Annotated in this window: 40 protein-coding genes, 2 tRNA genes and 1 pseudogene (1 of these 43 running past the window's edge); 19 read left to right on the plus strand and 24 right to left on the minus strand. The window is 71.6% G+C overall.

Translation table 11 applies throughout. From position 1 onward, the window contains the following. A partial coding sequence (locus tag J2Z33_RS02320) for a hypothetical protein (protein ID WP_209837516.1) occupies positions 1-643 on the plus strand: 643 nt, incomplete at its 5' end. 392 nt (positions 644-1,035) lie between these two features. Here J2Z33_RS02320 and J2Z33_RS02325 read toward each other — a convergent pair. Next, positions 1,036-1,584, minus strand: a complete 549-nt coding sequence (locus tag J2Z33_RS02325; RefSeq protein WP_209837518.1) for an REP-associated tyrosine transposase — start codon at positions 1,582-1,584, stop codon at positions 1,036-1,038. 136 nt (positions 1,585-1,720) lie between these two features. Beyond that, positions 1,721-2,038, minus strand: coding sequence for an antibiotic biosynthesis monooxygenase family protein (locus tag J2Z33_RS02330; RefSeq protein WP_209837520.1), 318 nt, complete (start codon positions 2,036-2,038; stop codon positions 1,721-1,723). 178 nt (positions 2,039-2,216) lie between these two features. Here J2Z33_RS02330 and J2Z33_RS02335 point away from each other — a divergent pair, with 178 nt between their 5' ends. The 5 genes from J2Z33_RS02335 to J2Z33_RS02355 all read left to right on the plus strand — a co-directional run bounded on the left by J2Z33_RS02335 (position 2,217) and on the right by J2Z33_RS02355 (position 8,033). Beyond that, complete coding sequence (locus tag J2Z33_RS02335) at positions 2,217-2,543, plus strand: DUF2934 domain-containing protein (protein WP_209837522.1); 327 nt, start codon at positions 2,217-2,219, stop codon at positions 2,541-2,543. 532 nt (positions 2,544-3,075) lie between these two features. Next, entirely contained in the window at positions 3,076-4,122 is a 1,047-nt protein-coding gene (locus J2Z33_RS02340) for a ligase-associated DNA damage response exonuclease (RefSeq protein WP_209837524.1), read from the plus strand. Beyond that, positions 4,119-5,708, plus strand: coding sequence for an ATP-dependent DNA ligase (locus J2Z33_RS02345; protein ID WP_209837526.1), 1,590 nt, complete (start codon positions 4,119-4,121; stop codon positions 5,706-5,708). Before J2Z33_RS02340 ends, J2Z33_RS02345 begins: the two co-directional genes overlap by 4 nt. 122 nt (positions 5,709-5,830) lie before the next feature. Beyond that, positions 5,831-7,645 (plus strand): M3 family oligoendopeptidase, encoded by a 1,815-nt coding sequence (locus tag J2Z33_RS02350; RefSeq protein WP_209837528.1) that lies wholly within the window; start codon positions 5,831-5,833, stop codon positions 7,643-7,645. Positions 7,646-7,649: 4 nt separating this feature from the next. Continuing rightward, complete coding sequence (locus tag J2Z33_RS02355; RefSeq protein ID WP_209837530.1) at positions 7,650-8,033, plus strand: SpoIIAA family protein; 384 nt, start codon at positions 7,650-7,652, stop codon at positions 8,031-8,033. 29 nt (positions 8,034-8,062) lie between these two features. On the opposite strand, the gene J2Z33_RS02360 is transcribed toward J2Z33_RS02355, so the two are convergent. The 4 genes from J2Z33_RS02360 to J2Z33_RS02375 all read right to left on the minus strand — a co-directional run bounded on the left by J2Z33_RS02360 (position 8,063) and on the right by J2Z33_RS02375 (position 11,920). Beyond that, positions 8,063-8,755 (minus strand): NAD(P)-dependent oxidoreductase, encoded by a 693-nt coding sequence (locus tag J2Z33_RS02360; protein WP_245218499.1) that lies wholly within the window; start codon positions 8,753-8,755, stop codon positions 8,063-8,065. A gap of 70 nt (positions 8,756-8,825) precedes the next feature. Next, positions 8,826-9,803, minus strand: coding sequence for a Gfo/Idh/MocA family protein (locus J2Z33_RS02365; RefSeq protein ID WP_209837532.1), 978 nt, complete (start codon positions 9,801-9,803; stop codon positions 8,826-8,828). A gap of 63 nt (positions 9,804-9,866) precedes the next feature. Continuing rightward, a complete protein-coding gene (rpoH, locus tag J2Z33_RS02370) occupies positions 9,867-10,763 on the minus strand; it encodes an RNA polymerase sigma factor RpoH (RefSeq protein ID WP_209837534.1) in 897 nt (298 codons plus the stop codon). Positions 10,764-10,900: 137 nt separating this feature from the next. Then, a complete protein-coding gene (locus J2Z33_RS02375; protein WP_209837536.1) occupies positions 10,901-11,920 on the minus strand; it encodes an RluA family pseudouridine synthase in 1,020 nt (339 codons plus the stop codon). On the opposite strand from J2Z33_RS02375, the gene J2Z33_RS02380 reads away from it, so the two are divergent. Further along, a complete protein-coding gene (locus J2Z33_RS02380) occupies positions 11,919-12,212 on the plus strand; it encodes a DUF6476 family protein (RefSeq protein ID WP_209837539.1) in 294 nt (97 codons plus the stop codon). The two genes, J2Z33_RS02375 and J2Z33_RS02380, sit on opposite strands and share 2 nt — an antisense overlap. A 101-nt stretch (positions 12,213-12,313) precedes the next feature. Here J2Z33_RS02380 and J2Z33_RS02385 read toward each other — a convergent pair whose 3' ends face one another. The 4 genes from J2Z33_RS02385 to J2Z33_RS02400 all read right to left on the minus strand — a co-directional run bounded on the left by J2Z33_RS02385 (position 12,314) and on the right by J2Z33_RS02400 (position 16,780). Then, on the minus strand, positions 12,314-12,484 hold the full coding sequence (locus tag J2Z33_RS02385) for a hypothetical protein (RefSeq protein WP_209837541.1): 171 nt from the start codon (positions 12,482-12,484) through the stop codon (positions 12,314-12,316). Positions 12,485-12,954: 470 nt separating this feature from the next. Continuing rightward, positions 12,955-15,204 (minus strand): hybrid sensor histidine kinase/response regulator, encoded by a 2,250-nt coding sequence (locus J2Z33_RS02390; protein ID WP_209837543.1) that lies wholly within the window; start codon positions 15,202-15,204, stop codon positions 12,955-12,957. After that, positions 15,201-15,740 (minus strand): putative pterin-binding protein, encoded by a 540-nt coding sequence (locus J2Z33_RS02395; RefSeq protein WP_245218500.1) that lies wholly within the window; start codon positions 15,738-15,740, stop codon positions 15,201-15,203. The genes J2Z33_RS02390 and J2Z33_RS02395 overlap by 4 nt, the downstream gene beginning before the upstream one ends. Next, positions 15,737-16,780: an HD domain-containing phosphohydrolase gene (locus tag J2Z33_RS02400; protein ID WP_209837544.1), complete on the minus strand. Its 1,044-nt coding sequence runs from the start codon at positions 16,778-16,780 to the stop codon at positions 15,737-15,739. Before J2Z33_RS02400 ends, J2Z33_RS02395 begins: the two co-directional genes overlap by 4 nt. A gap of 247 nt (positions 16,781-17,027) precedes the next feature. Here J2Z33_RS02400 and J2Z33_RS02405 point away from each other — a divergent pair, with 247 nt between their 5' ends. Continuing rightward, entirely contained in the window at positions 17,028-19,868 is a 2,841-nt protein-coding gene (locus J2Z33_RS02405) for a PAS domain S-box protein (protein ID WP_209837545.1), read from the plus strand. 370 nt (positions 19,869-20,238) lie between these two features. Beyond that, the gene (locus J2Z33_RS02410; protein ID WP_209837546.1) at positions 20,239-22,908 is read left to right on the plus strand and encodes a PAS domain S-box protein; all 2,670 of its coding nucleotides are present in this window, start codon (positions 20,239-20,241) and stop codon (positions 22,906-22,908) included. Between the two features lie 48 nt (positions 22,909-22,956). Here J2Z33_RS02410 and J2Z33_RS02415 read toward each other — a convergent pair whose 3' ends face one another. Next, positions 22,957-24,630, minus strand: coding sequence for a response regulator (locus J2Z33_RS02415; protein ID WP_209837547.1), 1,674 nt, complete (start codon positions 24,628-24,630; stop codon positions 22,957-22,959). 566 nt (positions 24,631-25,196) lie between these two features. Here J2Z33_RS02415 and J2Z33_RS02420 point away from each other — a divergent pair. Together J2Z33_RS02420 and J2Z33_RS02425 are read left to right on the plus strand one after the other, a co-directional pair. Beyond that, positions 25,197-25,670, plus strand: coding sequence for a DUF2934 domain-containing protein (locus J2Z33_RS02420; RefSeq protein WP_209837548.1), 474 nt, complete (start codon positions 25,197-25,199; stop codon positions 25,668-25,670). Between the two features lie 160 nt (positions 25,671-25,830). After that, entirely contained in the window at positions 25,831-28,848 is a 3,018-nt protein-coding gene (locus J2Z33_RS02425) for a PAS domain S-box protein (protein WP_209837550.1), read from the plus strand. Positions 28,849-28,993: 145 nt separating this feature from the next. On the opposite strand, the gene J2Z33_RS02430 is transcribed toward J2Z33_RS02425, so the two are convergent. The 3 genes from J2Z33_RS02430 to J2Z33_RS02440 all read right to left on the minus strand — a co-directional run bounded on the left by J2Z33_RS02430 (position 28,994) and on the right by J2Z33_RS02440 (position 30,857). Further along, positions 28,994-30,028, minus strand: a complete 1,035-nt coding sequence (locus J2Z33_RS02430; protein ID WP_209837552.1) for a cytochrome-c peroxidase — start codon at positions 30,026-30,028, stop codon at positions 28,994-28,996. A 157-nt stretch (positions 30,029-30,185) separates the two neighbouring features. Beyond that, positions 30,186-30,271: transfer RNA gene (locus J2Z33_RS02435), tRNA-Leu, on the minus strand. A gap of 124 nt (positions 30,272-30,395) precedes the next feature. Continuing rightward, positions 30,396-30,857 carry an Lrp/AsnC family transcriptional regulator gene (locus J2Z33_RS02440; protein ID WP_209837554.1) on the minus strand — a complete coding sequence of 154 codons (462 nt, stop codon included), beginning with the start codon at positions 30,855-30,857 and terminating at the stop codon, positions 30,396-30,398. A gap of 114 nt (positions 30,858-30,971) precedes the next feature. On the opposite strand from J2Z33_RS02440, the gene putA reads away from it, so the two are divergent. Continuing rightward, positions 30,972-34,442, plus strand: a complete 3,471-nt coding sequence (gene putA, locus J2Z33_RS02445; protein WP_209837556.1) for a bifunctional proline dehydrogenase/L-glutamate gamma-semialdehyde dehydrogenase PutA — start codon at positions 30,972-30,974, stop codon at positions 34,440-34,442. A gap of 103 nt (positions 34,443-34,545) precedes the next feature. Here putA and J2Z33_RS02450 read toward each other — a convergent pair whose 3' ends face one another. Continuing rightward, complete coding sequence (locus J2Z33_RS02450; RefSeq protein ID WP_209837559.1) at positions 34,546-35,817, minus strand: pilus assembly protein TadG-related protein; 1,272 nt, start codon at positions 35,815-35,817, stop codon at positions 34,546-34,548. Between the two features lie 101 nt (positions 35,818-35,918). After that, positions 35,919-36,320 (minus strand): TadE/TadG family type IV pilus assembly protein, encoded by a 402-nt coding sequence (locus J2Z33_RS02455; RefSeq protein WP_209837561.1) that lies wholly within the window; start codon positions 36,318-36,320, stop codon positions 35,919-35,921. A gap of 307 nt (positions 36,321-36,627) precedes the next feature. Between J2Z33_RS02455 and J2Z33_RS02460 the strand changes: the two genes are divergently transcribed. Next, on the plus strand, positions 36,628-37,101 hold the full coding sequence (locus tag J2Z33_RS02460; protein ID WP_209837563.1) for an NUDIX domain-containing protein: 474 nt from the start codon (positions 36,628-36,630) through the stop codon (positions 37,099-37,101). Positions 37,102-37,106: 5 nt separating this feature from the next. Here the strand turns inward: J2Z33_RS02460 and J2Z33_RS02465 are convergent, their stop codons facing one another. Beyond that, the gene (locus J2Z33_RS02465) at positions 37,107-38,549 is read right to left on the minus strand and encodes a Glu/Leu/Phe/Val family dehydrogenase (protein WP_245218502.1); all 1,443 of its coding nucleotides are present in this window, start codon (positions 38,547-38,549) and stop codon (positions 37,107-37,109) included. A gap of 122 nt (positions 38,550-38,671) precedes the next feature. Between J2Z33_RS02465 and J2Z33_RS02470 the strand changes: the two genes are divergently transcribed. The 5 genes from J2Z33_RS02470 to J2Z33_RS02490 all read left to right on the plus strand — a co-directional run bounded on the left by J2Z33_RS02470 (position 38,672) and on the right by J2Z33_RS02490 (position 43,609). Beyond that, positions 38,672-39,004, plus strand: coding sequence for a hypothetical protein (locus tag J2Z33_RS02470; RefSeq protein WP_209837565.1), 333 nt, complete (start codon positions 38,672-38,674; stop codon positions 39,002-39,004). Between the two features lie 53 nt (positions 39,005-39,057). Beyond that, complete coding sequence (locus J2Z33_RS02475) at positions 39,058-40,344, plus strand: homoserine dehydrogenase (protein ID WP_209837567.1); 1,287 nt, start codon at positions 39,058-39,060, stop codon at positions 40,342-40,344. Between the two features lie 105 nt (positions 40,345-40,449). Continuing rightward, positions 40,450-41,409 carry a class II fructose-bisphosphatase gene (gene glpX, locus J2Z33_RS02480; protein WP_209837569.1) on the plus strand — a complete coding sequence of 320 codons (960 nt, stop codon included), beginning with the start codon at positions 40,450-40,452 and terminating at the stop codon, positions 41,407-41,409. A gap of 314 nt (positions 41,410-41,723) precedes the next feature. Then, positions 41,724-43,466, plus strand: a complete 1,743-nt coding sequence (gene recJ / locus J2Z33_RS02485; protein WP_209837571.1) for a single-stranded-DNA-specific exonuclease RecJ — start codon at positions 41,724-41,726, stop codon at positions 43,464-43,466. Positions 43,467-43,534: 68 nt separating this feature from the next. Beyond that, positions 43,535-43,609, plus strand: a tRNA-Glu gene (locus tag J2Z33_RS02490). Between the two features lie 219 nt (positions 43,610-43,828). Here J2Z33_RS02490 and J2Z33_RS02495 read toward each other — a convergent pair. The 3 genes from J2Z33_RS02495 to J2Z33_RS02505 form a co-directional block, all read right to left on the minus strand. Continuing rightward, positions 43,829-44,974, minus strand: coding sequence for a site-specific integrase (locus J2Z33_RS02495; protein WP_209837573.1), 1,146 nt, complete (start codon positions 44,972-44,974; stop codon positions 43,829-43,831). Between the two features lie 1,036 nt (positions 44,975-46,010). Beyond that, complete coding sequence (locus J2Z33_RS02500; RefSeq protein ID WP_209837575.1) at positions 46,011-46,283, minus strand: hypothetical protein; 273 nt, start codon at positions 46,281-46,283, stop codon at positions 46,011-46,013. After that, entirely contained in the window at positions 46,280-47,899 is a 1,620-nt protein-coding gene (locus J2Z33_RS02505; RefSeq protein ID WP_209837577.1) for a DNA-primase RepB domain-containing protein, read from the minus strand. The genes J2Z33_RS02500 and J2Z33_RS02505 overlap by 4 nt, the downstream gene beginning before the upstream one ends. Positions 47,900-48,629: 730 nt before the next feature. Here J2Z33_RS02505 and J2Z33_RS02510 point away from each other — a divergent pair. Further along, on the plus strand, positions 48,630-49,373 hold the full coding sequence (locus tag J2Z33_RS02510) for a hypothetical protein (protein ID WP_209837582.1): 744 nt from the start codon (positions 48,630-48,632) through the stop codon (positions 49,371-49,373). 127 nt (positions 49,374-49,500) lie between these two features. Here the strand turns inward: J2Z33_RS02510 and J2Z33_RS02515 are convergent. From J2Z33_RS02515 to J2Z33_RS02530, 4 genes and pseudogenes are all read right to left on the minus strand, one after another. Next, positions 49,501-50,163, minus strand: a pseudogene (locus tag J2Z33_RS02515) (IS5 family transposase). A gap of 184 nt (positions 50,164-50,347) precedes the next feature. Then, entirely contained in the window at positions 50,348-52,231 is a 1,884-nt protein-coding gene (drmB, locus tag J2Z33_RS02520; protein ID WP_209837584.1) for a DUF1998 domain-containing protein, read from the minus strand. Then, positions 52,228-55,770 (minus strand): DISARM system helicase DrmA, encoded by a 3,543-nt coding sequence (drmA, locus tag J2Z33_RS02525; protein ID WP_209837586.1) that lies wholly within the window; start codon positions 55,768-55,770, stop codon positions 52,228-52,230. Before drmA ends, drmB begins: the two co-directional genes overlap by 4 nt. Positions 55,771-55,779: 9 nt before the next feature. Continuing rightward, on the minus strand, positions 55,780-57,671 hold the 3' portion of the coding sequence (locus tag J2Z33_RS02530; RefSeq protein ID WP_209837588.1) for an Eco57I restriction-modification methylase domain-containing protein. Its footprint extends 1,693 nt past the window's final position; only the last 1,892 of its 3,585 coding nucleotides appear in the window; its start codon lies beyond the right edge, outside the window — the gene reads right to left on this strand; it ends in the stop codon at positions 55,780-55,782.

Consider the following 57,671-nt stretch of genomic DNA (forward strand, 5'->3'; position numbering starts at 1 on the left):
ACCCCCACCGGGCGCTCGGATACAGATCACCCCGCGAGTTCATCGCGGATCAGACAACAACCTGATCCTGTCCGGTCATTCAGGGGCAACAACACTTGTCTCACCAGACGCAGAATGGAATAGTGGATCTAACGTCTACAGTCGCGACACAAAAGGCATCATGAAGTCAACGGCACTAGCACTTTTTTCAATTATCATCTCATCTCAACTAGCATATGCCGACATATTGGCAGTTATAGTAGATGAGAGCAGGCTACCTTATGACTTGAGCCCAAGTAAATATGAAAACAGCCCTAGTAAGTACGAGAACAGCGCAAGCAAGTATGAAAACTCGGAAAGCAAATACAGCAACAGCCCAAGTAAGTATGAGAACAGCGCAAGCAAATATGAAAATGGCCCAAACGGAGAACGTCGTGTATACACTAATGACGGCAGGGTCTTGGGCTATTATGTATTCAGCGAAGATGGAATCTTGAACTTCTTTTCATACGAATCGCGCCGAGTAGCTTACTTGCCAGCGGGTGGGCATACGCAAAGCATCTTCAGCAATACGGGCTGGTGCGGGATAATTGTAGAAGATCAGAATCAACTAGTGCTGGGTCTTAGCCAAGAATGCTACTTTAACTTTCTTCTTGGCAACTAGAAAAGCAAGGCGTAGGGTACTGGAATCTCAGCCCTGCGGAGAATCATAAACCTTATTCCGCTGATGCGCCACAGGTACTCAGCTCCCAAACAGGATCGGAAACAATGGCCTCTTTACCACATCCTTATTATGAAGCACGCGCAATAGCGCGCATCGCGGCGGCACGCGCCCGAACAATTGCAGAGTTGGCGGACCAGTTTGTCGTGGACGATCGGCAAGAAGCGATCACAGAGGAGGAGCGGGACACGATTGTCGCATCCTTCGACGCACTACTCAAAGAGTTGCAGAGCGAATTAGACAACTTCAGAGTTAAATGCCAGCCGTAGGGTGGGTGCCAACCCACCATTCGACCGCTCCATCTGTTGCAACGGCGATGGTGGGTTTCACCCACCCTACCCCTGCCTCGGTCGGTTCCGCACTTCCCCAAACCGGCCCTCCGGCACGACGCCTGACCATTCCGGCTCGACCCGGCCGTCGCGGATGTCGCGGTGGATCGAGGAGAACGGCCAGTCGTCGGCCTGCGACACGAGTCCATGCTTGACGGGATTGATCCAGCAATACCGGACATGGGCCTCATAATCCGCCGCGTCCCGGATGTGGTGCTCCCAGAACCGCCGCTGCCACAGGCCCGCCTCGCCCTTGGCGACCTTGCTCTCGCTGCGCGCGCCGGTGAGGCCGACCGACTTGGTGAAGCAGGTCTTGATGTCCTTCCAGCGGGTCGAATAGTCCGCATCCCCCTCCGGCAAGGTCCAGACGCAATGCAGGTGGTCGGGCAGCACGACCCAGGCGTCGATGCCGAAGGGCCGTTCGGCGCGAACGGCCCGGACGGCCTCGCGCAGCGCCTGCACCTCCCGCACGAGGAGGTCGGACCCTCGGTCGGCAAGCGTCACGGTGAAGAAGAGGCTCGCGCCGGGCCGGCGTGGGCGGAGATAGCGGGGCATGGGGCAGGCCGAGGACGGTGGGTTTCACCCACCCTACCCGTCGGCCGTCGCGCCGCAATCCAGCCCGGCGCGCATCGCCGGACGTTCGGCGCTGAGAACGGTCCCCCGGACCGTTCTCCGGGCGGGCCTCACCTCCTCAATACACCCCCTCCACCTCATACATCACCGGCTCGAACCCCCGGCACAGCGCGTTGATCGCCCGGTTCCGCTCCCGCATCTCGGGCGTCCGCAGCATCGCCTGGTAATCCTCCCGGCTCGCCCACTGCGAGTAGTTGCACACCCGCGTCCGGGCGTCGTTGACGTGCAGCGCCGCGCCCAGGAAGCCCGGCTGCTTCGAGATGCACTCGGCAAACGCCGCCTGCAGCGCCTCGATCAGGTCGAAGGCCAGCGCGGGCGTCGTCTCGAAGGTGGTGATGATGGTCTGTCCCCGGAAGTCCTGGCGGATCTCGGCCATGTCTCGCCTCCCCTGACAGGCCGAGCATGGCACGCCGGGCCGTCGCCAGGAAAGAGCCGTGGGCCGCTCACCCGCCCGATCCGCTCCCGGGTCTCTGCGCCCACGCCTCACCGCCCCCCACGGAACATCCGCCCCCCTCCCCGGTTTCCCTCCCGGTCCACGCCAGGGAGGCCCCGCCATGATCCACCGAGACGACCGCGTCCGCGAGCGCGCGCACGCCATCTGGGAAAGCGAGGGCCGCCCCGAGGGCCGGCACGAGGAGCACTGGCGCCGCGCCGTGGAGGAGATCGACCGCGACTCCGCCGGACCCTTCGCCGACGCCGCCCCGGCGGCGGGCGGCCCCGGCGTGGACGGCAACGGCCTGTCGTCCAGCGTCCAGCCCGGCGGCACGATCCCCGGCGGTGGCCCCGGCGGCGGCCCCAGCGCGGGCCTGGGCAGCCTCGGCACCGGCGGCGGCCCGACCGCCGACGCCCCCACCGGCGACCCCGGCCATCCGACGACCTGACTCCTCCGCGCCCCGGGGTGTTGCGCGAATCGCGCCCGAGCGTTCGTTGCCGTCAGGCGGCGTTAACGGATCGGTGCGATTCTCCTCGCACAGGACCGCAGGCAGCCCCCCGCCGCGCGTCCGGCCCTCGCCCGCAGGGGCGGCAAGGGCCGGAGACGGCCGCGAGGGGCGGAAGGGAGAACGACGCCAAGAGGACGCCCGGCCCGACATCCCGGGACCAGACCAGATGCAAGCCATTGCGGCCAGATACCCGGCCAGGGCGGATCAGCGCGCCTCCAAGAGAGTCGCCCCCGCCCGGTGATGCCACTGAGACCCAGCCCGCCCAATGGCGGCCGGTGCTCCCGCCCTGCGCGCCCCTCGCGCCCAGGCCCGGAGTGAACCCGGAGGCCTCGCGGGGATTTACTCTGTCCGGAGAACCGACCGCCGGACCCGCGCCCCTCATCAACCTGGCCCCAATACGCCGGGGTGAGCCGCGCAGCGGCGAGGGGCAGCGCCCCTTCCCGCCCGCCCCGCTTGCGCTATCCTGCACCGCATGGCCGTCCTCACCTTCACCGACCGCGGCATCTTCTGCCCCGCCGGCGACTTCCACATCGACCCCTGGCGCCCCGTCCCCCGCGCCCTCCTGACCCACGGCCATTCCGACCACGCCCGCCCCGGCATGGGGGCCTACCTCGCCACCGACCTCGCCGCCCCCGTCATCCGCCACCGCCTGGGCGACATCCGGCTCGACACCATCCGCTACGGCGAACCCCGCGCGATCGGTGGCGCCACGGTCAGCTTCCACCCCGCCGGCCACGTCCCCGGCTCCGCCCAGATCCGAGTGGAGGTGGCGGGCGAGACCTGGGTCGTCTCCGGCGACTACAAGGTGGTGGACGACGGCCTCTCCACCCCCTGGGAGCCCGTCCCCTGCCACGCCTTCATCAGCGAATGCACCTTCGGCCTCCCCGTCTTCCGCTGGACCCCGCAGGAGGAGCTGCGGACCCAGATCAACGACTGGTGGGCCGCGAACGCCGCCCAGGGGCGCGTCTCCCTCCTCGGCGCCTACTCGCTCGGCAAGGCGCAGCGGGTCCTGCACCTCCTGGACCCCTCCATAGCCCCCATCCTCACCCACGGCGCGGTCGAATCCGTCACGCAGGTCCTCCGCGACCAGGGCCTCCCCCTCCCCGCGACCACCCGCGTCACCCCCGCGCTCGATCTCAAGGCCCACCCCGGCGCCATGGTCATCGCCACGCCCTCCGCACTCCACTCCACCTGGGCGCGCCGCTTCGGCGACGCCTCCACCGCCGTCGCCTCCGGCTGGATGGCGCTCCGGGGCATCCGCCGCCGGCGCGGCACCGACCGGGGCTTCGTCATGTCCGACCACGCCGACTGGCCCGGCCTCAACGAGGCGATCCGCGCCACCGGAGCCCCCAAGGTCTTCGTCACCCACGGCTACACCGCCGCCTTCCGCCGCTGGCTGGAAAGCCAGGGCTATGACGCCGGCATCGTCGCCACCGACTACGCCGGCGACGAGGTGCTGGCGGAGGGCGAGGCCCCGGCCGACATCATCGACGAGGACGCCCCGGAGGCGGCGGAATGAAGGACTTCGCCGCCCTCTACGCCCGCCTCGACCAGACCACGAAAACCAACGCCAAGGTCGCGGCGCTGGCCGACTACTTCCGCGCCGCTCCCGACGCCGACAAGCTCTGGACCGTCGCGCTCTTCTCGGGCCGCCGCCCCCGCCGCACCATCACCGCCACGTCCCTGCGCGACTGGGCCGCCGAACGCGCGGGCCTTCCCCTCTGGCTCTTCGAGGAATCCCACGGCGTCGTCGGCGACCTGTCCGAGACCATCTCCCTCATCCTCCCCCCCGCCACGCGAGAGAGCGACCAGCCCCTCGCCCACTGGATCGCCCGCCTGCGCGAGCTCTCCGCCCTCCCCGAGCCCGAGCGCAGGCAGGGCATCCTCGACGCCTGGGACTCCCTCCCCGGCCCCGAGAGGTTCCTGTTCACCAAGCTCCTCACCGGCAGCTTCCGCGTCGGCGTCTCCCAGACCCTGATGACCAAGGCCCTCGCCCAGGCGACCCAGCAGCCCGAATCCGAGGTCACCCACCGCCTCATGGGCGACTGGAGCCCCGAGACGACCACCTGGGACCGCCTCCTCCTCCACGGCGAGGCGCGGGACGACACCGCCCGCCCCTACCCCTTCTACCTCGCCTATCAGCTCGACGACCCCGCCGACCTCGGGAACCCGCAGGACTGGTTCGCCGAGATGAAATGGGACGGCATCCGGGGCCAGCTCATCCTGCGCGAGGGCCGCCATCACCTCTGGTCGCGGGGCGAGGATCTCATCACCGACCGCTTCCCCGAACTCGCCCGCGCCATCGACTGGCTCCCCCCCGGCACCGTTCTGGACGGAGAGATCCTCGCCTGGCAGGGCGACCGCCCCCTGACCTTCAACGCCCTGCAACCCCGGATCGGCCGCAAGACCGTCCCCAAGGCGCTCCTGTCCACCGCCCCCGTGGTCCTCATGGCCTACGACCTCCTCGAACAGGACGGCCACGACATCCGCCCGGCCCCCTTCGCCGACCGCCGCGCCCGCCTCGAATCGCTCCTGACCGGCCTGCCGCCCGAGGCCCCGCTCCGCCTCTCGCCCCCCGTCCCCTTCGCCACGCTGGACGACCTGCGCGAGGCCCGCCTCCGCGCCCGCGAGGACGGGGCCGAGGGCCTGATGCTCAAGCGCCTCGCCTCCCCCTACGGCAACGGCCGCCGCAAGGGCGACTGGTGGAAGTGGAAGGTGGACCCCCTCACCATCGACGCGGTGATGATCTACGCCCAGGCCGGATCGGGCCGCCGCGCCAACCTGTTCACCGATTTCACCTTCGCGGTGAAGGACGGCAACCAGCTCGTCCCCTTCACCAAGGCTTACTCGGGGCTCACCGACGCCGAGTTCCGCAAGATCACGGCCTGGGTGAACAAGCACACCGTCCAGAAGTTCGGCCCCGTCCGGCAGGTGGAACCCCAGCAGGTGTTCGAGATCGGCTTCGAGGGCATCCAGGCCAGCCCCCGCCACAAGTCCGGCGTGGCGCTGCGCTTTCCCCGGATGCTGCGCTGGCGCCACGACAAGCCGGTGGACGAGATCGACAGCCTCGACACCCTCAAGGCGCTGCTGGCCGCCCACGGTTAGGGGTTCGTTCACCCTTTCGTGGTAGGTTGATCCTCCGGCCCCGAATCAGGTCGAACCCGCCCGCACTTCCCCCGGCCTTTCCGGGGGACTATCTCAGCCCCGCAACATGAAGGGACAGGACCATGACGCAGATCGCCTATGACGCCGACCCCCGCGGGGCCGCGCCCGACCTGGGCTCGCTCCCCGAATGGAACCTGTCCGACCTCTACGCCGCCCCCGACGCGCCGGAACTCCTGCGCGACATGGACTGGCTGGAGGAGGCCTGCCGCAGCTTCGCCGCCGACTTCGAGGGCCAACTCGCGACCCTCGACGCCCACGGCCTCCTCGACGCCGTGCTGCGGTATGAACGGATCGAGCAGGTGGCCGGCCGCATCATGTCCTACGCCGGCCTGCGCTACTACCAGATCACCACGGACGGCGAACGCGCCAAGTTCCTTTCCGACTGCCAGGACCGCATCACCAATTTCACCACCCCCCTCGTGTTCTGGGGGCTGGAGTTCAACCGGCTGGACGAGGACCACCTCGCCGCCCTCCTCGGCCAGAGCCAGGAGCTGAACCGCTACAAGCCGGTCTTCGACCGGATGCGCGCCATGAAGCCCTACCAGCTCTCCGACGAGCTGGAGAAGTTCCTCCACGACATGTCCGTGGTCGGCGCCTCCGCCTGGAACAAGCTCTTCGACGAAACCATCGCCGCCCTGAAATTCGACGTGGATGGCGAGCCGCTGGGCATCGAGGCCACGCTCAATCTCCTGACCGACAAGGACCGTTCGCGGCGCGAGGCCGGGTTCCACGCCCTCGCCAAGGTGTTCGGAGAGAACACCCGCACCTTCGCGCGCATCCACAACACGCTGGCCAAGGAGAAGGAGGTCGAGGACCGCTGGCGCGGCCTGCCCACCCCGCAGACCGCGCGCCACCTGTCCAACCACGTCGAGCCCGAGGTGGTCGAGGCGCTGAGGAACGCCGTCGTCGCCGCCTACCCGCGCCTGTCGCACCGCTACTACCGGCTCAAGGCGAAATGGCTGGGGCTGGACCGCCTCCAGGTCTGGGACCGCAACGCGCCCCTTCCGACCGAGGACGACCGCCTCGTGTCCTGGGACCAGGCCCAGCGCACCGTGTCCGAGGCCTACGCGGCCTTCGACCCGCGCATGGCCGACCTCGCCGCGCCCTTCTTCGCCCAAGGCTGGATCGACGCCGCCGTGACGCCCGGCAAGGCCCCCGGCGCCTTCGCCCACCCCACGGTGACGGACGCGCACCCCTACGTGATGCTGAACTACCTCGGCAAGCCGCGCGACGTGATGACCCTCGCCCACGAGCTCGGCCACGGCGTCCATCAGGTGCTGGCGGCGGGCCAAGGGGAGCTGCTGTCCTCCACCCCCCTCACCCTCGCGGAAACCGCGTCGGTGTTCGGCGAGATGCTGACCTTCCGCAAGCTGCTGTCCGAGGCCCCCGACGCCAAGGCGAAGAAGGCCCTCCTCGCCGGCAAGGTCGAGGACATGATCAACACGGTCGTCCGGCAGATCGCCTTCTACGACTTCGAGTCCAAGCTCCACGAGGCCCGCCGCCACGGCGAGCTGACGACCGACGACATCAACGCCCTCTGGATGTCGATCCAGGCGCAGTCGCTCGGCGACGCCTTCGACTTCGCTCCCGGCTACGAGACGTTCTGGAGCTACATCCCGCACTTCATCCACTCGCCCTTCTACGTTTACGCCTACGCCTTCGGCGACGGCCTCGTGAACGCGCTCTACGCCGTCTACGAGGAGGGCGACCCCGCCTTCCGCGACAAGTACTTCGAGATGCTGAAAGCGGGGGGCAGCAAGCACCACAAGGAACTCCTCGCCCCCTTCGGCCTCGACGCCTCCGACCCCACCTTCTGGGACAAGGGCCTGTCGATGATCGAAGGCTTCATCGACGAGCTGGAGCGGATGGAGGCCTGATGCCATGATCGAGCCCCTCCCCTCCGCCACCCCTGACGTGATCGCCCTGCGCGTCCGGGGCCGGCTCGCCCGTGCCGACCTCGACCCACTGACCGATCGGCTGGAGGCGTCGCTCGCGGCGCACCCCAAGACCCATGTCTATGTGGAGGTGGAGAGTCTCGGCGGCCTCGACCTGGGCGACCTGCCGCACCACCTCGGCCGGTCCCTGAGCCTTCTGAAGCGGCTCGACCGCTTCGGCCGCGTCGCTGTGGTGAGCGATCAATCCTGGCTCCTCTGGGCCACCCGGTTCGAGAGCGCGATCCTGCCGCACATCAGCTACCGCACCTTCCGCCCCGACCAGGCAGCCAAGGCACGGGCCTGGGTCGAGACGGGCGCCGAGGCTCCATAGGCGGGCTCCGGCCCGCCCCCCTCGCTGGATCAGGCCAGCATCTCCAGCACCACCCGGGTCGAGGACTCCTCGAAATCCGGCTCGTCCCGGGCGATGAACGGCGTCCCGCCCACCCAGGCGTTGTCCGCCGCGCAGTCCAGCAGCAGCGCCGCCACGTCGCCGGTCCGCGCCCGGATCAGAGCCTCGGGGAAGGGCTCCGCCCCGATCCAGGCGTCGCCCGTGGGCTCCCCCTCCAGAAGCCAGCCCGGCCGCACCGCCGTCCAGTCGAGGCCCGAGACGCGGAGCACCGCCTCCATCCCCCGCATCTGGTCGAGCACGCGGGTCAGCGACGGAATCACCGCCGTGCGGAACAGGAGCGGTCCCCGGTCACGGACCGCCACGAAGGCCGCCGAGATCACGGCGATCCGCTGCACCCCCTCGGCCTGCATCGCCTGCACGATCCGCGCCGTCCCGTCCACATAGAGCGGCGGCGGATCGAGCAGCGTCCGGGGATCGTTCGGCACGCCCAGGCACGAGATCACGGCGTCCATGCCCCGCACGACGGGCCGCAGGTCGCCCGCCAGCACATCCGCCGGCACGGCCTCGACACCCTCCGGCAGCCGCCCGGGTTCCTTGAACGACCGGTCCGAGGCGCGCACCGCATGGCCCCGCTCCAGGGCCTGCCGCACCACCTCGCGCCCCGTCACCCCCTCCGCTCCGAACACCACGATGCGTCGGCTCATGCCGGTCCCCTTTCGGCTGGTGATCCGGCGGAGGAACGGCCGGGCGCGCGGGACGTTCCCGGCCGCAACGTCAGGCCGCCCCCTGCTCCGCTTCCAGCACCATGTCGATCATGGCCTGCGTGCCCCGGCTGAACTCCAGCGGGCAGGGATAGGCCACGCCCTCGCGCAGCGCCCGCCCGAAGTTCTGCACCTGCAGCACGTAGTGGTTCACGTTCGGAAACCGCTCGCCAGTCCGGGTCATGCCCGTCTCCAGCACCAGCTGGGCCACGTCATGCACATTGGCGTTGAAAGGCGCGTAGGCCACCCGCAGCACGCCATCGGTCCCGTGGAACACCACCTCCTGCCGGTTGTGGAGGCGCATCGACACCATGCCGGAATAGGCGAAGCCCGGGAAGTCGGCCATCATCTGCACGTACACGTCCACGCCGTTCTCGCGCTGGACGTTCGCCGCGCGGATGCGCGCGGGCTCCTGCCCGCTGACGAAGCGCGCCGCGCCGAAGATGTAGACTCCGATGTCCCCCAGCGCGCCGCCCCCGGTATCGGGCTTGTTGCGGATGTTGCCCATGTCGGTGAGGTTGAACGAGAACTCGGCCGCGACGTGCCGCAGCTCCCCGATGGCGCCGCCCTGCACCAGCTCCCGCGCGCGGATCCATTGCGGGTGGTGCACGATCATGAAGGCCTCGGCCACCAGCCGCCCCGAGCGGTCGCGCGCCGCGATCAGCCGGTCGAACTCCGAGGCGTGCAGCGCCATCGGCTTCTCGCAAAGGACGTGCTTGCCGGCCTCGATCGCCTTGAGCGACCATTCGACGTGCAGGTGGTTGGGCAGCGGGATGTAGACCGCCTCCACCTCGGGGTCGGCCAGCAGCTCCTCGTAGGAGCCATGAACCCGGAGATTCGGCGCGAAGGCCCGGAACCCCTCGGCCTTCGCCGGGCTCGACGTGGCCAGAGCGAGGAGGTCCGCGCCCTCGGCGGCGTGGATCGCGCGCGCCATGTGCTCGCGCGCGAAGTTCGCGGCGCCCAGGACGCCCCAGCGGACGGGCTTGTGCATGTGGATGGTCCCCCCTCGATTGCGCCGCGACGCTAGCAGGCCCGCGCGCGGACGCAACGAGGGTCAGGCCGTCTCCAGCATCCCCCGTTCACGCGCCAGCTCGGTCATCCGCTTCTGGAGCTTCTCGAAGGCGCGCACCTCGATCTGCCGGATGCGCTCGCGCGAGACGCCGTAACGCTCGGACAGCTCCTCCAGCGTCACCACGTCGTCCTGGAGCCGCCGCTGGATCAGCACATCCTTCTCGCGGTCGGTGAGCTGGTCCATCGCCGCCGTCAGCAGCTCGCGCCGCGCCTCCAGCTCGTCCCGCTCGGCAAAGGCGGTAGCCTGGTCGGCGTCCTCGTCCTCCAGCCAGTCCTGCCACTGGGTCGAGCTGTCCTCGCTCGCCCCGATCTGGGCATTGAGCGAGGCGTCGCCCCCCGACAGGCGGCGGTTCATCGACACCACCTCCTCCTCGGTCACGCCGAGGTCGGTGGCGATGCGCTTGACGTTCTCGGGGCGCAGGTCCCCCTCCTCCAGCGCGCCGATGCGGGCCTTGGCCTTGCGGAGGTTGAAGAACAGCTTCTTCTGCGCCGAGGTGGTGCCAAGCTTCACGAGGCTCCACGACCGCAGGATGTACTCCTGGATCGCGGCCCGGATCCACCACATCGCATAGGTGGCGAGCCGGAACCCCTTCTCGGGGTCGAAGCGCTTGACCGCCTGCATCAGGCCCACGTTCGCCTCGGAGATGACCTCGGCCTGCGGGAGGCCGTAGCCGCGGTAGCCCATGGCGATCTTGGCCGCGAGCCGCAGGTGCGAGGTGACGAGCTTGTGCGCAGCCGAGGCATCCTCGTGGTCCACCCAGCGCTTCGCGAGCATGTACTCCTCCTCCGGCTCCAGCATCGGGAACTTGCGGATTTCCTGGAGATAACGGTTCAACCCCTGTTCGGGGCTGGGGGCCGGAAGGTTCGCATAGGTGGCCATGGAAGCTCCTTTCGAAAAGTTCATCCCCTTAACATTTCGGGTCTTATGACTCAAGGGAAATGCCGTTATAGCCCATCTTCCTCAACGAAAGATGAACACCCGTCGCCTTGGGCGACGATTTTCGCGGTGGCACCGGTTCAACCGCGCAGGGCGCGCAGGAGTTCCGCCATGTCGGGCGGCAATGGCGACTCGAAGCGCAGCCCCTCGCGGGTGACGGGGTGCACGAAGCCCAGCGTCGCGGCGTGGAGCGCCTGCCGGGGGAAGCCCGCGACGGCGGCGGCGCCCGCCTCGCCCAGGGCGCGGACCGAAGGCCGCCGCTGGCCGCCATAGACCGGATCGCCCACGAGCCCGTGGCCCGCATGGGCCAGATGGACTCGGATCTGGTGGGTCCGCCCGGTCTCGAGCCAGCAGTCGATCAGCGCGGCGGCGGGCGGGGCGCCGAAGCCCTCGACGACGCGGGCGCGGGTGACGGCGTGCCGTCCGCCCTCCCAGGTCACCGCCTGCCGCTGCCGGTCGGTTCGGTGCCGGTCGAGCCGCGTCGCGATCCGCAGCACCTGCCCCGCCTCCCAGTCGATGCCGCGCAGGCCGGACAGCCGGGGGTCGGCCGGGTCGGGTCGGCCGTGGCAGACCGCAAGGTAGTGCCGTTCGACCGCGTGCGCCTCGAACTGCGCGGCGAGGCCCTGGTGCGCCCGGTCCGACTTGGCGGCGACCAGCAGGCCCGAGGTGTCCTTGTCGATCCGGTGCACGATGCCGGGCCGCAGCATCCCGCCCACGCCGGACAGCGAATCGCCGCAATGGTGGATGAGCGCGTTCACCAGCGTCCCGGAGGGCGAGCCCGGCGCCGGATGCACCACCATCCCCGGCGGCTTGTCCACCACGATCAGCTCGGCGTCCTCCCAGACCACCTGCAGCGGGATCGCCTCGGGGCCGATGTGGCTCTCCTCCGGCGGCCCGAGCGCGATCTCCACCCGCGCACCGGCCGTGACGGGGGCCGAGGGGTCGGCCGCGACTGCCCCGTCCACCCGCACCGCGCCCTCGGCGATGAGGCGGGCGAGGCGCGAGCGGCTCAGGCTGTCGTCTGGCACGTCGCGGGCCAGCGCCTTATCAAGGCGGCGCGGCGGGTCGGCCGCGATGTCGAAGCAAAGGCGTTCGCTCATGGACACGGCCCCCGAGGCCTCCCTCCCGCCCGGGCTGCGGGCGCTTCAGCGCCTGGTGACGGCGCTGATCGTGGTGATGATCCTGGGCTTCCTAGTCCTGATCGGCGCCTTTGTCATGCGGCTGAACCGCGAGGGGCCGCCCCTGCCCGACAGCCTCGACCTGCCCGAGGGCGCGCGGCCCACCGCCTTCACGCAGGGCGGCGACTGGCTGGCCGTGGTGACGGCCGACGACCGCATCCTGATCTACGACCGCCTCACGGGGCGGCTGCGCCAAACCCTGAAGGTGGATTGAGACCCTGCCCTGCCGTGCCCGCCCCACCCGGCCGCTTCGTTGTGCTGCGCCCGGCTGTTCTCCGCCCCACCCTGACCTGCCGTTCCCCGCTCGACGGCCTTCTAGGCCCCGGCCGCTGCCGTCGCGACCGCCTGCTGGCGGGCCAGGAGGTTGCGCTGGACGATCGGGGCCACCAGCGGCGGCCTGATTCCGTTGCGCCGGCGGGCCGAGCCCCTGATCTCCGGGCTCCAGGCGGCCTCGGCGATCCGGTGGTCGCGGATGACTGGCGCCATCGCGGCTCGGCCGTGTCTCCGTGCCCCGCGACGAGGGAACGCAAGACCGGCGGGCAAGGGGCTCTTCGCCGGGTCCGACGCTCGCGGCCGACGACCGCCCCGGCCCTTCGACGACCGCCCCGACACCCGTGGTCCGCGACGGCGGAGCGAGGCGCCGTCGAGCGAGCGGTCCCTCGCCCTTCCGCCCGATCCCGCTGCCAAGGCCGGCGACCGCCGGGGGGCCGGGTCGCCAAGCGGGCGATCCTCGGACGGCCCCGAGGAACGGGCGATGCCACCCGGAGCGGAGGTCGATGGCCACTCCTCCCGGCAGGGAGCCCGCCCGACGACCCGGCGGCGGTCATGGCCGGCGCCCGCATCCGGTCCCCGGCCGCCGGACAGCCTCCCGCGGCAAGCCTCGACAGGCCGTCGGACCCGACGGCAGGATCGAGGGTCCTGCCTCCCGCCCGGCCCCTCCGCCCCCGCGCGGATCATCAGGCGGCGACCGGCCGACCGGCGGCCCGTAGCGCGGCCCGAGCCATGTCGGCCCCGGCGAGCGCCGCCCGCAGCGGACGCTCCGTCGCTTCCGGGCCCCTGCCCCCTCCGTCCCGGAGCGCCTGGGCGAGGCGGGCGGCCTCGGCCAGGCCCAGCGTCGCGGCCGCGCCCTTGAAGCCGTGCAGGATCGCGTCCAGCCGCCCGGAGTCCCCGGCCTCCCCCTCGGCGAAGGCGGCGGGCAGCGCGGCGGCCTCGGCCATCACCTCCTCGAGCAGCGCCTCCACCGTCCCGGCCCCCAGGGTGCCCAGGAGGCTCGCGAAGAGGCCGGCGTCCAGCAGCGGGGCCTCGGGCGCGGCCCCGGGGCCCGGCGCGGATCGCCCGCCCGGAGCGGGGCGGGCCTCCGGGCTCTGCTTCGCGGCGGGCCCGGCCGGGCGTTGCAGGCCAGCCTCGGCGAGGACCTGCGCCAGCTTGTCCTGCGTCACCGGCTTGGCCACGAAGTCGTCCATCCCGGCGCGCAGGCAGTCGGCCCGGTCGCTGATGAAGGCATTGCCGGTCAGGCCGACGATGCGGACGGGATCGCCGCGCCGCCGGATCTCCTCGGTGGCCTCCAGGCCGTTCATCACCGGCATCTGCACGTCCATGAGCACGAGGTCGCAGCCGCCCTGCGCGAGCCGCTCGACCGCCTGGGCGCCGTTGTGGGCCATCTCGACCTCCACCCCGAGCCAGCCTAGCAGGCCCTTGGCGACGGTTCGGTTCACGGGGTTGTCCTCGACCACCAGGACGCGGCCCTGGAAGGCCCCCTCGCGGGCGTGGGCGGGATCCGGCGGCGTGGCTGCGGCGGCCTCGACGGGGAGGGGATCGGCGACGGGGATCTCGAACCAGAAGGTGCTGCCCTCGCCCGGCCGGCTCGTGGCGCCGATGCGGCCGCCCAGCCCCTCGGCGATGCGCTTGCAGATGACGAGCCCGAGGCCCGTGCCGCCGAAGCTGCGCGAGGCCGAGCCGTCCACCTGGCTGAAGTCGCGGAACAGCAGCGACATCGCCGCGTCGGGGATGCCGATGCCGGTGTCGGCGATCTCGATCCGCAGGCGGCCGGGGGCGGTGAGGCGGCCCGTCGCGGTGACCGAGCCCTCGGTCGTGAACTTGAGCGCGTTGCCGAGGAGGTTCACGAGGATCTGGCGCAGCCGGGCCGGGTCGGTGCCGACCTCCAGCGCCGGCAGGTCGATGCCGAGCCGCAGGCCCTTGAGCTCGGCGCGCGGGGCCAGCATGGCGCGCAGCAGCATCGCCACGTCGGGCAGGCGGACGCGATGGATCTCGAACTCCACCTTGCCGGATTCGAGCTTGGAGAAGTCCAGCACGTCGCTGATGACCTCGAGCAGGTGGTAGCCCGATTCGCGGATGGTCGAGAGGTGCCGCTCCTGCTCGGGCGAGAGGTGGGCGTGGGCCATGAGCTCGGCGGTGCCGATGATGCCGTTGAGAGGCGTGCGGATCTCGTGGCTCATGGTGGCGAGGAAGGTGGACTTGGCGCGGCTGGCGGCGCGGGCGCGCTTGGCTATGGCGCGGTTGCGCTCCCCCAGGATGGCGAGCTTGCGGCCGACGGTGGCGATCAGGCGCATCTGCAGCGCCATCAGCGTGACGATGCCGGCGAAGCCCACCACGAGCAGGCCCACGCTGATCCCCAGCGCGGCCTGGAGGCCCTGGGCCTCGGCCCGCTGGGCCACGCGGGTCTGGTTGAGCGCGGCGTTGGTCAGCACCACCAGGTTGCCGGTGGCGCGCTGCACGGCCTCGGTCTCGGAGCGCAGGGCGCGGAGGCCCGGCCCGGAGGGCGCGGCGGCCAGCGCGTCCACGCGCGCGGCCAGCCCGAGGATGTCGTCGCTCACCCGCTGCGCCTCGGCGTAGAGGCTGGGGGTGGCGCTGAACTTGACGCCGAACGAGCCCTCCTCCAGCAGCTCGGCGCGGCTGTAGAGGATGTCGTAGGCCGCGACCACCGGGGCCGCCCCGTCCGGCAGGCCGGCGAGCAGCGCGTCGTCGATGGTGGCGATCATGCGGCTGGCCTGGCGGTCGGTCTGGTAGACGGCCCACATCGCGTCCTCGCGGACGCTGTCCTCCATCGCCTGCCGGCTCTGGTCGAGGAGGCTGAACAGGTAGACGACGCCGGCCAGCAGGACGAGGCTCAGCCCGCTCAGCCCCGCGACGCCCCAGCGCAGCGGGCGCGACCCCGTCCAGTCGGACCTGCGGCGCCAATACTTCACGCCAGGACCTCGATGCCGGCGACCTGCCAGACGGAGCGGCCGAAATACACCTCGTTGAAGAGGTCGGGACGTTCGTCGAACGGATAGATGACGAAGATCGGGCCCTTGTCGCGGACCGAGATCCCCTGCCCGTCGATGCGGGTGGCGAGGATCACGGGGATCGACAGGGCGTCGTCCATCGGCATCTCGGCGGAATAGTCGTTCAGCGCCACGATCCGCAGCGCCGAGCCCCCGGCCCCGGCGGCCTCCAGCACGGTGGCGACGGTCGGGCCGCTGAACCGGGGCCGGCCCTCGTGCCAGGGGGTCGCGGTCACCGTCTCGCGCTGGGGGAGCGCGTCGAGCATGGCGAGGTCGAACTCGGCCGCCCCCTCGGCGTTCGTGGCGTCGATGGCGCCGGTCAGGCGCAGGATCACCGGGCCCGCCGGCCGGGCGAGCGAGGCCCGCGCGGCGCGCGGGGCCGCGAAGGGCGCGGCCACCAGCCCGGCGCAGAGCGCGCGGCGGGTGAGGTCGAGGGACAGGGTGCGGGGGGTCGTCATGCGGCGTTCTCCTGGGTCGTCATGCAGGCGGGGGCGTCGTAGAGGGCGCAGACGGCGGGCCAGATGCGGCCCAGCGCGGCGACGCAGCCGGGGTCGAAGGCGGCGCCCGACAGCCTCTCGATCTCGGCGCGGGCGGCGGGGGCGTCCCAGGCGGGCTTGTAGGGCCGCTCGCTCCGCAGGGCGTCGAGCACGTCGGCCACCGCCACGAGGCGGGCCGCGAGCGGGATGCGGTCCCCCGCGAGGCCGTGGGGATAGCCCGCGCCGTCCCAGCGTTCGTGGTGGTGCAGCGCGATGCCGTGGGCGATGCGGATGAGGTCGCTGGTGCCGTCGCGCAGCACCTCCCCGCCCATGACGGTGTGAAGGCGCATGACCGCCACCTCCTCCGCCGAAAGGCGGCCGGGCTTGAGGAGGATGGAGTCGGGCAGGCCGATCTTGCCGATGTCGTGGAGCTGCGCGGCGAGGAAGACGTTCGCGCAGGAGCGCGGGCAGAGCCCCAGCTCGGCCGCGAGAAGGGCGGAGACGCGGGCGACCCGCTGGATGTGGCCGCCGGTCTGGTCGTCGCGGTATTCGATGGCGCGGGCCAGACGCTCGATCACCTCCTCCTCGCGCTGGGCGATGCGGCGGGTGGCGGCCGCCACCTCGTCGGCCAGGTGCACGGCGCGGTCGGACAGGGCCGTCTGCGCGCGGCGCAGCGCCAGGAGGTTGGCGGCGCGGACGCGCAGCTCCTCCGGGTCCACGGGCTTGTTGAGGAAGTCGGTGGCGCCGGCGCGGATCGCGTCGATCCGCAGGGCGCGGTCGGAGTCGGCGGTGATCATCACGACGGGGACGTGTTCGAACCGGGGATCGGCGCGCAGGCGGCGCAGCACGTCGATGCCGTTCAGGCCGGGCATCTGGTAGTCCACGATCACGAGGTCGAACACCGTCGCGCGGCAGCGGTCGAGCGCGGCCAGCGGGTCCTGGAACGTCTCGGCCCGCCAGCCGGGCACGGAGGCGATCACGCCCTTCAGCACCCGGAGGTTCACCGGGTGGTCGTCGATCACGCATAGGTCCATCGGACGAATCCCCCCAAGCCAGCGTTTCATCGCCCCCATCCTCGCGCGAAAAGGTGAACGGACCCTTTCCGCCCCGCCCCGAAACGATTCGAATTGTCGCGATCGGGCGGGACGGTGGCGGGGGAGCGACGGACGGCTCGACGCCTTCGGGGGATCGCCTATGCTGGCCGCAGGCCCCCGGACAGGAGCCGGACGGGGCCAGGGGCCGGGCCCGCAGGACGAAGGGAGCGCCGCCGTGACGCTGGACGTGCTGATCGTCGATGGCCGCCCCGAGAGCCGGCGCGCTCTCGCGGCCTGCCTGCCCGCCGGCGCCCGCGCGCGCGAGGCGGCGACCGGCGCGGCGGCGCTGGCCGAGACGCGGCGGCGCGGCCCCGACTGCCTGCTGGTGGCGCAGGACCTGCCGGACATGGCGGGGCTCGACCTCGTGCGCGCCCTGCGCGACGGGGCGGGCGAGCCGGCGCAGGCGGTCGTCCTCGTGGCCGAGCCCGACGGCGAGGCCGAGGCGGTCGCCGCCATGCGCGAGGGGGCGGGCGACTACATCGACCGCCGCCGCTGCGACCCCCACACGCTGCGCCGGTCGATCCGGGTGGCGCGGGACCGGCTGGCGCTGGTGCGGTCGCGGGCCCAGGCGCTGGCGGCGCTCCGGGCGAGCGAGGAGCGGCTGCGCCGGCGCGAGGCCGAGCTGTCGCGGGCGCACCGGCTGGGCCGCTCGGGCGGGCACGAGGTGGACCTGCGCGGCGGCCGGTTCCACGCCCGGCGGTCGCCGGAGTACCTGGAGATCCACGGCCTGCCGCCCGAGGCCTGGGACGAGCCGCACGAGGCCTGGCTCGCCCGCGTCCATCCCGACGACCGCGCGCGGGTGGAGCGGGCCTTCCTCGACGCGGTGGCGGCGGCGCGGGCCGAATACGCCATCGACTACCGGATCGTCCGGCCGGGCGACGGGCAGGTGCGCTGGGTCTCGGTGCTGGCCGAGATCGAGCGCGACGCGGCGGGGCGGCCGCTCCGGCTGTTCGGCACCCATACCGACGTGACCGAGCGCAAGCTGTCCGAGGAGCGGCTGCGGCTGGCGCTGGAGGCGGTGGGGGGGATCGTCTACGACTGGGACCTGACCACGGGCGAGGTGGTCCGCAGCGGCCCCGTCCGGGCGATGCTGGGCTTCGATCCCGCCGAGGCGCCGCCCCGGGCGGAGTGGTGGCAGGACCGGGTGCATCCCGACGACCTGCCGCGCGTGCGGGCCGAGGCGGCGGCGGCGCTGGCGCGGGGCCGGGAGCGCCTGACGTGCGAGTATCGGCTGCGCCACCGCGACGGGCGCTGGCTGGACCTCGCCGACCATGCCTCGATCCTCTACGGACCCGGCGGGCCGGTGCGGGCCATCGGCAGCACGGTGGACATCACCGCCCGCACGCGGGCCGAGGCGGAGCTGCGCGCCAGCGAGCGGCGCTTCCGCGCCGTCTTCGAGAACGCCGCCGTGGGCGTGGGCTGCGTGGACCTGCGGACGATGCGGTGCCTCGACGTGAACGAGGCGCTCTGCCAGATGCTGGGCCGGTCGCGGGCGGAGCTGATGTCGCGGCCCTGGCCGGAGATCACCCACCCCGACGACCTGGAGCCGGACCTGTCGCTGTTCCGCCGCATGGGCCGGGGCGAGATCGACCGCTACGCCGTCGAGAAGCGCTACCTGCGCGAGGACGGCGGGACGCTCTGGGCGCGGGTGGCGGTGTCGCTGGTGCGCGACGCGGACGGCCGGCCCGCCTTCGAGATCGCGGTGATCGAGGACGTGACCGAGCGGCGCGCGGCCGAGGCCGCCCTGCGGGCCAGCGAGGCGCGGTTCCGGCGGGTGGTGGACAGCAACATCCTGCCCTTCGCGCTGGGCGGCCCCGACGGGCGCATCCACTACGTCAACGACGCCTTCGTCGCGCTGACCGGCCACGGGCGCGACTCCTTCGCGGGCGGGTCCGTGGGGGCCAAGTCCGTGGGGAGCGGGCCGCTGGGCTGGGACGACCTCACCCCGCCGGAGTTCCGGGGGCTGGACGCGGCGCGGCGGGCGGAGCTGGCGCGCGACGGCGCGGCCGCGCCCTACGAGAAGGAGATCGTGACGCGCGACGGCCGCCGGGTGCCGGTGCTGGTCGCGCTCACCCCCGCCGGGGGCGCGGCGGGCGAGCAGGCCGCCGTGGTGGTGGACCTGTCGGCGCAGAAGGCCGCCGAGGCGGCGCTGGCGCGGTCGAACGAGGCGCTGGAGGCGATGGTCGCCGAGCGGACCCGCGCGCTCCGCGCGACGGCCGAGGAGCTGGCCGCCGAGATGGCGCGGCGCGAGGCGGCGCAGGCCGGGCTGCTGCGGGCCCAGAAGCTGGAGGCGCTGGGCCAGATCACCGGGGGGATCGCGCACGACTTCGGCAACGTGCTGGCGGCGGTGCTGGGCAGCTACCGGCTGATCGGGCGGCGCACCGTTGACGAGGGGGTGCGCGACATCCTGCGGCAGGGCACGGCGGCGGCCGAGCGGGGCCACGCGATGGTGCGCCAGCTCGGGCTCGTGGCGCGGAGCGAGCCGCTGGACCCGGTGCGCGTCGATCCGCGCCGGCTCGTGCCGCAGGTCGAGGCGCTGGCCCGGCACGCGCTGGGCGCGGGGATCGCGCTGGCCTGCGAGGTGGAGCTGGCCTGCGAGGTGGACGACGACGCCTGGCCGGTGCGGGCGGACGCCCACCTGCTGGAGGTGGCCCTCCTGAACCTGGTGGTGAACGCGCGCGAGGCGATGCCGGGCGGCGGGCGGCTGCGGCTGACGGTGGCGAACCGGCCGGCGGGGATGGGGCCGGCGGGGATGGGGCCGGCGGGGATGGGCCTCGCGGGGGACGCCGTGGCCTTCGAGGTGATCGACACCGGGACCGGGATGGCGCCCGAGGTGCTCGACCGCGCGGTGGAGCCCTTCTTCACCACCAAGGGGCCGGGCCGGGGGGCGGGGCTGGGCCTCGCGGTGGTCCACGGCTTCGCCGAGCGGTCGGGCGGGGCGCTGCGGCTGCGGAGCGCCCCCGGCGCGGGGACGACGGCGACGATCCTGCTGCCCCGCGCGGACGGGGAGCCCTGACGCGGCCTCCCCGACGCGGCCTCCCCGACGCGGGCCGCCCGGCGCGGGTCGCCCGGCGCGGCCTTGCGGCGGGCGGGAGGCGGCCTTGCCCTTGGGACAGGTGACGCCCGCCCGCGTCCCGGTGTAACACCACAGCCGCAGCGCGAATCAGCTCCGCCGGGCCCGGACCCGCCGGGGCCGCGACGTCATCGGACAGGCCGTCCGAAACAGGGGTTCGACGATTTGGAAACAATGGCTTGCGCCCGGACGGCGAGCTTGACAACGCACAGACCACAACCCAAACGTGTGCGGCAGGCTCAATCCCGGATTGCAACCCTGGACCGCCCGGCCCCGTCGGGCCGACCGTCCGCGCTGGAGTGAGAGACGGCCCATGCGGCACCTGTCCTGGATCGGGCTCCTGGCCCTCCTCGGCCTCGCGCTCCTCGTGGGCGCGATGTTCCAGGCCGGCCTGCGGCTGGAGCGGTCGCGCGGCGAGACCGAGCGGCGGCAGATCGAGCACATGGAGGTCCTCCTCGAATCGCAGCGCGCGCTGTCGGCGCTGCTCGACGCCGAGACGGGGCAGCGCGGCTACCTGCTGACGGGGGACGACCGGTATCTCGGCTCCTACCGCGACGGCCGCGCCCGGATCGACGGCCACCTGGACCGGCTGGCCGAGCTGGCGGCGGGCAGCCCCCGGCAGGCGGCGGTCGCGGCGGACCTGGAGCGGCTGTCCGACGCCCGCATGGCGCTCCTGGACCGGGCCCTCCTGCTGGCGGGGACCGGGCGCGCGGACCAGGCGGTGGCGCTGGTCGCCTCGGACCGGGGGCAGGCCTTCATGGACCGGGTGCGCGCCCTCGTCGCCCGCCTCGCCGCCGAGGAGGAGCTGCGGCTGGACGCCCGCACCCGGCAGGCCGAGGCCGCCGCGACGGATGCCCGGCGGCTGCTGGCGGTGGCCTTCGCCATCGGCCTGGGGCTGGTGGCCGTCGCCGCCGGCTACGCCCTGAGCGCCGCCCGCGCCGAGGGCCGCGCCCGGGGCGCCGAGGAGCTGGCGCGCAGCGAGGCCGAGCGGCAGGAGACGCTCACCCGGCTGTCGGCCATCGTGGACACCGCCGTCGATGCGATCGTGGTGATCGACGAGTCGGGCACGATCCAGTCCTTCAACCCCGCCGCCGAGGTCATCTTCGGCTACGCCGCCGACGAGGCGCGGGGCCGCAACGTGCGGATGCTGATGCCGCCCGGCCACGCCGCCGCCCATGACGGCTACCTCGCCCGCTACCTCCGGACCGGCGAGCGCCGCATCATCGGCATCGGCCGCGAGGTGGACGGCCGGCGCTCGGACGGCGGCCTCTTCCCCGTGGACCTGTCCATCACCGAATGGCGCGACGCCGGGGGGCGGCGCTTCTTCACCGCCGTCATGCGCGACATCTCGCTCCGCCGCGAATCCGAGCGCCGGTTGCAGGACAGCGAGGCCCGCTTCCGCCAGCTCGCCGAGACGATCGACGACGTGTTCTACGTGCTGGAGCTGGAGGAGGAGCGGATCAGCTACGTCAGCCCCGCCTACGAGCGGCTCTGGGGCCGCCCGGTCGCCGAGCTGATGCGCGACAACCGCGCCTTCCTGGAGGGCATCCACCCCGAGGACCGCCCCCTGGTCGAGGCCGCCATCCGCCGGCAGCACGCGGGCGGCGGAAGCGAGGCCGAATACCGCCTGCGCCGCCCCGACGGCAGCGAGAGGCGGGTCCACGACCGCGCCTTCGTCACCACCGACCCCATCACCGGCCGCCGCCGCGTCGTCGGCATCGCCGAGGACGTGACCGAGCGCCGGGCCGCCGAGATCGCGCTGCGCCAGCTCAACGAGACGCTGGAGGAGAAGGTGGCGACCGCCGTCGCCGAGAAGCAGGCGGCGGCCGCGCAGCTCTTCGAGATGCAGAAGATGGACACCATCGGCCAGCTCACGGGGGGGGTGGCGCACGACTTCAACAACCTGCTGACGCCCATCGTGGGCTCGCTCGAACGGGCGCAGAAGCGCGTGGACGACGAGCGGACGCAGCGCCTGATCGCCGGCGGGCTGGACGCGGCCGAGCGGGCGCGGCTGCTGGTCAGCCGGCTCCTGGCCTTCGCGCGGCGCACGCACCTGGAGGCGCGGCCCGTGGACATCGCCGCGCTGGTCGGCGGCATGACCGACCTCATCCAGCGGTCCATCGGGCCGCAGATCGCCGTGGCGGTGACGGCGCCCCCGGGCCTCCCCCCCGCCCGCGTGGACCCGAACCAGCTCGAGCTCGCGCTCCTCAACCTCGCGGTGAACGCGCGGGACGCGATGCCGGGCGGCGGCACGCTCACCCTTGCCGTCGGTGCGGCCGAGGCGGGGCCGGGCGACCCCTCGGGCCTCGCGCCGGGGCGCTACCTGCGGCTGTCGGCCATCGACACCGGCACCGGCATGGACCCCGAGACGCTGCGCCGCTGCATCGAGCCCTTCTATTCCACCAAGGGCGTCGGCAAGGGCACGGGCCTCGGGCTGTCCATGGTCCACGGCCTCGCCGCGCAGTCGGGCGGGCGGCTCCTCCTGGCCTCCTCGCCCGGCGGGGGGACGCGGGCCGAGATCTGGCTCCCCGAGGCGGCCGAGGTCCTGCCGGCCGAGAGCCCGAGCCCCGCCGAGGCCGTCCCCGCGCCCTGGTCGGCGACCCTGCTGGTGGTGGACGACCAGGACCTGGTGCGGATCGGCACCGCCGAGATGCTGCGCGAGCTGGGCTACGAGGTGGTCGAGGCCGCCGGCGCGGCGCAGGCGCTCGACCTCGTGCGCCGGGGGCTGGCGCCGGACCTGCTGGTGACCGACTACCTGATGCCGGGGATGTCGGGGGCGCAGCTCGCCGCCGAGCTGCGCGAGATGCGGCCCGGCCTGCCCGTGCTGCTGGTGACGGGCTACGCCGAGGTGGCGCAGGCCCCGGCCGGGCGGCTGCCCCGGCTGGCCAAGCCCTTCCGGCAGGCCGACCTCGCCCAGCGGGTGGCCGGCCTCCTCGACCAGGGCAAGGTGGTCAGCTTCCGCGCCCGCGCGCGCGCGGACTAGCGGCTGCGTCGGGCGGGCGTCCGGCCGGATCGGAGGGACGCGGCCCGCTCACTCCGGCGGGGCGCGGGTCCGCAGCGGCACCACCTTCTCCTCGCCCGACAGCATCGCCGCCAGCCGCCCGGCGAGGTCGGACTGGCGGAACGGCTTGCTCATCACGTGGAAGCCGCGCGTCTGGTCGGGCCCGAGCTGGGCGTAGCCGGTGATCATCAGGATCGGCAGGTCGGGCTGCATCTCGCGCAGCTCGCGCGCGAGGTCGGCCCCCAGCATCCCCGGCATGATGTGGTCGGTCACGACGACGTCGGGCCGGAAGCCCATCCGCACCGCCTCCAGCGCCTCGTGGGCGGTGCCCACGTCCTCCACGTCGTAGCCGAGGTCGCGCAGCCCCTCGGCCATCGACATCCGCACCAGCTCCTCGTCGTCCACCAGGAGCACGGTCCAGCGCCGCGACGGGTCGGCGTCCGGCCCGCCCGCCGTCGCGCGCCCTTCCTGCGCCACGGGCAGGAACAGCACGGCGGCCGTGCCGCGCCCCTTCTCGCTCAGCAGCTTGAAGAGCCCGCCCGACTGGGTGGCGAAGCCATGGACCATCGACAGGCCGAGCCCCGTGCCCTGCCCCTGCGCCTTGGTGGTGAAGAAGGGCTCGATGGCGCGGCGCGCGGTGCCGGGCTCCATGCCGACGCCGCTGTCCGACAGGGCGAGGCTGACATAGCGCCCCGGCCGCAGCCCCGGCACCGGGTCGTCGTCGGTGTCCACCAGCTCGGCCGCGACGGTGACGCGCCCGCCCGAGGGCATGGCGTCCCGCGCGTTCGCCGCGAGGTTGAGGAGCGCGACCTCCAGCTGGTTGGGGTCCACGAACACCGCCGGCAGGTCCGGGGGCACCTCCAGCCGCAGCTCGACCAGCGGGCCGAGGCTGCGGTCCAGCAGGTCGCGCATCCCTTCCACGATCCCCGCCGGGCTGATGGCGGTCGGCTGGAGCCGCTGCCGCCCCGCGAAGGCCAGGAGCCGCTGCACCAGCGTCGCCGCCCGCTCGGACGATTGCAGCGCCGCCGAGATCAGCCGTTGCGACCGCTCGTCCGGCAGCTTGCGCCGGATGATGTCGAGGCCCGCGACGATGGGCGTCAGCAGGTTGTTGAAGTCGTGCGCGAAGCCGCCGGTGATCTGGCCGATGGTGTCCATCATCCGCGCCTCGCCGGGGTCCGCGCCCGCGTCGCGCGGGGACCGGGGGGCGGGCGGCGGCGCGGGCGGCTCGATGGCCTTGGGCACCGGGTCGAACGTCAGGAGGACGCCGCCCGGCCGACCGTCCGGGCCCGCCATCGGCACGGAGTCGAGGTCCAGCGGCACCCGCTCGGAGCGGCCGTCGCGCGGGACCGCCAGCTCGCGTCCCTTCAGCGCCAGCGTGTCGCCCTCCAGCCCCCGTTCGAGCAGCAGCGACACGAGCGGGGCCGACTTGGGCCAGGCCTCGCGGGCCCGCGCGCCCGTCGTCTCGGGCCGCAGGCCGCCGGTGGCCGCCGCGAAGGCCTCGTTGTGCAGGACCAGCCCCTCCTCGCCCCAGAGGAGCGCCATCGGGCGCGGCGAGCGGAGCATCACCCCCAGCACGGCGCGCAGCCCGGCGGGCCAGCCCTCCAGCGGCCCGAGCGCGGTGCCCGACCAGTCCTTCTCGGCGATGAGGGCGGCGCAGGGGCCGTCCCCCAGCCCGTCGATCGCCCACCCCGGCGCCCCGCCCAAACCCGTATCGACCGGACCCGTAGCGCCCGGACCCGTAGCGCCCGGCCCGATCCCGCCCGGGCCCGGCACGCCGCCGCCGGCCCGGTCCCCCGGCCCGATCCCGGACGCCGCCTTTCCCGCCTCGTCCGCTCCCGGACCCTGGCCCTTGTCTCGCATGAACAGCCGCATCTCGCCCCGTGCCAGCACCGGGCCCGAACCGGGCCCGAGTCGCGGTCGATGTAGCGGGCAATCCGTCGCCGGACAGGCCCGGCCCCACGCCGCCCCGCCTCCATCCGGCCACGGACCCGGCCGCCACCCGGCCGCCGATCCCGCCCCCGCCCCTCTTCGTTTCCAACCTTGTCATTATCGGGCGGACAAATCCAGCCCCGGCCATCCGCCGGAACCAATCCGGCCCGCCCGACCCCCGCCCGACCCCCGCCCATCCGGCGGGCATCCCGCCCGGAAACCGGGCGGCGGCGCGACAGGGCGGCCACCCCCGCCCGTGAAACGGCGCATGGACCGGCGGCGGGGCTCGTCTATCTTCTTCCGCCAGGGAAGATGGCCACCACGGGATCACGAGGACCGACATGACGACGGATGACACCGAAGAGCGGCTCCGCCAGCGCGCCCACGAGATCTGGGTGGAGGAGGGCCGGCCCCACGGGCGCCACGAGGAGCACTGGCGCCGCGCCCAGGAGGAGCTGGCCGCCGAGGCCGGCCCCGCACCCGCCGAGTCCGCGCCCGCCGAGGACGCGCCCGCCGAGGACGCGCCGGCGGAGGGCCGCAAGCCCCGCCGCCGCCCCGCCGCCGATCTAGCCGCCGCCGATCTAGCCGCCGCCGATCCCGCCGCCGAGGGCGCGGCTCCCACCCCCCCGCGCGCTCCGCGCCGGTCCAAGGCCGCCAACGGCGGCGCGACGCCCGAGCCCGCCCCCGCCTCCGCGCCCGAGGTCGCCCCGCCGCGCCCCGGCCGCCGCCGCGCCGCCGCCGAGGGGGCGGCCCCGGCCCCCCGCCCCGCCCGCCGGCCGCGCAAGGCCGTCCCCGAGACCCCGCCCGACGCCTGAGCCCGAGACGCCTAGCCGGCCCCGCCTCGGGACCGCCTCGGGCCCGCGCCCCCAAGCCCGGACCCGTGCCGGAACCCTGCGTCGCGGCCCGCCGCCCCCATGGACGCCGCGTCGCGCGGGCGCTACTCAGGCGGGTCGGGACAGCAGGCGCGGGGATCGGATGATCGGGGAGCTGCGGGCGTTGACGGAGGGGGCCGACCACGGCTGGCTCGCCGCCTCGGGCGAGACCGGGCGGCTCATCGCGGGGCGCGACTGGTCGGCCACCGCCCTCGGCCCCCTCGACGGCTGGCCCCCGGCGCTCCGCACCGCGCTGGGGCTCGTGCTGCGCTCGCCCGTGCCGATGGTCCTCCTCTGGGGCGCCGAGGGCGTCATGCTCTACAACGACGCCTATTCGGGCCTCGCGGGCGGGCGGCACCCCGCCCTCCTCGGCTCCCCCGTGCGCGAGGGCTGGCCCGAGGTCGCCGACTTCAACGACCGCGTGATGCGCGCGGTCCTGGGCGGCGGCGCCCTGTCCTACAAGGACATGGAGCTGACGCTCCACCGCCACGGCCGGCCCGAGCCGGCCTGGATGAACCTCGACTACTCGCCCGTGCTGGACGGGGACGGCCGGCCGGCGGGCGTCCTCGCCGTCGTCATCGACGCCACCGACCGCGTGCGCGCCGACCGGGCCCTCGCCGCCGAGCGCGAGCGGCTGCTCACGCTGTTCGAGCAGGCGCCGGGCCTGATCGCCTCGCTGCGCGGGCCCGACCACGTGGTGGAGTTCGTGAACGCCGCCCACCGCCGCGTCTTCGGCAGCGCGGGCTGGGTCGGCCGCCCGCTGCGCGACAGCTTCGGCGACCTCGACGCCACCGGCCTCATCGCGCGGCTCGACGCCGTGCTGGCCACCGGCGAGCGCCACGCGGTCGAGGCCCTGCCCCTGCGCTTCCGCCGCCCCGACGGCGAGGAGGGCACGCGCTACTTCAACCTCGTGTTCGAGCCGGTGCGCGACGCGCGGGGGGCCATCGTCGGCCTCCTCTGCGAGGGCGGCGACGTGACCGACGCCCACCGCGCCGCCGAGGACCTGCGCCGCAGCGAGGAGCGCCTGCGCGCCGCGCTGGGCATCGAGACGGTGGGCGTGGTCTTCCTCGACCTCGACTCGGGCCGCCTCCTCGACGCCAACGACGCCTTCCTCCGCCAGAGCGGCCACGCCCGCGCGGCGCTCGACTCGGGCGCGCTCACCTGGCAGGGCGTCACCGCCCCCGAATGGCGCGACGTGACCGCCCGGGCCCTGGCCGAGCTGCGCGCCACCGGCCTCTGCCCCCCCTACGAGAAGGAGTGCCTGCGCGCCGACGGCTCGCGCTGGTGGGCGCTCTTCTCGGCCAAGCGGCTCCCCGACGGCACCGCCTTCGAGGTGATCCTCGACCTCACCGACCGCAAGCGCGCCGAGGCCGCGCTGCTGGACGAGACGCGCAGCCTGGAGACGCTGAACCGCGCCGCCGTCGCCGTCGCCGGCGAGCTGGAGCTCGGGCCGCTCCTCCAGGTCATCACCGACGCGGCGGTCGGCATCACCGGCGCGCGCTTCGGCGCCTACTTCCACGGCGAGCTGGACGAGGGCGGCGAGAGGCTGCACCTCTTCACCCTCTCGGGCGCGCGGGTCGAGGACTTCGCCCCCCTGGGCCGCCCCCGCGCCACCGGCGTCTTCGGCCCCACCTTCCGCAACGAGGGGGTCGTCCGCTCGGACGACATCCTGGCCGACGCCCGCTACGGCCGGCTCGGCCCCCACCACGGGATGCCGCGGGGGCACCTCCCCGTCCGCAGCTACCTCGCCGCGCCGGTCGTGTCGCGCGGCGGCGAGGTGCTGGGCGGCCTCCTCCTCGGCCACCCCGAGCCCGCCCGCTTCACCGAGCGCCACGAAAGGCTCCTGCTCGGCCTCGCCGCGCAGGCCGCGGTGGGCATCGACAACGCCCGCCTGTTCCAGGCCGTGCAGGCCGCCAACGAGACGCTGGAGTCCCGCGTGGCCGAGCGCACGGCGGAGCTGACCGAGGTGCACGAGGCCTTGCGGCAGGCGCAGAAGATGGAGGCGGTGGGCCAGCTCACCGGGGGCCTCGCCCACGACTTCAACAACCTCCTGGCCGGCATCGTCGGCAGCCTGGAGGCCATCGAGCGCCGCCTCGCCCAGGGGCGCACCGCCGACCTCGGCCGCTTCCTCGACGCCGCCTCCAGCTCCGCGCAGCGGGCGGCGGCGCTCACCCAGCGCCTCCTCGCCTTCGCGCGCCGCCAGACGCTCGACCCCCGGCCGACCGACGTGAACCGGCTGGTGCGCGGCATGGAGGACCTGATCCGCCGCAGCGTCGGCCCCGGCATCGCCGTGGAGGTCACGGGCGACCCCGACCTCTGGCCCGCCCGCGTGGACGCGGCGCAACTGGAAAGCGCGCTCCTCAACCTCGCCATCAACGCCCGCGACGCCATGCCGGACGGCGGGCGGCTGACGATCGCCACCGCCAACGCCCCGCTCGACGCCCGCGCCGCCCGCGACCTCGGCCTGCCGCCGGGCGACTACCTGCGGATCGTCGTGGCCGACACCGGCGCGGGGATGCCGCCCGAGGTGATCGACCGCATCTTCGACCCCTTCTTCACCACCAAGCCGCTCGGCCAGGGCACCGGCCTCGGCCTGTCGATGGTCCACGGCTTCGTGCGCCAGTCCGGCGGGCAGGTCCGCGCCACCTCGCGCCCCGGCGAGGGGACGGCGATGGCGCTCCACCTCCCCCGCCTCGTCGGCGCCCCGCCCGAGGAGGAGGCCGGCCGCCCGACCGCCATCCCCGCCACCGGGCGCGGCCGCCACGTCCTCGTGGTCGAGGACGAGCCCGCCGTGCGGATGCTGCTCGCCGAGGCGCTGGAGGAGGCGGGCTTCCGCGCCACGCTGGCCGAGGACGGGCCCGCCGGCCTGCGCCTCCTCGAATCCGGGGCCGCCTTCGACCTCCTCGTGACGGACGTGGGCCTGCCCGGCGGGCTCAACGGCCGGCAGGTCGCGGACGCGGCGCGGGCGCGGCGGCCCGGCCTGCCCGTGCTCTTCGTCACCGGCTACGCCGAGGGCGCGGCTCTGGGCGACGGCCATCTGGAGCCCGGCATGGGCCTCGTGACCAAGCCCTTCTCCATGGCCGACCTCGCCGCCCGCGTCGCCGGCATGATCGGCGCCTGACGCGGCCTGCGGACGGCCCGCCGTCCGGCCGTGGCCCGTCCTGCGACCACCCGGCCGGACAGGATATCCCCTCGACGGACGGCCCGGCCCCCGCGAAGGGACCGGGCCGGCGAGGGGAGCGACGCTCCCCCCCTCGGTCGGGGGATCAGAACCCCTCGGGCCGCGGCGTCCCGGCCGCCCGCGCCGGCAGCACCGGCATCCCGACCTGCGGCTGCTCGCCCGTCAGCGACTGCAGGAAGGCCACGATGGCGTCCACGTCGCCCGCCTCCAGGTTCGCGCCAAGCTGCGCCGCGCCCATGATGTGCACGGCCTCTGGCAGCGACCACACCTTGCCCGAGTGGAAGTAGGGCGCGGTCAGCGCCACGTTCCGCAGCGGCGCGGCGCGGAACACGTAGTCGTCCCCCGCCGTCTCGGTGACCGCGAAGCGGCCGAGGTCGCCCTCGGGCAGCACCTCGCCGCCGGGCTTCTCCACGACGCCGAACGGGAAGTAGTCCTGCCCGCCGAAGTTCACGCCGTTGTGGCAGGCCGAGCAGCCCTCGTTCATGAACAGCTCCAGCCCCTGCTTCTGCTGGTCATTGAGCGCCGCGTCGTCGCCCTCCAGCCAGCGGTCGAAGGGCGCGCCCGGCGTCACCAGCTTGGCCTCGAAGGCGGCGATGGCGTTGGCGAAGTTGTCGAAGCTCACCGGGTCGGCCTCGTCGGGGAAGGCGGCGGCGAACTTGTCCTTGTAGGCCTGCATCGAGTTGATGGTCATCACCACCTGGTCGGGGGTGTTGTTCATCTCCACGGACGCCTGCACCGGCCCCTTGGCCTGCGCGGCGAGGTCGGGGGCGCGGCCGTCCCAGAACTGGGCGATGTTGAAGGTCGCGTTCAGCACGGTCGGGGCGTTGCGCGGGCCCTTCTGCCAGCCGTGGCCGATCGAGGTCTCCAGCCCGTCCACGCCGCCCATGCCGACCTGGTGGCAGGTGTTGCAGGACAGCAGGCCCGAGGACGACATCCGCGGGTCGAAGAACAGCATGGACCCGAGCTCGACCCGCGCGGTCTCGACCTCGTTGGCCGGGGCGGCCGGAGCCGGGATCGCGGAGAAGAAATCCTTGGCGGAGTCGCGCAGCGTGGCGTCGTCGGCGCGCGCGACGCCGGCCCCCAGGACCGCGACGGAGGTGAGAAGGAGAAGGCGCTTCATGGCTTGTCGTCCCTAGCTTTGATGCCGCCGCCATCCTGGATCACGACTCGCTCACGGCGCCTTGATCCATGTCAAACCGCCCGGTTCGACGTCAGGAAGAACAGGCGCTTCCCTTGCGGAAGGACGCCGGGCGCGACCCGATCCCCGGCCGGGGCGCTGGTGCTCGCGGCGGGACTCGAACCCGCACGGCCGCAGGGCCAAGCGATTTTAAGTCGCTGGTGTCTACCATTCCACCACGCGAGCACGCCCCGTCCCTTAGCGCCCCCCGCGTCCCGGCGAAAGCCGGACGATGCCCCCCGGAAGGTGGGGATCATCCCGCCCCACGACGGCCCCGATGGAAACGCCGGATGATGCGCCGGAGCGCCCCCTACCGCCCCTCCTCCTTCACCGTCTCCATCGCCACGTAAGTGGAGGTCGCCGCCACGTGCGGCAGCGTCGAGATGTGCTCGGCCAGCGCCGCGCGATAGGCGGCCATCCCGCCCGTCCGCACCTTGAGCAGGTAGTCGAAGCTCCCCGCGATCATGTGGCAGGCCTCGATCTCCGGTACCGCCCGCACGGCGGCGTTGAACTGCGCCAGCGCCTGCTCGCGCGTGTCCGACAGCCGCACCTCCACGAAGGCCACGTGGTCCAGCCCCACCGCCGCCGGGTCGATCACCGCCCGATACCCCCGGATCGCGCCCCGCGCCTCCAGCCGCCGCAGACGCGCCTGCACCGGCGACTTGGACAACCCCACCCGCTCCGCCAGCTCGGACAGGCTGATCCGCCCCTCGCGCGCCACCACCTCCAGGATTCGGCGGTCGAAGGCATCGAGAGCGGGACGTTCGGCCATTCTGCACTCCGTTAACAGGACGTTACCAGCGAACGCTCAGCCCCTTCGGGACGCAACACCCGCCGGGATGCCCTATATTGGGTCGCAACAACCCGCAAAGGAATCGCCGCCGCCATGACCGAGCACGCCCCTCTCGCCTTCCCCGACCTCGCGTCCTTGCGCGCGCGGATCGACGACGGCACCCTCGCGCCCGAGGGGCCGCTCCTGGCCGCGCTGCGCGAGCAGGCCGCGCTCACGCCCGACGCCCGCGCCGCCATCGGCCGCGACGCCGCCGACCTCGTGCGCCGCATCCGCGCCGCCGCGCGCCCCGGCCTGATGGAGGTCTTCCTCGCCGAATACGGCCTTTCGACCGACGAGGGCGTGGCGCTGATGTGCCTCGCCGAGGCGCTGCTGCGGGTGCCGGACGCCGAGACCATCGACGCCCTCATCGAGGACAAGATCGCCCCCGCCGCATGGGGCAAGCACCTCGGGCAATCCGCCTCCTCGCTCGTCAACGCCTCCACCTGGGCGCTGATGCTGACCGGCAAGGTGCTGGACGACGCGCCCCCTGGCGTGGCGGGCCGCCTGCGCGCCGCCGTCCGCCGCTTGGGCGAGCCGGTGATCCGCGCCGCCGTCGGCCGCGCCATGAAGGAGATGGGCCGCCAGTTCGTCCTGGGCGAGACCATCGACGCCGCCCGCGCCCGCGCCAAGCGCGAGGAGGCCAAGGGCGTCACTTATTCGTATGATATGCTGGGCGAGGCCGCGCGGACCGAAGCCGACGCCCGCGCCTATCACCTCTCCTATTCCCGCGCGATCAGCGCCATCGCCGCCGACTGCACGCGCGGCAGCGTCGCCGCCAACCCCGGCATCAGCGTCAAGCTCTCCGCCCTGCACCCCCGCTACGAGGAGGCGCAGGCCGACCGCGTCATGGCCGAGCTGGTCCCCCGCCTGGGTTCGCTCTGCCACATCGCCAAGGCCGCCGGCATGGGCCTCAACATCGACGCCGAGGAATCCGAGCGGTTGTCGCTGTCCCTGGACGTGATCGCGGCCGTGCTGCGCGACCCCGGCCTGCGCGGCTGGGACGGCTTCGGCGTGGTGGTGCAGGCCTACGGCCGCCGCGCCGGGGCGGCGATCGACTGGCTGCACGCGCTGGCGACCAGCCTCGACCGCCGCATCATGCTGCGGCTGGTCAAGGGCGCGTATTGGGACGCCGAGATCAAACGGGCACAGGTCGAGGGGCTGACCGACTTCCCGGTCTTCACCGACAAGGCGTCCACCGATGTCAGCTACCTGTCGAACGCCCGCAAGCTCCTGGGGATGACGGATCGGCTGTATCCGCAGTTCGCCACCCACAACGCCCACACCGTCGCCGCCATCCTCCACATGGCGAAGGAGATGGGCGTCCCCGCCACCGCCTACGAATTCCAGCGCCTGCACGGCATGGGCGAGGCGCTGCACGACCTCAACCGCGAGGCGGAAGGAACCGGCCTGCGCATCTACGCCCCCGTCGGCGCGCACCGCGACCTGCTGGCCTACCTCGTCCGGCGGCTGCTGGAGAACGGGGCGAACTCCTCCTTCGTGAACCGCATCGTGGACGAATCGATCCCGCCCGAGGAGGTCGTCCCCGACCCCTTCGCCGCCCGCCCGACCCGCACGATCCCCACCGGCTCCGAGCTGTTCCTGCCGGGCCGCGCCAACTCGCGCGGCCGCGACATCGCCGACCGTCCGACGCTCTCGCTCCTCGACGCCGCCCGCGCGCCCTTCCGCGACGCGACGTGGCAGGCCGCCCCGCTCCTCGCCGGGGCCGAGGGCTCGGGCGCCCTCCGCGAGATCCGCGAGCCTGCCACCGGCCGCCCCGTCGGCACCGTGCAGGAGGCCGACGCCGCCACCGTCGCTGCGGCCATCGCCGCCGCGAAGCCCTGGTCCGCGCCGCTAAGCGACCGCGCCGCCATCCTGACCCGCGCCGCCGACCTCTACGAGGCGAACGAGGGCGAGGCGCTGGCGCTCCTGGCCCGAGAGGCCGGCAAGACCCTCGGCGATTGCGTGGGGGAACTCCGCGAGGCCGTGGACTTCCTCCGCTACTACGCCGCGCAGGCCCAAGGGCCGGAGGGCGACGGCCTCTGGGCCTGCGTCTCGCCGTGGAACTTCCCCCTCGCCATCTTCACCGGCCAGATCGCCGCCGCGCTGGTCATGGGCAACGCCGTCCTCGCCAAGCCCGCGCCCCAGACGCCGCTCATCGCCTTCCGCGCGGTCCAGTGGCTCCACGAGGCGGGAGTCCCGCGCGACGCCCTGCAACTCCTCCCCGGCGGGGCCGAGACCGGCGGCGCCCTGACCGCCGACCCGCGCCTGTCCGGCGTGGCCTTCACCGGCTCCACCGCGACCGCCCAACGCATCCGCCGCGCCATGGCCGAGGGTCCGGCGGGCCGGCCCCTCATCGCCGAGACCGGCGGCATCAACGCCATGGTGGTCGACTCCACCGCCCTCCCCGAGCAGGCCGTCCGCGACATCCTCGCCTCCGCCTTCCGCTCCGCCGGTCAACGCTGCTCCGCGCTGCGCTGCCTCTATCTCCAGGAGGAGGTGGCCGAGCCCGTGCTCCACATGCTCAAGGGCGCGATGGCCGAGCTGCGCGCCGGCGACCCCTGGGACCTCTCGACCGACCTCGGCCCCGTCATCGACGCGCAGGCCCGCGACGGCATCCAGGCCCATATCCAGACGGCCCGCGCCGAGGGCCGGGTGATCGCCGAGATTCCTGTCCCCTCCTCCGGCACCTTCGCCGCCCCCACGGTCCTTCGCGTGACCGGCATCGACGACATCGAGCGCGAGGTCTTCGGCCCCGTGCTCCACGTCGCGACCTACCGCGCGGCGGACCTCGACCGCGTGATCGATGCGGTGAACGCGACCGGCATGGGACTGACCTTCGGCTTCCATTCCCGCATCGACGACCGCGTGCAGCGGGTCGTCGATCGGGTCCGCGCGGGGAACCTCTACATCAACCGCAACCAGATCGGCGCGGTGGTGGGCTCCCAGCCCTTCGGCGGCGAGGACCTTTCGGGCACCGGCCCCAAGGCTGGCGGCCCGCACTACCTCCCCCGCTTCGGCGCGACGCCCCCCGGCGCCGCGTCCGGCGACTGGACCGGCCCCGAGGACCCCACGGCCCTCGTGTCCCGCCTGCGCGAGGCCGGCGAGACACGCGCCCCGGCCCCCGAGCCCCAGGCCCTGCCCGGCCCCACCGGCGAGTCGAACCGCCTGAGCCTGCATCCCCGCCCGCCGATCCTCTGCCTCGGCCCCGGCACGGAGGCCGCGCGCGCGCAGGCCGAGGCGGTGCGCTCCGTCGGCGGCCTCGCCGTCGAGGCGCGCGGCTCCGTCGCCCCCGAGGCGCTGACCGCGATGGTCCGCCTCGGCGGCGCGGTCTGGTGGGGCGACTCCCAGCGGGCGCAAGCCTACGAGCAGGCCCTCGCCGCCCGCCCCGGCGCGCTCCTGCCGCTGAGCGTGACGCGCCCCGACGCGGGCCATGTCCTGCACGAGCGGCACGTCTGCATCGACACCACGGCGGCGGGCGGGAATGCGACGCTCCTCGCCGGGGCGGCGACGGGCTCGGGCGTGTGACGCGGGGCGTGGAATGGGCCACCCCTCACCGTCCGAGCCGCCATCAGGGGTTGGACCGTGGGGTAGAACCCCACCCTACGCGGCCCGCCCTGCGGGCCTCACCCTATCGCGCCAGCCGCACGTAATGCGCCCGCAGGTTCCCCTCCTGACCCGTGGCGCAGCCCCACAGGTCCACCAGCGTCGAGGCCGTGAGGCTCCCCCCCGCCGTCACCGCCGCGCCATGGCCCCTGGCGCCTCCGGCCAGATCGATGTCGCCCGCCGCCAGGATCTGCCCGCCCTCCAGCGTGACCAGCCCCTCGGCCACCACGCCGCCCCGCGTCGCGACCTGCGCGCCCCCGCCCTCGGCGCAGCGGTCCGGCCGGCCCAGCGCCAGGGCGCCGGCGATCCGCACCGCCTCGGCCCCCGTCGCGGTCGAGACGATCCGCACGTCCTCCAGCCGGGCGCCGTCGGCGATCTCCAGCGCGCAGTCCGTCAGCAGCGCCACCCCCGCATAGGTCCCGGCCCGCAGCGCCAGCCGCTCTCCCGCCGCGCAGTCGTAGCGGCTGAGGGCCCCCGGCCGGAACCCCTGGGGCCCCACCACGGCGAGGCCGCCCTCCCGCTCCGGCTCCAGCCGGGCCTCCGCCGCCGCGTCCAGATGGGCGGGCCGGAACGCGCTCCCCGGCCGCGCCATCCCGGCCGCCACCCCGCCGGCCCCCTTCGCCATCAGGGGCGCCATCACGCGCAGGCCGAAGCGGTCCAGCCGCAGGCGCTCGGCCAGCAGGGGGGGCGCCCCGACCAGGGCCTCGGGGCGCGGCACCGACAGCGTGCCCGTCCCCTGCATCCGGGCGCCCCGGGCCACCGTGACCGAGTCGTTCGAGTGGAGGCACAGATCCACCAGCCGCACCCGCGTCGTCCGCAGCGCCACCGGCCCCTCGGCCACCAGCCCGTTGTCGAGGCAGGGGGGCAGCCAGGCCACCGCCACCGCCTCGGCGGCCACGTCCATGGCGTCCACGCCGATCAGCCGGAACAGCAGCGTGGCCACCGGATTGCCCTTGGCCTCCTCGCGCGCCGCCCGCGCCCAGGCCGCCTCGCGCGAATCGCGCTCGGGCCGGAAGGCGCCGGTCGCGGCGTCGAACCGGCCGAAGGCGATGTCGCGCATCCCCACCACCGACCCATACGGTTGCCGCGGCTGCGTCCGGCGGACCAGCCGCACCGCCGCGAGCTTGGCCTGGGCCGAGCCCTGCCCGTCGTCGATCCGCCACAGGAGAGCCCCCCGCGCCGCCGCGTCGGCGGCGACCTGCATCTCGCTCCGCAGGGCGTTCAGGTGCGACACGTCCACGGCGGCCGCGCCCAGGATGCAGGCCGCGACCAGCATGAACATGGCATGGACCGTCATCGACCCGCCCTCGGCCCGGCCAAGGGCCGCCGCGCGCGCCGGGGCCCGCCTCCACCAGCCGCCCGCCCCGGGGCGCGTCGCGCGCGCGGGGGCGGCGCGCCTCATTCCACGAACTGCGCGGCCCGGACCGTGATGGACCAGCCGCTCGCCGCGTGGAGCCGGTTGAAGGACACGAGGTCCAGCACCGGGATCGCCAGGGTCGAGGTCACGATCCCGTCCGCCACCGTGGTCCGGGCCACGGCGTTGGGGCTGACCGGGTCGAATCGCGCCTCGATCCAGGCGCGCGTCTCGGCCTCGGTCGCCAGCCGGTGCACGGCGCGGGCGCGGTTGCCGTCCTCCAGCGCCCGGAGCGCCTGCGCCTTGCCCTGAAAGACCAGGGAGGCGTCGCAGATCAGGGTCAGCAGCCAGAAGAACAGGGGAATCCAGAGGCAGGCCTCGATGGTCATCGAGCCGCCCTCCTCCCCTGCGAAGCGCCGGATCAGGCCCGACCGTTCTGGCCGCACGATCCTTCCTCCCTGCCCGCCGGACGCCGGTCCCCGCCGAATCGCCCAAATCGACCCTGTCCCGCGAAAACGGCATTTCCGGGGCGCCCCCGCCGGATTGCGCCGGCCGTCGCTCCGGGCACCGGCCCTGCCCCGGGCCGAGGGGCCCGCCCGCGGCCGCCAGCCGTCGCGGCCATCGGAGGGCCGATCCTGTCCAGGCCGCGCCGGCGATGGCCGGCCCGCGTTCCGTCGCCGCCGGGCCGGGGCCAATCGACGCCGGGCGCGCGGCGCGGTAAGGCTCGGGGGCGCAACTGGACGGAGCCGCCCGATGCCCCCCGCCCTCCGGCCATGGATCCGCGCCGCCGTCTCCTCGTTCCAGGGAGTCCGGCGCGCGGTCTGGTTCGTCACCCGGCCCGCGTCGCGAGGGGTCCATGCCGTGCCGATCACGCCCCGAGGCGAGATCGTGCTGGTGCGCCTCACCTATGCCCGGGGCTGGCGGCTGCCCGGCGGCGGCCTCAAGCGCGGCGAGGAGCCCGTGCCCGCCCTCCTGCGCGAGCTGCGGGAGGAGATCGGCCTGCGGTCCCACGGCGCGGTCGAGCCGCTGGGCGAGTTCCACCACGAGCCCGACTACCGCCGCAGCGTCGCGCAGGTGTTCCGGGTGCGCGACGTGGCCTTCGCGCCGCCGCGCTGGTCGCTGGAGGTCGAGGAGGCGCGCGCCTTCGCGCCCCAGGACCTGCCGCCCGACCTGCCCGAGGTCACGGCGGCGCAGCTCCGCATGGCGGGCCTCCTGCCGCCGCGCTGACGCCCTCACAGCCCCTTGGCCCTGTAGCTCTCGGCCACGCGGCCGATGGCGACGACATAGGCGGCGGTCCGCAGGTCGCCCAGCTCGGGCCGGCGGCGCAGGGTCTCGCGCATCGACTGGTAGGCCGTCCGCATCGTGTCGTCCAAGCCGGAGCGCACCAGCGCCAGCTCGTCGGCGCCGCGCAGGTAGCTGCGCTTGAAGTCCGGGGAAAGGGTCCAGCCCAGGCCCCGGTCGTCGGACAGCCGCTCCAGCTCGCTCACCAGGAGGCGGTGCTCGGCCTCCTCGGCGCGGCGCTGCATCCGGCCGAAGCGGATATGGCTCAGGTTCTTGACCCACTCGAAGTAGCTGACCGTCACGCCGCCGGCGTTGGCATACATGTCGGGGACGATGACCACGCCCTTGTCGCGAAGGATGGCGTCGGCGCCCGCCGTCACCGGGCCGTTCGCCGCCTCCACGATCAGCGGCGCGCGGATGCGATGGGCGTTGCCCTTGTGGATCACCCCCTCCAGCGCGGCGGGGATGAGGATGTCGCACTCGGCCTCCAGCACCGACGCGCCGTCGGCGTGGAAGCTGGCGCCCGGGAAGCCCGCGAGGCCGCCCGTCGCGGCGAGGTGGCGCTTGACCTCCTCCACCGGCAGACCCGCGTCGGACCAGAGCGCGCCGTCCCGCTCCACGATCCCGACGATGCGCGCGCCGTCCTCCTCCGACAGGAACCTGGCGGCGTGGTGGCCGACGTTGCCAAGGCCCTGCACGACGATCCGCTTGCCCTCCAACCCGCCCGAGAGGCGCGCGCGCGCCACGTCCTCGGGGTGGCGGAACACCTCGCGCAGCGCATACTGGATGCCGCGGCCCGTCGCCTCCACCCGGCCGTGGATGCCGCCCTGGCTCAGCGGCTTGCCGGTGACGCAGGCGCTGGCGTTAATGTCGGTGGTGTTCATCCGGCGATACTGGTCGGCGATCCAGGCCATCTCGCGCTCTCCGGTGCCCATGTCGGGGGCGGGGACGTTCTGCGCGGGGTGGATCAGGTCGCGCTTGACCAGCTCGAAGGCGAAGCGGCGGGTGATCCGCTCCAGCTCGTCCTCCTCCCAGGCGCGGGGGTCGATGCGCAGGCCCCCCTTGGAGCCGCCGAAGGGCACCTCGACCAGCGCGCATTTGTAGGTCATCAGCGCGGCCAGCGCCTCCACCTCGTCCTGATCGACGGCCATGGCGTAGCGGATGCCGCCCTTCACGGGCTCCAGATGCTCGCTGTGCACCGACCGATAGCCGGTGAAGGTGTGGATCGCGCCGCGCAGCCGCACGCCGAAGCGCACGGTGTAGGTGGCGTTGCAGACGCGGATCTTCTCCTCCAGCCCGGGGGGCAGGTCCATGAACCGCACGGCGCGGTCGAACATCAGGTCGACGGAATCGCGGAACGACGGCTCCCGATCCGGCATGGCGGCGTCCTTCATGGCGATTCTCCTCCCTCGCGTGGCTCTGGGCGGGAATATGACACGCCAAGGGTTAACGTCATCTGACAGTCCCGAACGCTCGGGGCCGTTTCGCGCAACGCCCCCCGGGCGTAGCATGGGCCATGATTCGCGCCCTGCCCTTCCTGCTGCTGCTCGCCGCCTGCGCCGAGACGCCCGCGCTCGACGCCCGCATCCCCGAGGCCGAGCGGGTCGCGCCGCCGCCCGCGCTGGTGCCGCTCGGGCCGATCCTCGCCCGGGCCGAGGCGTTGCCGGCCGCCCCCGACGACGGCGGCCTGCCCGCGCGGGCCGAGGCCCTCGCGGCGCGGGCGGGGGCGATCCCCGCGCCGGGGCGCTCGGACGCCGGACGCCTCGCGGCCCTTCGGGCGCGGGCCGAAGCGCTGCGGGCGGATCCGGGCACGGGACCGGGCACGGGACCGGGCGCTTCGTTGCCATGACCGGGCGGACGGGGTAACGCTCCGCGCGTTCCATTCCGCGAGGTTCCGCCATCATGACCGCACCGCTCCGCATCGGCATCGCCGGACTCGGCACCGTGGGGGCGGGGGTGCTTCGCATCCTCCAGGCGCAGGGCGATCTGATCGCCGCCCGCGCCGGGCGGCCGATCGAGGCGGTGGCGGTGTCGGCCCGCGACCGGGCCAAGGACCGGGGCGTGCCGCTGGACGCCCATGCCTGGGAGGCCGATCCGGTGGCGCTGGCCCGCCGCCCCGACATCGACGTGTTCGTGGAGGTGATGGGCGGCCACGAGGGCGCGGCCAAGGCGGCGACCGAGGCGGCGCTGGCCGCCGGGCACGACGTGGTGACGGCGAACAAGGCGATGCTGGCCCATCACGGGCAGGCGCTGGCGCTGGCCGCCGAGGAGGCGGGCCGGGTGCTGCGCTTCGAGGCGGCGGTCGCGGGCGGCATCCCCGTCATCAAGGCGCTGACCGAGGGGCTGGCGGGCAACCGCATGACCCGGGTGATGGGGGTGATGAACGGCACCTGCAACTACATCCTGACGCGGATGGAGGAGGCGGGCCTGCCCTATGCCGAGGTCTTCGAGGAGGCCCGGCAACTGGGCTATCTGGAGGCCGATCCCCGGCTCGACGTGGATGGGATCGACGCGGGGCACAAGCTGTCGCTGCTGGCGGCCATCGCCTTCGGGACGCAGGTCGCCTTCGACCATGTGGAGCTGGAGGGGATCGGGTCGGTGACGATCGAGGACATCCGCCGGGCCGCCGACATGGGGTTCAAGATCAAGCTGCTGGGCGTGGCGCAGATGACCGGGCGGGGGCTGGAGCAGCGGATGCGGCCCTGCCTCGTGCCCGCGACCTCGCCCTTGGGGCAGTTGCAGGGCGGGACCAACATGGTGGTGCTGGAGGGCGATTCGGTCGGGCAGGTCGTGCTGCGCGGCGCGGGCGCGGGGGCCGGGCCGACGGCGAGCGCCGTGCTGTCGGACCTCATCGACATCGCGCGGGGCAACCGGGTGCCGACCTTCGGCCAGCCGGCGGCGACGCTGGCGCGTGCCCGGCCCGCGAAGGGGGCGGTGCCCGCCCCCCACTACCTGCGGCTGCGGCTGGTGGACAAGCCCGGAGCCTTGGCCAAGGTCGCGCGGGTGCTGGGCGATTCGGGCATCTCCATCGACCGGATGCGGCAGTATGGCCACGAGGAGGGCAGCGCGCCCGTCCTGATCGTCACCCACAAGACGACGCGCGCCGCGCTGGACGAGGCGCTGGCCGCCCTGCCCGAAACCGGCGTGGTCGAGGGCGCCCCAGTGGCGATCCGCATCGAGGCGGTGTGAGCGGGGAAACGACGGTCCTGCGGGGCCGTTAGCGCTCCCGGTCCTTCACGCGGGCGCGAGGGCGGGCTACGCCTTCGCCCGACCCATCAGCAAGGACCGCTCCCCATGGCCACTCCCGACTTCTCCGACCGCCTCCTGTCCCTGGGCCTCGCCCGCGTGTCCGAGGCCGCCGCCATCGCCTGCGCCGACTTCGTGGGGCGGGGCGACGAGAAGGCCGCCGACCAGGCGGCGGTGGACGGGATGCGCCGGCAGCTCAACATGCTCGACATCCAAGGCGTGGTGGTGATCGGCGAGGGGGAGCGCGACGAGGCGCCGATGCTCTACATCGGCGAGGAGGTGGGGACGGGGAACGGCCCCGCCGTGGACATCGCGCTCGACCCCCTGGAGGGGACGACGCTGACGGCGCGGGACATGCCCAACGCGCTCGCGGTGGTGGCGATGGCGCCGAGGGGGACGCTGCTGCACGCGCCCGACGTCTACATGGAGAAGCTGGCGGTGGGGCCGGGGTTCAAGCGGGGGGTGGTGACGCTGGCGATGAGCCCGGCCGAGCGGGTGTCGGCGCTGGCTTCGGCCAAGGGGGTCAGCACGCGCGACGTCACCGTGTGCATCCTCGACCGCGAGCGGCACGAGGCCATGATCGCCGAGGTGCGATCGACGGGGGCGAAGGTGCGGCTCATCACCGACGGGGACGTGGCCGGCGTCATGCACTGCGCCGAGCCCTCGACGGGGATCGACATGTACATGGGGAGCGGTGGCGCCCCCGAGGGGGTGCTGGCGGCGGCGGCGCTCAAGTGCATGGGGGGGCAGATCTACGGCAAGCTGCTGTTCCGCAACGACGACGAGCGGGGGCGGGCCCAGAAGGCCGGGATCACCAACCTGGAGCGGGTCTACACGCGCGACGACCTGGTGACGGGCGACGTGATCTTCGCGGCGACCGGGGTGACGGACGGCAGCCTCCTGCCCGGCATCCGGCGCACCCCCGACGCCATCACCGTCGAAACCGTGCTGATGCGGAGCAAGACCGGGTCGGTGCGGCGCATGAGCTACACCAACCCGGTGCGCTGAGGGGGCCCATGTCGCAGGGGGGCGCTGCCCCCCGCTTCGCTCCCCCCGGGATATTTGGGACCAAAGGAAGAGGATAACCTTTCCTTAATCACTGCTGGGCTAGAAGGATGGCGCGGTACAGGCGGGGACGCCGATGACCGCACCGAAGGAAGGCCGCTCCTGGCTTATCGCCGGGGGCGGCTGTTTTGCTTCCTTTGGTCCCAAATATCCCGGGGGGTGAGGCGCCTCGCGCCGAGGGGGGCAGGGCCCCCCTGCCCCGACGACCGCCCACGCGCCCCTTGCCATCGATGGCCCGCCCGCGCGACACGGGAAGGATGACCCCCTTCCTCGACGTCTCCGATTCGCTCACCGGCCGGCGCTGGGTCGGCCCCAGCCTGGAGGAGGACCGGCTGGCCGAGGCCATGGCGCGGGACGCCCGGCTCGACCGCGCGGTGGCGCTGACGCTGGTGCGGCGGGGCGTCGGCATCGGGCAGGCAGCGGGCTTCCTCGACCCCAAGCTGCGGGACCTGCTGCCCGACCCGCTGGGGCTGCGCGACATGGGGACGGCGGCGGACCGGCTCTTGCAGGCCGTGGAGCGGCGCGAGAGGATCGCCGTCTTCGCCGACTACGACGTGGACGGCGGCGCCTCGGCGGCGCTGCTGCTCACTTGGCTGCGCGGCTTCGGGCTCAAGGCCACGCTCTACATCCCCGACCGGATCGAGGAGGGCTACGGCCCCAACGAGCCCGCCATGGCCCGGCTCGCCGCCGGGCACGACCTCATCCTCTGCGTCGACTGCGGCACCCTCTCCCACGGGCCGATCGCGGCGGCGGCGGGGGCGGATGTCGTCGTGCTCGACCACCACCTCGGGGCCGAGACGCTGCCCGCCTGCGTCGCCGTGGTGAACCCCAACCGGCAGGACGAATCGGGCGACCTCGGGCATCTCTGCGCCGCGGGGGTGGTGTTCCTGCTGCTGGTGGAGGCGAACCGGCGGCTGAAGGCGCTGGGCCGGCCGGGGCCGGACCTCATGGCGATGCTCGACCTCGTGGCGCTGGCCACCGTGGCGGACGTGGCCCCCCTCACCGGCGTCAACCGGGCGCTGGTCCGCTCGGGCCTCCTCGTCATGGCGCGGCGCGAACGGCCGGGCCTTGCCGCGCTGCAGGACGTGGCCGGGGTCACGGCCGCGCCCTCGGCCTATCACCTGGGCTATGTGATCGGCCCCCGGATCAACGCCGGCGGGCGCGTGGGGCAGGCCGACCTCGGCGCGCGGCTCCTGGCGACCGACGACCCGCACGAGGCGCAGGCCCTGGCCGAAAGGCTCCACGCCCACAACGCCGAGCGGCGGGAGATCGAGGCGGGCGTGCAGGCCGCCGCGCTCGCGCAGGCCGAGGGGCGCGGCGACGGGCCGCTCGCCTGGGCGGCGGGCGACGGCTGGCACCCCGGCGTCGTCGGCATCGTCGCGGCGCGGCTCAAGGAGGCGACGCACCGCCCCGCCGTGGTGATCGCGCTCGACGGCGACATCGGCAAGGGCTCGGCGCGGTCGGTGCCCGGCGTGGACATCGGCGCGGCCATCCACCGCGTCGCCGCCGAGGGGCTGCTGCTGCGCGGCGGCGGGCACCGCATGGCCGCCGGCCTGACGGTAGAGCGGGCCAAGCTCCCCGCCGCGATGGAGCGGCTGGCCGAGCTGCTCGCGCGGCAGGGCGCGGGGGCGGGCGGGCCGCGCGACCTGCCGCTCGACGGCGTGCTGATGCCCAAGGCCGCGCAGCCGCCGCTCGTGGAGACCATCGAGCGCGCGGGCCCCTTCGGCGCCGCCGCCCCCTCGCCGCGATTCGCCTTTCCCGACCTTTCGGTGTCGATGCAGCGCGTCGTCGGCAACGGGCACCTCAAGCTCGCCCTCGCGGACGGGATGGGCGGGCGCATCGACGCCATCGCCTTCGGCGCGGCCGAGGGGCCGCTCGCCCGGCTCCTGCCCGGCGCGGGGCGCTTCCACGTCGCCGGGCGGCTGGAGATCAACACCTGGCAGGGCCGCAGCAGCGTCCAGCTCCAGCTCGAGGACGCCGCCCCCGCGATCCGGCGCTGACGCAACGGGAGGCCACGCGCCCCCTTGCCCCCGGCGCGCGCCTTGTCTAGGAAGCGCCCACCTGCCGCGGCCCGTTCGTCTATCGGTTAGGACACCAGGTTTTCAACCTGGGAAGAGGGGTTCGACTCCCCTACGGGCTGCCAACAATCTTGAAATTGCGAGTGTTTGCGGTGGGTTACCAGAGATGGTGCCCCACGTTCCGCCGGGTGTGGGACACAGCCCAATCGCAGACGCCCGAGCATTTACGTTGAGTCTTTGACGTCGAGCGGTCCAAACGCATCGCAATCCCGTGTACTCTGGGCCTTGGCCAATCGGTGTCCCACAATCTCGGCGATCTGTGGGACACCTCGGAATGATTGGCCTCAGACCAGCTCCGTCCGTCCCTCGACGCGCTCGAAGCCGGATTTTGTCAGTTTCTTACGGTTGACCTTGGCCGTGTAGATAGCCGCCGTCTTCGGGTCGCTGTGAGAGAGACGGGCCATGATCTCATACTCGGTGCCACCGGCTTCTGCGATCTGCTCGGCCACCCGCTTCCGGATACCGTGCTGCGAACGAGCGGCTTTCTTCACAGCCCACACGTTGCCCTCGCTCTTCACCTCAACGGTTTTCACAAGTCCGGCCTGGATCACCCAGTCCCGAATCTTGTTGCCCAGTGCTCCGGACGAGGCGAACGGCCGACCATACTCCGTCAACAGAAATGCCTCCGGGTGAGAGGGTCCGACGTTCAATTCCTGAGCCAGCTCGGTCATCACCGGCACTTCAACCGGCTTTGAACCCTTCTTCCTCGGCTGCCACGCCAAAGATGCGTGACCGTCCTTCAACTTGATCTGCTTCGGGCCGATGACGTGCGTGTCGCCAATCCGTCCTGCCATGTTCTTGGCGAGGTAGAACCACCGGCGGGCCATCGTTCCGGTGCCGTGATGACGCAGAAACTGCGCTTCATCTTCATCGGTCCAGGGCGTTGCGCCTCCCCGACCCTTATGCGGGCTGGCAAGCTCGAAAACAGCCGAGTCCTTCGGGAACCCACGTCCTTTCCCCCAGGTATAGGCGGCCTTCAGCGCCTTAAGGCAGGTTTCAGCCGCACCGGTCTGGGCTCCAAACGAGTCCAGGATGTAGTTGAAGGCCTCCTCAGGGAGGTTGGCCTTCAAGGATCCGATCCGAACACCCTTCTTCTCGACGTCGCAAGCCTGGCGCAAGCCACGCTCCCGCCCGGATTTCGTGAGCTCACTCATCTTGCCGGCTTCGATCATCGTGGTCATCGCCTCGACGTACTTTTCCCGAAGTTCATCGAGGGTCCCGCGCGAGGGCTTGTCGAGCTCCTTGAGGGTCACCTTCTTCCCGGCACGCGCCGCCTTATAGCAATCCTCGAAAAGCCGGTGACCTGGTCCCACAGGAATGGTGATCTTCTGTGTCTTGTCACCTTCCACGCGAACGCGCCAGCGAGGCGTCCCAATGTTCGACTTTTCCTTACAGAGGCCTGGGAAGACCATCTCCATCTTCATCTTCATTACAAATTCTCCCAAGTGCAGGGTTGCTTGTTATTTGCCTCAGAAAGCTCATCCGATGCCTGTGTAGCCCCTGCAGCGAGTTCGACGCGGAACGTGCCGTCAGCATTGACGTGCACCGCTCCGGGCGTAAGCCCGCGCGCAATGAGAGCGCCAACGACGTTCGACACGGATTTCAAAGATGGACGTGCAGCAGGCATTCGAGTGGTTCCTCTAGGTCCCGCAGGACTTCGGACCATCGCGCCCCGTCCCAAAATGCTGGGATGACAAATCTTCTTGCCGCTCTTTCTGAGGCAGCCCGGTGCAGATCCTGGTGACCATCTCGGTCTCGCCATGAGCATGCCCAAAGGCCTACAAAGGCTGTTGTGAAGCCAGTCGAGATCTTGGACTGCTCAGGTTCGCTCTGCCTGGCCGACGCCGCTCTGGGCTTCGTCTTGGGAGCCCGGAGCGAAAGTCAGCGCAGGCAGGCAGCGCTGTCCCCATTCGTTTGGCTGCCCACCTATGCTTGTCTCCTGCCAGAATTGGCTCCAGCGTCCTCCCAGCGATCGCATGCCATTTTTGGGCTCGGCGGCCGCGGGCGCCGGGGGTGGCCAAAGAAGGGGTGTGGCCTATCGGCCTTCGCCTTCGGCTGGGCTACGCCCCCCTGTTGCGGACACGCACCTGTCTCAAGGGTGCATGTCCCTGTGCCAGGGCCGATTGGTCGCTATCCAGGACAGGACCATGGGACGCCCCTTGAACGCCTTGCTGTTACGGTTGCTCAGGATCAGGGCTGAAAGCGCCGCAGCGCCGCCTTGTTCCACAGAAGAGCTTCCCTGCAGGCGTGCGCAGATGGCGGGGGTGCAGCGAGCAGGACGGCCTCAACGGCTGCGAGGTCGTGGTCGAGGTGGGTCGTAACAGGGTCTCCTGGCCCGGCATTCGCCAAAACGCCGTCAAGCAGGCCGGCAGGAGGTTGGGCGCAGGCGGACAGGCCGGCGCTCCCTGGCTGAGGTTTAGATCAGCCTTGGAAAGGATGGGCGACCCCGGGGCCGCCCACCTGCGATCAGGCCTTCTCGGCCGCGTCGGCCTGGTCCGCCTGATCGGGCAAGTCTTCCGAGGGTTCCTCAGGATCCCGCGACCAATCGAGGCGGATGGTGTGGTGAGGGCCCCGATTGAATCGCCAGCCCGCGACGAGGGCCTCCCGGATCGCCTCTTCGATCGACAGATACACGCCCACCCGGACCAGCTCCGCATAGTCGCGGGCAAGGCGCCCCGGGACGTCCAAGGTCACCTGCACCGGCGCCAGCCCGTCGTCTGCGTTCACCTCGACACTCATGGTGTCCTCCTCATGTCCGACGGCTCGGTGCCGCCAGAAACAAGGTTGGTCAGTTCGGGCGAGGACGAAGCGAGCAGACGCAAAATTCTTGCGGGGGCCGGCGGACGCCATGCTGGATCCCAGAAGATCTCACTTATGAGTGCGGCAGGCTCAATCTTCGAGGATCCCGGGAGGGGCCCGGTCTTCACCGGTGCGCTGCACGGAATGGACTGAGGCCCCGACCCATTGCCGAGGTTCACAGCTTCGGCGTCGGTCTCTAGAGGGGCTTCGCTAGCCTCCCGCAGCTGTGACTCTGCCTCGTTGAGGCCCGGCCCATCACCCCTGCCGACGTCTTCTGAGGCCTCAACGGCAAACTGCTGCCTGCGATACCATGTGGCTCGGGACACACGGGCGGCCTTCCACGGCTGCGTGCGCGATGTCGCATGCTCCTTGAGATACACTTCGCGCGAGACTGCCCCTTTCCCAGCGCGCCCCGTCTTCGCCCGGGCGGCCTTGCGCCTCGCACGCTCCGCCACTGAGAAGATCTGCTCCAGGTTCAGCTCGCGGGCGAGGTCGTCGCTAACACCGAGGATCTCTGCCAAACGCGCGCCGGAGTAATGGTAGCGGCCACCCTGCCCCGGCACTACGGAACGGGACTCCTCGGCCTTCTTCAACGCCGACATAATCAGCGCCCGAACCTCGCTGGGCGGGAGACCCGGTGTCGCGTCCCCTGCCACGGCCTCGATGCGCGGGCCGATCTCGCCTGCATCAGTCGTATGCGTGAGCGCCGTGGCAAAGATATGGAGCCAGGAGTTGCGCAAGCCCTCGGGCACCTGCCCGCCCCAGGCCTCGCGCAGGCGCTCGAGATCGCGCAGGACCTGCGCGAAGCGCGCCACCGCGGGCAGCCCCCTCGGGCGCGCGGGCGTCTGGGGATCCCGCGCCTTCTGGCGCCGATGTTCGAGTTCAGCGCGGGTCGGCCGACCGCTTGCGGCCCAGATCGCGTCGGCGAGGTCGTCGAACGGATGGCGTGCAAGCGTGCCAGAGAGCACGCGAACCGGCCGGTTGGCTTTCCTGTTCGTCGTTCCCGGCACCCGGAAGACCCTGGCGGCATCCGAGCAGGCCGGGTCCGCCCCGAAATCAAGATGGAGCTTGATGAGGGCCCTAAGGCAAGCCCGCCAACGGGGGGCCGCCGCAGGAGCCAGGTCCTCGAGGAGCCATAGCACGGCAAGGCCCCGTCCGGTGTCGATCACCACCGAGGGCTGTGGAATATTGAGCTTCATAAGCGAGAGCTCGAGGAGGCGCGCCATCTGTTCAGGGCCCCTGCCCTGCCACTGCGGCAGGCGAAAGAAGTCGAGATCGAGGTACAAGGCGTTGAGGGCCGCCAGGCGGCTCCGCCCTCGAGGTCCATAGTATCTGTTGAGCGAAACGTAAGCCGACTGATCGAGAACGACCTCGGACGCAAAGGGCAGAATATCGAGGCCGAGGGTCCGGGAGGTGGCCCGCTCGGCGTCGTGGATCATCACAAGCGTGGCCTTTCCCCAGCCGTCGACAGGATGGAGGAGCCGCATGTAATCAGCGGTCGAGAGGAGGCGCGCAACGGGCGTGGCGCTGACGAGATCAAGGCTGGCGTGCTGCATACCAGGGACTTGGTCCCAGGTCCCCTCGGACAAAAATGTACCGGGTCAGGAGCAGGCAAATAAGGGGAATGGACCCGATGCGTCCCGCATTGGCCGGAGCTTGAGTCCCCGGCTAACCTGACTGCAATGCGGCCCAAATGACCCATCCCGGCCAACCTCGACATGGCATTTATGAGCTTGGCACCCGCATCAGGGCCGACATGGCGCCACTTGGGTCCTTGTGCCGCGCGTCTCGACGGGGAGGCATGGGGTCCTCGATGGTGGTGGCGACTTGAGCATTGCCCGGGAACACAGCCTGACTGCTCGCTCCGCAGGCAAGAACGGTGAGGATCCCCTCCGCCTGTTCTACCACCTCCAGCCCGTCATGGGCGCTCTCAGCCTGCAAGGCGCCGTCGAATGGCAAGGTGGTCCTGTTCCGGGCATGGAGGAGATGACGCCCAGATCCCTGATCGAATTCTCTGACCTTTGACCTTACTTGCTGACTGACAAACCGACTTACCCGACCGACTGAATGACTTTCTGACTTGACCGACTGACTGACGTCCTTTCCGACCAACTCACTGACCGAGCGACCCGAGGGCTGATTCTGTAGGGACTGATCCTTCCTCCGGAACTCAAGAGGCTTACCGATCAGAGCAGTCAGTTGTGCCGGCGGAATTCTTGCGTTTGTTTTTTCGTCCCCTGGCAATCCGACCAATGTTCCTGTCATCCAGCAACAAGGAGACGGAACATGGCACAGGGGCGTACCCTCAATACACAGGAAGACATCATCGCGACGGGCCAAGCGCTCGAACGCGAGAAAGGCGTGGGCATGGTCACGGCTTGGGACGTTTTCAAGGCCCTGGGCTCGAAGGGGAAATACAGCCGCATCGAGGAGCTCTGGAACCAGCACCTCAGTTCACGGACCACCGCTCCGATCGCGGAAGCAGACGAACTCCCCGAGCAACTCGTCATTGGCATCGAGAGTGCGCTCGCGACGGCAGCCACGGGCATCCGCGCCCTCTGTGCGGCTGCGAACGCGCGTCAGACCGCGTCGCACGTCAGACAAGTCCAAAGCATGGACAGCCACCATGCCGACGTGGTCGCCGCATACAACATCAAGGTGGAAAGCCTCGAGAAGGCATTCGCCGCTCGGGGCGAGGAGCTGTCCCACCTCGCGCACCGTGAAGAGGAACTCATGGAGGAGTTGGAACGCGAACGTGTCCTGCGCCGGGCGGCCGAGGAGGCTGCGGCTCGCGCCACGAGGTTGCCCTGGTCTTTGCCGGTTGTCGGTGATCATGTGCCCCTGGTCTCGCCGCTCCGGACGATCCCAGTGGAGCTTGACGGTCGCCCGGCGCCGGATGCATCGCAGGCCCGGCGCAACACTGTTCGTCGAGCAAAGTCCGCTCCTACGGCAGAGGACACGGTCCCCTATATGCCAGGGATCGTGTCTGGTGCGGCTCCTGATCCGAACCAGCTCGATATGGGTCTCTGAGCCGGCCTTGAAGAAGCGGTCGTTGGCGCTGTTGAGTAACTTGGCTTGAGAGCGGAGTTGCCGATTTCCCCTTGGGTTTGTGCGACACGCACGATCTCGGCCCTGCACAGGCCTGAGCAGCGGTTCGTCAGTGCCATACGTGTGTGGATCTCGGCGGCTTGGCGGTCGGGGTCACGTGAGGCGGTGCGCTTGCCCCAGAGCTCTTGTGGCGGCTCATCTGGGCCTCGATCCGACTTCGGGCGTGGTACCCGGTCAGCCGCTTCCGAGACAGGCCCGGCCGAACTGGCGTATCGGCCGCAGGGTCTCGTTCCTGGCCCTTGCGGCGGGGCCGTCCTGTTGTCCTGCGACCGCCGTTCTTGCGGATCGGGATGACGGCTGTGCCGCCGCGCCCAGCTAAGGCGTCGTGCCACATGCGGACGTCGTAAGCTCCATCCGCTGTGACGGTGACGATCGGCTGGTCGGCCGGAATCTGCGCCAGCAGGCCAGGTCGCACCGGGCTGTCGCCTGTCTAGTTGGAGGTGAACTCCACCCCAAAGATGTCCCCAGTGACCGTGTCCATGGCCAGATGCACCTTGCGCCATTGCCGCCGCCGCCCAGGACCGTGCTTGCGCACCTGCCACTCGCTGTCACCGCGCATCTTCAAACTCGTGCTGTCGACTCGCAGGGTGATGGGAGCACCCGACCGGCGGAAGGGGATCTGGATGGTGACGGTCCTTTGCCGTCGGCACAACGTCAAGAAGTTCGGCACAGGCCAGTCCAGCCCCGTCAGTCTCAGCAATCTCGCCACCATTCCAGTCGTCTGCCGCAAGGCCAGACTAGCAAAGAGTCACGAAGACGAAGCGCCCAGTTGTAGTCAGGCTGGTTCGTGGTGCGGCAGCGGGCGGAAGATGACATGCTCATGCACGCGCAGATCGGTGCCCGTGCCCCCACTGGAGCACCCGCCACAAGGATGCGCAACAACCCCCAGTCAACGCTCACGGAAGCCCAGGATCATACCCGAGGCCGACTTCGAAAAGCGGCACAACGGTGTCGGACCCAATGAGAAGGGCACGGTCCAGCCGGCCGTTCCGCGCTTCACAGCTCGTTTCTGGCACAAGAAGGCAGGCGTGGCAGGCCGCGCCGTGGAGGTGGCGATCATCGTGCTGATCGTCAGGCCGATGCTCCACACAGACTGGGTCATTGGAGCATGTCGTGAGACCATCGAGAGCGTGGGCCAGGAGTTTCGGCACCTGCGAGGCCATGTCGCTCAGGCCTCCGAGGGTTCCCTGCCCCCCTGAGGTCGCCGTGTAGATGAGCAGACCGTAGCGCGGGACACCGTCAGGCTTGCTCGCGTAAATGCGCTCCTTCAGGGAAGAGAGTGGGTATCCGCATTCCAGGGACAACTCGATCATCAGCGCATGGCTGAGGCTGTGGAGCGCCCAATAGACGACACCGAGATGTTCAGGATGCTGGACGCCTCGCCGACGTGCTTCGAGCTCCTCCCCTCGTCGCAGTCGCCGCGCATGATCCAGGACCTCCGGTTGCGAGGCCCAAGCCGCGATGGCTTCGGGATCAAGATGCAGAAAGATGCCCTCGCCGAGCTGTTCGACCGCCGGGAACCACGCGGTCCCAGCGCCGACCGGCGCGCCTTCCACAGCAAGGTGAATCTCGTCGAGCTCGCTCTCCGTGGCCGACGGCGCTGCCTCAAGGCGGGTAAAACCGTAGATGCAGGCCACCTCCCTGAGCCGGTCGACCCGGACGAGGCCCGCCAAGAGGCCCTTGATCCGTGAAGGGATGACGAGGGTGTCGAGATCCAGTCGTCGCCCCAGAAGGCGTGAGTTCGCTCCTTCCCGACCAATCGTTGCCGTCCGTGCAGACAGCCGATCGAACTCCTCGATACGTGGATCGGGATGCTGTCCAGATCCGCCCCCCCCACGGGTCGCCAGGGCTTCCAAAATCTCTTCGTCGGTGAACGCCGCGAAGGCAGGTGCGGTTTGTGGAAGGGCCCTGAGCATCGCAGGGAAGCCCGGGAAGGCGCGGATTGCCTCGACAGTGGACCAGTGATCCTCCAGGGCCGCAGCAGCGGCCGCGCTCTCGACCGGCATCGAGATCACCGACACGACCTGCGGGAAGTACGCATTCGTTGCCGATCGCGCGAGGAGATGCAGATCCTGATCGCATCCTTCCTCTGGCCGGTCCCATCGATTCATCCAGGGGCTCGAGCCGTCGCATCGGCCAAGGCGGCCGGGGACATGAAGATTGGCGAGCGACACCGACTTTCCGCAATCGCAGCGAACCGTCACATCCGTCGGGTCCGAGCTGACGCCACGCTCAACCCATCGCAGCGGCCGTCGGCAGGTGTCGCCAGCCTCATGAACCATCCTCCGCCAGTCGATGTCCCGCAGATGACCCTTTGGGCAGGCGGCGACGAAGCGGATCGGGCTGACCCTGACTTCGGTGCCATCGACATTGCCTCGGAGCGACTCGTCCGATTTGACCGTCAGGTTCCTGAACTCCGTCATGAGGCGCCGCGTCTCGCCGCCCGTGGGAGCTTCGCCCTTTGCCGGGTCGCAGACGAACCACTCCGGGAAGATCCGGACAGGCACGTGAGGCCGATTGAAGTCCTTCCGGTCGGGATCGTGCAACGGCGGGGTTCGTAGGGAGGGCACCGTGCCTTCCGGAAGCCGGACATCATCGAGCTGTTCCATCAGGAGGCGGCTCAGGCGTGGCTCCTCGATCAGCCGTGACACGCCCTCGGAGCCGAGCCGCCAATCCTGCACGCCCGCCACGATCACCCCCTGCTCAGGCAGATCCATCATCGCGCCCGGCCCGTAGGTGTACAGGAACTGGCTGAATCCTTGAGTAACGTCGCTTGTCATGGGCTCGTCTTCATGGGACTTCCGTCAGGGCGCCTGAGCATCAGGAGCGCCGCGGGCTCGGTTTCACGCATGGATCGGCCGGCCGCGAACCACGCACGTCGGCCATCGAGATCCGTGGGCAGAGGCTTCAGGGGTTCCTGAAGGAGGCGCTGGGGTTCAGCGCCTTTGTCGTACCGGAACTCGCCACCGCCGTTTGTTTGCTCGTCTGCGATGTCGGCCCAGGCGGCTCGTAGATCGTCGAGCCGGGACAAGACGCCCGCGCGCTCATCGGGTGGCAAGTTGGACAGCATCATCTTCGCGGTCACCTCCTCGCGCACGATCCGAACGATCTCATCGCGCGAGGCTGCCCGTTCGGCAGCCTCGGAGGGCGTGAGCGCCGGGTCGAGGTGGCGGACGGCGGCGACCAGCATGGCCGCGAGCGCACGGTCGAGCGCGCGCGAGGCGAACGGCGTCACGCTAGTGGCCTCCACCGCGCGATAGAAGCTCATATGGAAGGCGCGGAACTGCTCGTGATGGGTTCGGTCCCGAGGCTTGTGGAGATTGAGCAGCGTCACCACCAGCCCCGGCTTTCCCCGCGACCGGCCGACCCGGGAGGTCGCCTGAATGTACTCCGCAGCCGTCTTGGGCTGCCCCTGCACCACCATGAGGCCGAGCCGCGGGATGTCGAGGCCCACGGAAATCATGTTGGTCGCGAGCGCCACATGGGCCGAGCCCTTGTCGATGGCCGGCAGCCCTAGGGCCTTGCGCGCCTTGGCGACCTTGTCGGTGGCTACCCGCGACGTGAGTTCGATCGTCTCGTGCAGGGACCGGTTCACGAAGGGCACGCCCACCGGCGATTCGCGGACACGGTCCACGCCGTAGTGGGAGAGGTTCCTGCGAACCTCGTCGTCGACGATCCGCCGAGCGCCGCCGAGTTCGCGGAGCGCGTTGAAGTAGCAGAGCGCCGTCAGGTAAGGGTCCGCGGGATCGTCCTTGGTCCCTGAGGAAAGCGCCGCCGCCCCCGCGAGAAGCGTCTGGAGCGTCCGCAGGAACACCCGCTTCGGCCCCTGCCCCGGCGCCCCAGCGCCGAGGTAGAGTCGTCCCGGGGCACCGCGATCCGTTTCCGCGAAGAAGCTGTCGTGGCGGCTAGGGCCCGGCGGAGGGAAGATGCGCGTCTCCCCCCTGCCGAACAGGGCCCTGATTTGCTTGTCAGCGCGTCGCACCGTTGCCGTCGAGGCCACGATCTTCGGGCCGCGCCGGACGCCGTTCACCATTCTTGAAGCCAGCAGGTCGAAAGCCGTCTCGTAGAGCCCGGCTACGGTCCCGAGCGGCCCCGAGATCAGGTGAAGCTCGTCCTGGATCACGAGGTCGATGGCCGGCAGTTCCTGCGGAAGCTTCCGGCCTTCGCGCGGCTCGGCGGCGCCGTAGAACCCGGCGCCATCATGGCGGTCGACATGGCCGAAGAACGCACCTGATCTCCCCTCCCAAGGCACGTTGGCGAATTTATCCACCGTGGCGATCATGAAGGCGGGAAGTCGGCGATAGATCTCCTCGTCCACAGAGACGATCGGCAGCCGCTCGGCAAATTCGCAGGTCGGGTTCGAGCAGTTCACGATCAGCTGGGCGGGCTTCATCATGTTGGGCCGGGCGGTGAAGCAGTCCGGCCCGATCTCGTGACCGCACCAGGGGCAGGCCTTGAGCGGCAGGGGCGTGGGTCCGCCCTGCTTCTTCATGCGTTTCAGCCACCCCACGAGCGTCCGGTCGCCGTCGTCCTTGTTCGACCCCATCCGGTTCGGTGTCACCGCGCCGCCGACCCAGAGCCCGATCTCGATCGGCCAGTTCCCTAGACGCTTGCTCTCCACCCGCTCGAGCTCGAGCGCGCAGACGAGGCCCGCCGCCCGCGAGAGCTGGTCGAGCGTGAGGAGGCGCAGCGTGTAGCGCATCACGACGCTCAGCCCCGCCCCGGTCAGGCCTGGGTTCGCGAGCCGCCGGCGCGCGATGGCGAAGGCCGCGAGGCCGAGGTAGGCCTCCGTCTTGCCGCCGCCCGTCGGGAAGAACAGCAGGTCCACGACCGGCCGATCCTCGCTCTCGCGGTCGGCGAGGCCGTCGAGGTTGAGGAGGATGAAGGCGATCTGGAACAGGCGCCACTTCGGCGGCCCGAGTTCATCCGGCGCGACCTTCCGCTCCACGGCCTCACGCTGCCGATTCGACCGGGCGATGGCGCGATTCATGATCGCGAAGGCTTCGCGAGACATGGGATCGCCCGACAGGCGCCTGAGGCCCTTCTCGATCCGCGCGCGCGCCTCGCCGATCTCCTTCAGGCAGCGCTCCGCCACCTCGCGCCGGCGCGGGGCCAGGGTGCCCACGGTCGCCGCCTGGGCGGCCGCCCACTCGCCGTAGAGCCGCGGCAGCGCGTCCAGCAGAGCCCGCAGGGCCTCGGGTCCCTTCTCCGCCGCGGCCGCCAGCTCCTCCATCCGCAGCTCCACCCCCTCGCGGGACAGGTCGGCGGTGACGCCCTTGACCTCCTCACAGGGCAGCGGCTCGGTCCAGACGCGACGGATGCGCCCCTCGCGCGGCTCCTCCCAGTCGGCCGACATGTTGTGGCCGGCCGCGAAGGTGCAGGCCTCGCCGTAATGGAGGTCGGCCAGCCGCTCGTCGGGATCCTCAGAGTGATAGGTAGAGAGGTCGTCGCGTGGAGCGAACCCCTCCTCGCAGGAAAGCTCCAGCCGCGCCTGGAACGCCGTGGCGATGTCCGCATACCGGCGCACGACGCGGGCGCGGCGGTTGACCAGGAACACGCTCACCGCCCGAGTCCGGCGGACGGTCCCGTCGGGCAGCACGGTCTCGCGCACCGGACGCACCCGCAGCGCGAGCTCCAGCCCGTCCGCGAAGGCCATCCGCCCTGGCGTCCGGCTCCCCGGCACCACCACATCCCGCGCGCCCTCGATCAGGTCCAGGGGGACCCTCTCCTCGCGAGGGATGCGCCGCCACGTGAGATCCGAAGCGTAGGGCTTTCGCACGGGCTTCCCGTCCTCGCCCAGCAGGGGCGCCCCGCCTTCCGGAGGTGCGGCCTCGGGCAGGACTAGCGCGGCCTCGAGCGGCGGCTCGGGCTGGTAGTCGCCCCAGGTGATGCGGGCTTCGATCCTCGACGCTCCCTCAGGCACGAGCACGGTGAGGCCGACCGAGGACGGAAGGAAGCTCCGCTTCTTCGCCGGCCCGCCCTCCGCCGCCCCCTCGTCGTCGCGCACGGGCTGGTCGCCCAGCGTCTCCTCGCCGCGCAGGTCGTCCACGGCGGCCTCGGCCTGATCCTCCGGCGAGGGCGGCGGGGCCATGGGCGCGTCGATGGAGGGCGCGATCATCCCGGCGAGGTAGAAGGTCGAGGGCGGGACCTTTCCCAGCACCTCGCGCGCGAGGTCGGGGTCGAGGTCCGGATGCGGGCCGATCAAGTCGCGCCGGAGCATCTCCACAAGGCGCTCCCGGACTTCCACAGGCGATGCGGGCTTGGGCAGGGCCGACAGGCGGTCGACGGGCTTGGGCAGTTCGGCGTGATCGTCAGGCATTCGTACCCCTTACTCCGCCGCAGCTTGGCTGAGGCGCCTCGCCCGCTCAAGGGGGCTCTCGGCACCCTTGGCCGCCATCTCCTCGGCGTGGCGTTCGGCGTTGAGAGCGAGGAGGCGCTTCAGAACCTCGTCGCGGATCTCCTGCGGCCAGTGGAGGCGACCCTGGTAGGTGTGCTCGTCCTCGGGCTCGCCGTGCTGGCCGCCCCTACCGTTCTCGCCCTCGGGCTTCTCGAGGAACACGGGGCGGACGGCCTCTGCGAGGTCGTCCCAGCCGTAGGCAAGCAGCACCGCCCGGTCCATGGCGTCGTGGAGGTCGCGGAGCCGCACGATCCCCTCGTCCGTCCGCTCAGGGTCGTGGAAGCGGTTGTAGGTCTTGGTCATGCCGAGGTCCGTCGCGACCATGAGCGCCGCGCGGTGATGATGGTAGGCCTGCCCGGCAGCCTCGAGTGCCGGGTCGATCTCGTAGCCCAGCGGGAAGGGAAAGGTTTCGAAGCAGTCGGAGGGGGCGTAGCGGAGATCGTCCTTCATGGAGGAGGAGAAGAACCGCGCCCAGATCTCGTGGATGCGAGATTGGAGAACGGCGAAGGGAGCGAAATCCGAGAAAAGGAATACTTTCAAGGCATGCGAGAAAGTGTACTTACTGGACATCCTCGCCATTGCGAGATGCGGCGTGACACTGGAAATGCAAAGAACCCAGTCGACTTGCTTCAAACCATGCATGAGACCAAAGGGAATTCGGCCGTACTTCCACCAGTTATGCTTACGATAACGGCCATCGGGATCGTCACCGAGTACGTCTCTCTGAGGCTTGACTCGCCGCCGAACTATCTCAACCAGATCACCCCAGTCCTCCGCCACTGGACCGGGATAATCGCTGGGTACCATTCCCCCACGCGACAGTTCAGATCTCACGGCTTCACTGATAGAAAGCCAGGAAGGCAGGTCCGACGAGCGTCGCAGGGGATAATCTTCAAAATTGATCACGTAACGATCGTGAGCTTGAGTTGGTGAGCTATTTAGTTCCTCACCGCCAATATAGGGCATGATGCAATCAGCATTCCGCGAATTTGCGGCTACAAGTCGGTGCATCTCCTCCAAAGACTCCGACACCCCCTTTGCGGCAGCGTCGTCGTCGAAAGTGAAGCCGCTCCCATATATCTTTGCGCCCTCATATGAAAGATTGGCATTCTGGGAGATCGCGTACGGAGCCGCATCGAACTCCCCTGGTACCAGATAAGCAGAGATGCGCCCGACCTGCCTGCCATCGAGCACTGGGCTCCGCGCCTTGCCTTTGACCAAGTGAACGACCGACACGACCACGGCGGCCGCGCCCGGCCACCTAAGCCGCTTCTGCGCCCGCAGGATCGCGCCTCCCTGCCCCAGGATGGCCCGAAGCCCCGTGTCGCGCGTGTCCCCCTGTCCGATGGTGTTCGTGGCGATGAGCCCAAAGGCTCCTCCCGTCCGCAGGAGCCCGAAGGCCCGCCGGAAGAAATGCGCCACGAGGTCGGCGTTGCCATGCGCGCCCTCGTGCAGGAGCTGGAGCCAGGGGATGTAGAGCGGCCCCGACCCGTCCGAGATCGTGTTCTTGCCCGCGAAGGGCGGGTTGCCCACCATGGCGTCGAAGCCGCCCTGCTCGAAGACCTCCGGGAACTCGATCTCCCAATGGAAGGGCGTGATCCCCTGCGCCCGCGCCTGCGCCGCGCGGGCGTGGGACAGGTCGAAGCCGTGGAGCCCGTCGCGGCTCTTGCTGTCGAACTCGCCCTGGAACGCCTTCATGGCGGCGAGGCGGGCCTTGGGCTTCTCGGCCGTGAAGAAGGTGGCGACGATGGCATCCGCCGTCGCGCGGATGTCGGCCAGCCGGCTCTCCGCCGTGCGGAGGAGGCCCGACAGTTCCACCTCGG

This window comes from Rubellimicrobium aerolatum, from assembly GCF_017872975.1.
In the GTDB taxonomy this organism is placed as follows: Bacteria; Pseudomonadota; Alphaproteobacteria; order Rhodobacterales; family Rhodobacteraceae; genus Rubellimicrobium; species Rubellimicrobium aerolatum.

Excerpts from the sequence above, each read along its gene's own strand:
- J2Z33_RS02500 (WP_209837575.1), bottom strand. The coding sequence starts at position 46,283 with ATGAGTGTCGAGGTGAACGCAGACGACGGGCTGGCGCCGGTGCAGGTG.
- J2Z33_RS02395 (WP_245218500.1), bottom strand. The coding sequence starts at position 15,740 with ATGACGACCCCCCGCACCCTGTCCCTCGACCTCACCCGCCGCGCGCTC.
- J2Z33_RS02425 (WP_209837550.1), top strand. The coding sequence starts at position 25,831 with ATGATCGGGGAGCTGCGGGCGTTGACGGAGGGGGCCGACCACGGCTGG.
- J2Z33_RS02385 (WP_209837541.1), bottom strand. The coding sequence starts at position 12,484 with ATGGCGCCAGTCATCCGCGACCACCGGATCGCCGAGGCCGCCTGGAGC.
- drmB (WP_209837584.1), bottom strand. The coding sequence starts at position 52,231 with ATGACAAGCGACGTTACTCAAGGATTCAGCCAGTTCCTGTACACCTAC.
- J2Z33_RS02360 (WP_245218499.1), bottom strand. The coding sequence starts at position 8,755 with ATGAGCCGACGCATCGTGGTGTTCGGAGCGGAGGGGGTGACGGGGCGC.
- J2Z33_RS02470 (WP_209837565.1), top strand. The coding sequence starts at position 38,672 with ATGATTCGCGCCCTGCCCTTCCTGCTGCTGCTCGCCGCCTGCGCCGAG.
- putA (WP_209837556.1), top strand. The coding sequence starts at position 30,972 with ATGACCGAGCACGCCCCTCTCGCCTTCCCCGACCTCGCGTCCTTGCGC.
- J2Z33_RS02505 (WP_209837577.1), bottom strand. The coding sequence starts at position 47,899 with ATGCAGCACGCCAGCCTTGATCTCGTCAGCGCCACGCCCGTTGCGCGC.
- J2Z33_RS02345 (WP_209837526.1), top strand. The coding sequence starts at position 4,119 with ATGAAGGACTTCGCCGCCCTCTACGCCCGCCTCGACCAGACCACGAAA.
- J2Z33_RS02420 (WP_209837548.1), top strand. The coding sequence starts at position 25,197 with ATGACGACGGATGACACCGAAGAGCGGCTCCGCCAGCGCGCCCACGAG.
- J2Z33_RS02350 (WP_209837528.1), top strand. The coding sequence starts at position 5,831 with ATGACGCAGATCGCCTATGACGCCGACCCCCGCGGGGCCGCGCCCGAC.
- J2Z33_RS02380 (WP_209837539.1), top strand. The coding sequence starts at position 11,919 with ATGGACACGGCCCCCGAGGCCTCCCTCCCGCCCGGGCTGCGGGCGCTT.
- J2Z33_RS02460 (WP_209837563.1), top strand. The coding sequence starts at position 36,628 with ATGCCCCCCGCCCTCCGGCCATGGATCCGCGCCGCCGTCTCCTCGTTC.
- J2Z33_RS02355 (WP_209837530.1), top strand. The coding sequence starts at position 7,650 with ATGATCGAGCCCCTCCCCTCCGCCACCCCTGACGTGATCGCCCTGCGC.
- J2Z33_RS02465 (WP_245218502.1), bottom strand. The coding sequence starts at position 38,549 with ATGAAGGACGCCGCCATGCCGGATCGGGAGCCGTCGTTCCGCGATTCC.
- J2Z33_RS02330 (WP_209837520.1), bottom strand. The coding sequence starts at position 2,038 with ATGGCCGAGATCCGCCAGGACTTCCGGGGACAGACCATCATCACCACC.
- J2Z33_RS02340 (WP_209837524.1), top strand. The coding sequence starts at position 3,076 with ATGGCCGTCCTCACCTTCACCGACCGCGGCATCTTCTGCCCCGCCGGC.
- J2Z33_RS02335 (WP_209837522.1), top strand. The coding sequence starts at position 2,217 with ATGATCCACCGAGACGACCGCGTCCGCGAGCGCGCGCACGCCATCTGG.
- J2Z33_RS02365 (WP_209837532.1), bottom strand. The coding sequence starts at position 9,803 with ATGCACAAGCCCGTCCGCTGGGGCGTCCTGGGCGCCGCGAACTTCGCG.
- glpX (WP_209837569.1), top strand. The coding sequence starts at position 40,450 with ATGGCCACTCCCGACTTCTCCGACCGCCTCCTGTCCCTGGGCCTCGCC.
- J2Z33_RS02475 (WP_209837567.1), top strand. The coding sequence starts at position 39,058 with ATGACCGCACCGCTCCGCATCGGCATCGCCGGACTCGGCACCGTGGGG.
- J2Z33_RS02510 (WP_209837582.1), top strand. The coding sequence starts at position 48,630 with ATGGCACAGGGGCGTACCCTCAATACACAGGAAGACATCATCGCGACG.
- J2Z33_RS02450 (WP_209837559.1), bottom strand. The coding sequence starts at position 35,817 with ATGACGGTCCATGCCATGTTCATGCTGGTCGCGGCCTGCATCCTGGGC.
- drmA (WP_209837586.1), bottom strand. The coding sequence starts at position 55,770 with ATGCCTGACGATCACGCCGAACTGCCCAAGCCCGTCGACCGCCTGTCG.
- rpoH (WP_209837534.1), bottom strand. The coding sequence starts at position 10,763 with ATGGCCACCTATGCGAACCTTCCGGCCCCCAGCCCCGAACAGGGGTTG.
- J2Z33_RS02430 (WP_209837552.1), bottom strand. The coding sequence starts at position 30,028 with ATGAAGCGCCTTCTCCTTCTCACCTCCGTCGCGGTCCTGGGGGCCGGC.
- J2Z33_RS02495 (WP_209837573.1), bottom strand. The coding sequence starts at position 44,974 with ATGAAGATGAAGATGGAGATGGTCTTCCCAGGCCTCTGTAAGGAAAAG.
- J2Z33_RS02410 (WP_209837546.1), top strand. The coding sequence starts at position 20,239 with ATGCGGCACCTGTCCTGGATCGGGCTCCTGGCCCTCCTCGGCCTCGCG.
- J2Z33_RS02440 (WP_209837554.1), bottom strand. The coding sequence starts at position 30,857 with ATGGCCGAACGTCCCGCTCTCGATGCCTTCGACCGCCGAATCCTGGAG.
- J2Z33_RS02325 (WP_209837518.1), bottom strand. The coding sequence starts at position 1,584 with ATGCCCCGCTATCTCCGCCCACGCCGGCCCGGCGCGAGCCTCTTCTTC.
- recJ (WP_209837571.1), top strand. The coding sequence starts at position 41,724 with ATGACCCCCTTCCTCGACGTCTCCGATTCGCTCACCGGCCGGCGCTGG.
- J2Z33_RS02375 (WP_209837536.1), bottom strand. The coding sequence starts at position 11,920 with ATGAGCGAACGCCTTTGCTTCGACATCGCGGCCGACCCGCCGCGCCGC.